This is a genomic window from Nocardioides sp. NPDC054178, from assembly GCF_055585005.1.
Genome location: NZ_JBVJKY010000002.1, coordinates 1,083,512 through 1,139,265, shown reverse-complemented (window position 1 = coordinate 1,139,265; position 55,754 = coordinate 1,083,512). Strand labels below are relative to the sequence as shown.

Annotated in this window: 53 protein-coding genes and 1 tRNA gene (1 of these 54 cut by a window edge); 28 read left to right on the top strand and 26 right to left on the bottom strand. The window is 70.6% G+C overall.

Going from position 1 to position 55,754, the window contains the following annotated elements:
- Positions 1–712, bottom strand: the 5' portion of a protein-coding gene (gene bla / locus ACZ6WN_RS12135) for a class A beta-lactamase (protein WP_465864886.1). It extends 176 nt beyond the left edge of the window; the window shows 712 of its 888 coding nt (coding positions 1–712); its start codon is at positions 710–712; the stop codon falls past the left edge of the window.
- Positions 713–819: 107 nt separating this feature from the next.
- On the opposite strand from bla, the gene ACZ6WN_RS12130 reads away from it, so the two are divergent.
- The 3 genes from ACZ6WN_RS12130 to ACZ6WN_RS12120 all read left to right on the top strand — a co-directional run bounded on the left by ACZ6WN_RS12130 (position 820) and on the right by ACZ6WN_RS12120 (position 4,058).
- Positions 820–1,683: a LysR family transcriptional regulator gene (locus ACZ6WN_RS12130; protein ID WP_465864885.1), complete on the top strand. Its 864-nt coding sequence runs from the start codon at positions 820–822 to the stop codon at positions 1,681–1,683.
- A complete protein-coding gene (locus ACZ6WN_RS12125; protein ID WP_465864884.1) occupies positions 1,680–2,603 on the top strand; it encodes a serine hydrolase in 924 nt (307 codons plus the stop codon). Before ACZ6WN_RS12130 ends, ACZ6WN_RS12125 begins: the two co-directional genes overlap by 4 nt.
- A gap of 159 nt (positions 2,604–2,762) precedes the next feature.
- Positions 2,763–4,058, top strand: a complete 1,296-nt coding sequence (locus ACZ6WN_RS12120; RefSeq protein WP_465864883.1) for an MFS transporter — start codon at positions 2,763–2,765, stop codon at positions 4,056–4,058.
- Here ACZ6WN_RS12120 and ACZ6WN_RS12115 read toward each other — a convergent pair.
- Both ACZ6WN_RS12115 and ACZ6WN_RS12110 read right to left on the bottom strand, forming a co-directional pair.
- Entirely contained in the window at positions 4,055–6,100 is a 2,046-nt protein-coding gene (locus ACZ6WN_RS12115; RefSeq protein WP_465864882.1) for an acyltransferase family protein, read from the bottom strand. The two genes, ACZ6WN_RS12120 and ACZ6WN_RS12115, sit on opposite strands and share 4 nt — an antisense overlap.
- A 271-nt stretch (positions 6,101–6,371) precedes the next feature.
- Positions 6,372–7,679: a D-arabinono-1,4-lactone oxidase gene (locus tag ACZ6WN_RS12110; protein WP_465864881.1), complete on the bottom strand. Its 1,308-nt coding sequence runs from the start codon at positions 7,677–7,679 to the stop codon at positions 6,372–6,374.
- Positions 7,680–7,822: 143 nt separating this feature from the next.
- Here ACZ6WN_RS12110 and ACZ6WN_RS12105 point away from each other — a divergent pair, with 143 nt between their 5' ends.
- Positions 7,823–9,031: an amino acid deaminase/aldolase gene (locus ACZ6WN_RS12105; protein WP_465864880.1), complete on the top strand. Its 1,209-nt coding sequence runs from the start codon at positions 7,823–7,825 to the stop codon at positions 9,029–9,031.
- Positions 9,032–9,044: 13 nt separating this feature from the next.
- Here the strand turns inward: ACZ6WN_RS12105 and ACZ6WN_RS12100 are convergent, their stop codons facing one another.
- A complete protein-coding gene (locus tag ACZ6WN_RS12100; protein WP_465864879.1) occupies positions 9,045–9,650 on the bottom strand; it encodes a TetR/AcrR family transcriptional regulator in 606 nt (201 codons plus the stop codon).
- 97 nt (positions 9,651–9,747) lie between these two features.
- Between ACZ6WN_RS12100 and ACZ6WN_RS12095 the strand changes: the two genes are divergently transcribed.
- Positions 9,748–10,971 (top strand): alanine racemase, encoded by a 1,224-nt coding sequence (locus ACZ6WN_RS12095; protein WP_465864878.1) that lies wholly within the window; start codon positions 9,748–9,750, stop codon positions 10,969–10,971.
- A 4-nt stretch (positions 10,972–10,975) separates the two neighbouring features.
- On the opposite strand, the gene ACZ6WN_RS12090 is transcribed toward ACZ6WN_RS12095, so the two are convergent.
- The 4 genes from ACZ6WN_RS12090 to ACZ6WN_RS12075 all read right to left on the bottom strand — a co-directional run bounded on the left by ACZ6WN_RS12090 (position 10,976) and on the right by ACZ6WN_RS12075 (position 14,428).
- Positions 10,976–11,878 (bottom strand): endonuclease/exonuclease/phosphatase family protein, encoded by a 903-nt coding sequence (locus ACZ6WN_RS12090; protein WP_465864877.1) that lies wholly within the window; start codon positions 11,876–11,878, stop codon positions 10,976–10,978.
- An 84-nt stretch (positions 11,879–11,962) separates the two neighbouring features.
- Positions 11,963–13,015 (bottom strand): serine hydrolase domain-containing protein, encoded by a 1,053-nt coding sequence (locus ACZ6WN_RS12085; RefSeq protein ID WP_465864876.1) that lies wholly within the window; start codon positions 13,013–13,015, stop codon positions 11,963–11,965.
- Between the two features lie 16 nt (positions 13,016–13,031).
- On the bottom strand, positions 13,032–13,799 hold the full coding sequence (locus ACZ6WN_RS12080; protein WP_465864875.1) for a hypothetical protein: 768 nt from the start codon (positions 13,797–13,799) through the stop codon (positions 13,032–13,034).
- A gap of 176 nt (positions 13,800–13,975) precedes the next feature.
- Positions 13,976–14,428: a carboxymuconolactone decarboxylase family protein gene (locus ACZ6WN_RS12075; RefSeq protein WP_465864874.1), complete on the bottom strand. Its 453-nt coding sequence runs from the start codon at positions 14,426–14,428 to the stop codon at positions 13,976–13,978.
- Between the two features lie 139 nt (positions 14,429–14,567).
- Between ACZ6WN_RS12075 and sigJ the strand changes: the two genes are divergently transcribed.
- Positions 14,568–15,449, top strand: coding sequence for an RNA polymerase sigma factor SigJ (gene sigJ / locus ACZ6WN_RS12070; RefSeq protein WP_465864873.1), 882 nt, complete (start codon positions 14,568–14,570; stop codon positions 15,447–15,449).
- Positions 15,450–15,461: 12 nt separating this feature from the next.
- Here the strand turns inward: sigJ and ACZ6WN_RS12065 are convergent, their stop codons facing one another.
- Genes ACZ6WN_RS12065 through ACZ6WN_RS12050 form a run of 4 tightly spaced genes read right to left on the bottom strand, consistent with a single transcriptional unit; the run spans position 15,462 to position 19,355 of the window.
- Complete coding sequence (locus ACZ6WN_RS12065; protein WP_465864872.1) at positions 15,462–16,721, bottom strand: FAD-dependent oxidoreductase; 1,260 nt, start codon at positions 16,719–16,721, stop codon at positions 15,462–15,464.
- Positions 16,712–17,371, bottom strand: a complete 660-nt coding sequence (locus ACZ6WN_RS12060; protein ID WP_465864871.1) for a maleylpyruvate isomerase family mycothiol-dependent enzyme — start codon at positions 17,369–17,371, stop codon at positions 16,712–16,714. Before ACZ6WN_RS12060 ends, ACZ6WN_RS12065 begins: the two co-directional genes overlap by 10 nt.
- A gap of 5 nt (positions 17,372–17,376) precedes the next feature.
- Positions 17,377–18,201 (bottom strand): fumarylacetoacetate hydrolase family protein, encoded by an 825-nt coding sequence (locus ACZ6WN_RS12055; protein WP_465864870.1) that lies wholly within the window; start codon positions 18,199–18,201, stop codon positions 17,377–17,379.
- Positions 18,201–19,355 carry a cupin domain-containing protein gene (locus ACZ6WN_RS12050; RefSeq protein WP_465864869.1) on the bottom strand — a complete coding sequence of 385 codons (1,155 nt, stop codon included), beginning with the start codon at positions 19,353–19,355 and terminating at the stop codon, positions 18,201–18,203. The genes ACZ6WN_RS12055 and ACZ6WN_RS12050 overlap by 1 nt, the downstream gene beginning before the upstream one ends.
- Positions 19,356–19,482: 127 nt before the next feature.
- On the opposite strand from ACZ6WN_RS12050, the gene ACZ6WN_RS12045 reads away from it, so the two are divergent.
- Positions 19,483–20,256 (top strand): IclR family transcriptional regulator, encoded by a 774-nt coding sequence (locus tag ACZ6WN_RS12045; protein ID WP_465864868.1) that lies wholly within the window; start codon positions 19,483–19,485, stop codon positions 20,254–20,256.
- A gap of 52 nt (positions 20,257–20,308) precedes the next feature.
- On the top strand, positions 20,309–21,127 hold the full coding sequence (locus tag ACZ6WN_RS12040) for a hypothetical protein (protein WP_465864867.1): 819 nt from the start codon (positions 20,309–20,311) through the stop codon (positions 21,125–21,127).
- 7 nt (positions 21,128–21,134) lie between these two features.
- On the opposite strand, the gene ACZ6WN_RS12035 is transcribed toward ACZ6WN_RS12040, so the two are convergent.
- Positions 21,135–22,037, bottom strand: coding sequence for a hypothetical protein (locus ACZ6WN_RS12035; protein ID WP_465864866.1), 903 nt, complete (start codon positions 22,035–22,037; stop codon positions 21,135–21,137).
- A 384-nt stretch (positions 22,038–22,421) separates the two neighbouring features.
- On the opposite strand from ACZ6WN_RS12035, the gene ACZ6WN_RS12030 reads away from it, so the two are divergent.
- The 3 genes from ACZ6WN_RS12030 to ACZ6WN_RS12020 all read left to right on the top strand — a co-directional run bounded on the left by ACZ6WN_RS12030 (position 22,422) and on the right by ACZ6WN_RS12020 (position 25,400).
- Positions 22,422–23,294, top strand: a complete 873-nt coding sequence (locus ACZ6WN_RS12030) for a S1 family peptidase (RefSeq protein ID WP_465864865.1) — start codon at positions 22,422–22,424, stop codon at positions 23,292–23,294.
- A gap of 194 nt (positions 23,295–23,488) precedes the next feature.
- The gene (locus ACZ6WN_RS12025) at positions 23,489–24,364 is read left to right on the top strand and encodes a S1 family peptidase (protein ID WP_465864864.1); all 876 of its coding nucleotides are present in this window, start codon (positions 23,489–23,491) and stop codon (positions 24,362–24,364) included.
- 181 nt (positions 24,365–24,545) lie between these two features.
- Complete coding sequence (locus ACZ6WN_RS12020) at positions 24,546–25,400, top strand: S1 family peptidase (protein ID WP_465864863.1); 855 nt, start codon at positions 24,546–24,548, stop codon at positions 25,398–25,400.
- A gap of 50 nt (positions 25,401–25,450) precedes the next feature.
- On the opposite strand, the gene ACZ6WN_RS12015 is transcribed toward ACZ6WN_RS12020, so the two are convergent.
- Positions 25,451–26,650 carry a glycosyltransferase gene (locus ACZ6WN_RS12015; RefSeq protein WP_465864862.1) on the bottom strand — a complete coding sequence of 400 codons (1,200 nt, stop codon included), beginning with the start codon at positions 26,648–26,650 and terminating at the stop codon, positions 25,451–25,453.
- A 350-nt stretch (positions 26,651–27,000) separates the two neighbouring features.
- Here ACZ6WN_RS12015 and ACZ6WN_RS12010 point away from each other — a divergent pair, with 350 nt between their 5' ends.
- A complete protein-coding gene (locus ACZ6WN_RS12010) occupies positions 27,001–27,843 on the top strand; it encodes a hypothetical protein (RefSeq protein ID WP_465864861.1) in 843 nt (280 codons plus the stop codon).
- On the opposite strand, the gene ACZ6WN_RS12005 is transcribed toward ACZ6WN_RS12010, so the two are convergent.
- Entirely contained in the window at positions 27,827–28,720 is an 894-nt protein-coding gene (locus tag ACZ6WN_RS12005; RefSeq protein ID WP_465864860.1) for a class I SAM-dependent methyltransferase, read from the bottom strand. The genes ACZ6WN_RS12010 and ACZ6WN_RS12005 overlap by 17 nt on opposite strands.
- A 35-nt stretch (positions 28,721–28,755) precedes the next feature.
- Between ACZ6WN_RS12005 and ACZ6WN_RS12000 the strand changes: the two genes are divergently transcribed.
- Complete coding sequence (locus ACZ6WN_RS12000) at positions 28,756–29,487, top strand: oxidoreductase (protein WP_465864859.1); 732 nt, start codon at positions 28,756–28,758, stop codon at positions 29,485–29,487.
- Positions 29,488–29,771: 284 nt separating this feature from the next.
- Here ACZ6WN_RS12000 and ACZ6WN_RS11995 read toward each other — a convergent pair whose 3' ends face one another.
- Positions 29,772–30,566 (bottom strand): HAD family hydrolase, encoded by a 795-nt coding sequence (locus tag ACZ6WN_RS11995; RefSeq protein ID WP_465864858.1) that lies wholly within the window; start codon positions 30,564–30,566, stop codon positions 29,772–29,774.
- A 124-nt stretch (positions 30,567–30,690) separates the two neighbouring features.
- Between ACZ6WN_RS11995 and ssd the strand changes: the two genes are divergently transcribed.
- The 7 genes from ssd to ACZ6WN_RS11960 all read left to right on the top strand — a co-directional run bounded on the left by ssd (position 30,691) and on the right by ACZ6WN_RS11960 (position 35,830).
- A complete protein-coding gene (gene ssd / locus ACZ6WN_RS11990) occupies positions 30,691–31,746 on the top strand; it encodes a septum site-determining protein Ssd (protein WP_465864857.1) in 1,056 nt (351 codons plus the stop codon).
- A complete protein-coding gene (locus ACZ6WN_RS11985) occupies positions 31,743–32,909 on the top strand; it encodes a TadA family conjugal transfer-associated ATPase (protein WP_465864856.1) in 1,167 nt (388 codons plus the stop codon). Before ssd ends, ACZ6WN_RS11985 begins: the two co-directional genes overlap by 4 nt.
- Positions 32,906–33,679 carry a type II secretion system F family protein gene (locus tag ACZ6WN_RS11980; protein WP_465864855.1) on the top strand — a complete coding sequence of 258 codons (774 nt, stop codon included), beginning with the start codon at positions 32,906–32,908 and terminating at the stop codon, positions 33,677–33,679. The genes ACZ6WN_RS11985 and ACZ6WN_RS11980 overlap by 4 nt, the downstream gene beginning before the upstream one ends.
- Positions 33,676–34,392 carry a type II secretion system F family protein gene (locus ACZ6WN_RS11975; protein WP_465864854.1) on the top strand — a complete coding sequence of 239 codons (717 nt, stop codon included), beginning with the start codon at positions 33,676–33,678 and terminating at the stop codon, positions 34,390–34,392. The genes ACZ6WN_RS11980 and ACZ6WN_RS11975 overlap by 4 nt, the downstream gene beginning before the upstream one ends.
- A gap of 506 nt (positions 34,393–34,898) precedes the next feature.
- Positions 34,899–35,075 carry a DUF4244 domain-containing protein gene (locus tag ACZ6WN_RS11970; RefSeq protein ID WP_465864853.1) on the top strand — a complete coding sequence of 59 codons (177 nt, stop codon included), beginning with the start codon at positions 34,899–34,901 and terminating at the stop codon, positions 35,073–35,075.
- 3 nt (positions 35,076–35,078) lie between these two features.
- A complete protein-coding gene (locus ACZ6WN_RS11965; RefSeq protein WP_465864852.1) occupies positions 35,079–35,462 on the top strand; it encodes a TadE family type IV pilus minor pilin in 384 nt (127 codons plus the stop codon).
- Positions 35,459–35,830, top strand: a complete 372-nt coding sequence (locus ACZ6WN_RS11960) for an Rv3654c family TadE-like protein (RefSeq protein ID WP_465864851.1) — start codon at positions 35,459–35,461, stop codon at positions 35,828–35,830. The genes ACZ6WN_RS11965 and ACZ6WN_RS11960 overlap by 4 nt, the downstream gene beginning before the upstream one ends.
- Here the strand turns inward: ACZ6WN_RS11960 and ACZ6WN_RS11955 are convergent.
- Together ACZ6WN_RS11955 and ACZ6WN_RS11950 are read right to left on the bottom strand one after the other, a co-directional pair.
- Complete coding sequence (locus tag ACZ6WN_RS11955) at positions 35,827–36,168, bottom strand: hypothetical protein (protein ID WP_465864850.1); 342 nt, start codon at positions 36,166–36,168, stop codon at positions 35,827–35,829. The genes ACZ6WN_RS11960 and ACZ6WN_RS11955 overlap by 4 nt on opposite strands.
- Positions 36,169–36,183: 15 nt before the next feature.
- A complete protein-coding gene (locus ACZ6WN_RS11950; RefSeq protein WP_465864849.1) occupies positions 36,184–38,514 on the bottom strand; it encodes a DEAD/DEAH box helicase in 2,331 nt (776 codons plus the stop codon).
- A 186-nt stretch (positions 38,515–38,700) separates the two neighbouring features.
- On the opposite strand from ACZ6WN_RS11950, the gene ACZ6WN_RS11945 reads away from it, so the two are divergent.
- Entirely contained in the window at positions 38,701–39,036 is a 336-nt protein-coding gene (locus ACZ6WN_RS11945; protein ID WP_091044749.1) for an anti-sigma factor antagonist, read from the top strand.
- A gap of 25 nt (positions 39,037–39,061) precedes the next feature.
- Positions 39,062–40,546 (top strand): DUF7059 domain-containing protein, encoded by a 1,485-nt coding sequence (locus ACZ6WN_RS11940; RefSeq protein ID WP_465864848.1) that lies wholly within the window; start codon positions 39,062–39,064, stop codon positions 40,544–40,546.
- Here ACZ6WN_RS11940 and ACZ6WN_RS11935 read toward each other — a convergent pair.
- The gene (locus tag ACZ6WN_RS11935; RefSeq protein WP_465864847.1) at positions 40,494–41,249 is read right to left on the bottom strand and encodes a hypothetical protein; all 756 of its coding nucleotides are present in this window, start codon (positions 41,247–41,249) and stop codon (positions 40,494–40,496) included. The two genes, ACZ6WN_RS11940 and ACZ6WN_RS11935, sit on opposite strands and share 53 nt — an antisense overlap.
- Before the next feature lie 293 nt (positions 41,250–41,542).
- On the opposite strand from ACZ6WN_RS11935, the gene topA reads away from it, so the two are divergent.
- On the top strand, positions 41,543–44,236 hold the full coding sequence (topA, locus tag ACZ6WN_RS11930; RefSeq protein WP_465864846.1) for a type I DNA topoisomerase: 2,694 nt from the start codon (positions 41,543–41,545) through the stop codon (positions 44,234–44,236).
- 67 nt (positions 44,237–44,303) lie between these two features.
- Here the strand turns inward: topA and ACZ6WN_RS11925 are convergent, their stop codons facing one another.
- The 6 genes from ACZ6WN_RS11925 to ACZ6WN_RS11900 are packed head-to-tail and all read right to left on the bottom strand — an operon-like array spanning position 44,304 to position 48,967.
- Complete coding sequence (locus ACZ6WN_RS11925) at positions 44,304–45,329, bottom strand: ion channel (protein ID WP_465864845.1); 1,026 nt, start codon at positions 45,327–45,329, stop codon at positions 44,304–44,306.
- Entirely contained in the window at positions 45,329–46,879 is a 1,551-nt protein-coding gene (locus ACZ6WN_RS11920; protein ID WP_465864844.1) for a polyamine aminopropyltransferase, read from the bottom strand. The genes ACZ6WN_RS11925 and ACZ6WN_RS11920 overlap by 1 nt, the downstream gene beginning before the upstream one ends.
- A 17-nt stretch (positions 46,880–46,896) precedes the next feature.
- Positions 46,897–47,319, bottom strand: coding sequence for a DUF350 domain-containing protein (locus tag ACZ6WN_RS11915; RefSeq protein ID WP_357336095.1), 423 nt, complete (start codon positions 47,317–47,319; stop codon positions 46,897–46,899).
- Between the two features lie 25 nt (positions 47,320–47,344).
- Positions 47,345–47,836 carry a DUF4247 domain-containing protein gene (locus ACZ6WN_RS11910; RefSeq protein ID WP_465864843.1) on the bottom strand — a complete coding sequence of 164 codons (492 nt, stop codon included), beginning with the start codon at positions 47,834–47,836 and terminating at the stop codon, positions 47,345–47,347.
- Complete coding sequence (locus tag ACZ6WN_RS11905) at positions 47,829–48,353, bottom strand: DUF2617 family protein (protein ID WP_465864842.1); 525 nt, start codon at positions 48,351–48,353, stop codon at positions 47,829–47,831. The genes ACZ6WN_RS11910 and ACZ6WN_RS11905 overlap by 8 nt, the downstream gene beginning before the upstream one ends.
- Entirely contained in the window at positions 48,350–48,967 is a 618-nt protein-coding gene (locus ACZ6WN_RS11900) for a DUF4178 domain-containing protein (protein ID WP_465864841.1), read from the bottom strand. Before ACZ6WN_RS11900 ends, ACZ6WN_RS11905 begins: the two co-directional genes overlap by 4 nt.
- A 131-nt stretch (positions 48,968–49,098) precedes the next feature.
- Between ACZ6WN_RS11900 and tmk the strand changes: the two genes are divergently transcribed.
- From tmk to ACZ6WN_RS11880, 4 genes are all read left to right on the top strand, one after another.
- Complete coding sequence (tmk, locus tag ACZ6WN_RS11895) at positions 49,099–49,749, top strand: dTMP kinase (RefSeq protein WP_465864840.1); 651 nt, start codon at positions 49,099–49,101, stop codon at positions 49,747–49,749.
- Positions 49,746–50,906 (top strand): DNA polymerase III subunit delta', encoded by a 1,161-nt coding sequence (locus tag ACZ6WN_RS11890; protein ID WP_465864839.1) that lies wholly within the window; start codon positions 49,746–49,748, stop codon positions 50,904–50,906. Before tmk ends, ACZ6WN_RS11890 begins: the two co-directional genes overlap by 4 nt.
- A complete protein-coding gene (locus ACZ6WN_RS11885) occupies positions 50,903–52,423 on the top strand; it encodes an alpha/beta hydrolase (RefSeq protein WP_465864838.1) in 1,521 nt (506 codons plus the stop codon). The genes ACZ6WN_RS11890 and ACZ6WN_RS11885 overlap by 4 nt, the downstream gene beginning before the upstream one ends.
- A gap of 344 nt (positions 52,424–52,767) precedes the next feature.
- Entirely contained in the window at positions 52,768–53,805 is a 1,038-nt protein-coding gene (locus ACZ6WN_RS11880) for an excalibur calcium-binding domain-containing protein (protein ID WP_465864837.1), read from the top strand.
- A 123-nt stretch (positions 53,806–53,928) separates the two neighbouring features.
- Here the strand turns inward: ACZ6WN_RS11880 and ACZ6WN_RS11875 are convergent, their stop codons facing one another.
- Positions 53,929–54,855 carry a LysR family transcriptional regulator gene (locus tag ACZ6WN_RS11875; RefSeq protein WP_465864836.1) on the bottom strand — a complete coding sequence of 309 codons (927 nt, stop codon included), beginning with the start codon at positions 54,853–54,855 and terminating at the stop codon, positions 53,929–53,931.
- 301 nt (positions 54,856–55,156) lie between these two features.
- On the opposite strand from ACZ6WN_RS11875, the gene ACZ6WN_RS11870 reads away from it, so the two are divergent.
- Positions 55,157–55,229: transfer RNA gene (locus ACZ6WN_RS11870), tRNA-Thr, on the top strand.
- Positions 55,230–55,754 lie beyond the last annotated feature (525 nt).

Here is a 55,754-nt window from a genome sequence, read left to right as displayed (position 1 = left end):
CGAGCCGCCAGCCCGCCGGAACTCCGGCGCCGAAGCGGGTGACGGTCGACTGGTTGGCGAGCATCCAGGTGAGCAGCTGGTCCCGGTCCGCACCGCCGAGCGCGTCGCCGAGCACCAGCTTCGTGTAGGTCTGCGCGATGGCACGCGGCGAGGTGGTGTCGCGCGGGTCGCCCGGGATCGCGCTGTTGAGGTCGGGCTCCCAGCGGTCGAGCCGGCTCACGGTGTCGCCGAGCGAGCGGGCGAAACGAGTGATGCCGGCGGGGCCGCCGATGAGGTGGAGCAGCTCGTTGGCGGCGGTGTTGTCGGACCGCGTCATCGTCGCCTCGGCGAGCTGGGCGACGGTCAGGCCGTTGCGCGTCGTGAGCGAGGTGACCGGCGAGTTGACGACGACGTCGGCCGGCTCCCAGGTCAGCCGCTGCTGGAGCGTACGCGCCGGGTGATCGCGCAGGATCGCGGCCGTGAGCAGGGTCTTGAAGGTCGACAGCATCGGGAAGCGCTCGTCGGCACGGTGCGCGATGACGCGGCCGGTCCGCACGTTCTTCGCCCAGACGCCGAGGTGGCGCTGGTGCTTCTGCTCGAGGGCGGCGATCGAGGGGTTACCGGCGGCGTACGCCACGGAGCTGCCGGCTCCGGTCGCGGCGATGGCGGCGGCGGTGGCGGCGGTGGCGGCCCCGCCCAGCAGGGTGCGGCGGCTGAGGATCGGGTGGGTCATGCAGGCATCGTGACCTCGCCGCAGCGATGGCGTCCAAGGACGATCCGGCATGTATGTATGCATCGCCGACATGGGACGAGGTGGGGGCGATCAGCCATTCTGTACGCGTGGACCTACTGCTTCACCTGCGCGGCTTCACCGCGGTCGCGGACGAGATGAGCGTCTCCGAGGCGGCCCTGGAGCTGGGTGTGGACCAGCCGCTCCTGAGTCGTCGGTTGCGTGCTCTCGAGCGGGAGCTCGGGGTGGAGCTGCTCGACCGCAGCCGTCGCCAGATCGCGCTCACGCCCGCCGGCCACGCGCTCCTGCCGCGAGCGAGGCACCTCGTCGATCAGGCCGACCATCTGCTGCGCAGCATCCGCCGCCACGACCGGGAGAGGTTCGTGGTCGCGGTGCCGTCCGGCTGTGACCCGGCCCCGCTCGCGCGGCTGGTCGCGCTGCTGGAGACGGAAGGCGTCGACGTACGCCTCGCGAGCGACAGCGACGAGCCGCCGGCGTCGGCCGCCTGGTCGGTCGAGGCGTGCGACCCGGACGCGGCCACGTGGCTCACCCCGCTGGGCGCCGCCACCGCTCCCGGGCCCACCCGGGGGCCGGTGTCGCTGAGCGCGCTGCGGCCACGCCGCGGCGGGGGACGTGCGCAGGTGCTGGCCCTCCCGCGAGACCTGGACGACCCCGCCGGCCGGCTGCGACAGCACGCGGACCGCGCCGGTATCGGACCGGCCACCCTGCGCCGCGCGCCGCACCAGCTCGCGGTGGCCGAGACGATGGCGGGGCGCGCCAGCCTGATCTGCGCGAGGCACGAGGCGGTGACGTACGGCCTGAGCTGGTCGGCCCTCCTCGACCCGGTGGCGCGCGGCCACCGTCTGGTCGAGCAGCCACCACCGCCCGGACCGCTGACGGCCGGCCCCGTGCGGGAGCAGGCGCTCGCCCTGCTCGGCGCGTGCGTCGGCGCAGCCGAGGAGCGGCGCGGATGAGTCCGCTCGTCGGCAGCGACCGGGGTCTGATCGACCTCGCCGAAGCCATCGCCGAACGCTTCCGGGAGCTCCGGGTCAGGATCGCGTTCCTCGCCCGCGACGTCGACGGCGGCCACGAGGTCGGCGTCGGCGTCGACCGGCCGATGCCGCTGGCGTCGGTGGCGAAGGTGCCGCTGGCCCTGGTCGTGGCGGATCGGATCGCCCGCGGCGAGATCGACGGGGGCGCGATGGTGACGCTGGCGGCGGCGGAGCGGAGCTATGGGCCGTACGGCATCTCGGCCTTCACCCACGACGCGACCTGCTCCGTCGCCGACCTGATGCTGATGATGCTCGGCCTCAGCGACAACGCCGCCGCGGACGCGCTCTTCGACCTGGTCCCACCGCGGGAGGTCGACGAGCAGCTCGCCGAGTGGGGCGTGGAAGGGTTGCGGGTGCGGCACCGGATGCAGCCGATGTACGACTACGCCACCCGCGTCGCCGGCCCCGACTTCGCCCTCGCCACCCAGCTCGCGGTCGAGGGCCGGCGGCCCGGCGGCCGGCACGTCATCGACTCGCTCGACGTCGAGCGCGCCACCACCGGCTCGCCGCGTGCCTGCGTCGACCTGCTCGAGCGCGTCTGGCGCGACGAGATCGCCAAGCCCGAGGCGACCGAGCTGCTGCGACGACTCATGGGCAAGCAGGTCTTCACCCACCGGATCGCCGCCGACCTGCTCGCCGACGACATCCAGCTCGCCGGCAAGACCGGCGGCTTCCTCACCCTGCGCCACGAGATCGCCGTCGTCACCCACCCGGGCGGCCGGGTCGCCATCGCCGTACTCACCGACTCCGACCGCACCGCCCGGATCCAGAACGACGTCGACCTCGCCATCGCCGCCACCGCCCGCGACGCCGTCGACGCTTTCGCCTCCCGCCGAACCTGAGCCGAGGCGTCAGGTAGGTCGGCCGAGGCGTCACGTACGTCGGCCGACCCGTCACCCCGATGCCACCTCGGCCGACGCGCCCGACGCCTCGGCCGACCGGGCTGACGCCTCGGCAAAAACCAGTCGGCAACCACCCCGTTGCGGTGGTGCAATTGGCCGGTGCCCGCCCTGCCCGGATTCATCAACAACCTCATCCCGCCGACGCCGTTGTCGAAGCGTCTGGCGACGCAGTCGCTGCTCTTCGCAGCCGGGGACGGGACGTTCAACACCGCGGCCGCGTTCTACCTGGTCGCCTTCGTCGGCCTGAGCCCCGCGCAGATCGGTGTGGGGTTGACGGTCGCCGGGATCGCGAGCTTCCTCACGGCCTACCCGATGGGCCGGCTGGCCGACTTCATCGGACCGAAGCGGATCTGGGCGATCAGTGCCCTGATCAGTGCGCTGATGTTCGCGACGATGCCGTTCATCCACGGCTTCTGGGCCTACCTGGCGGTCATCGTCGTCTTCGAGGTGGTCAACAACGCGGGCGGCGCCGGCAGAAATGCGTACGTCCTGGATGTGCTGCCCGACAAGGAGCGGGTCGCGACCCAGGCGTTCATGTACTCCAGCCTCAACCTCGGCTTCACGATCGGCGCCCTGATCGCCGGCATCGCGCTGGCGCTGGACACCGACACGGTCCTCAAGTGGGGCGTTCCGTTCTTCGCGCTGGCCATCGGGATCGCCAACTCCGTCTGGATCAGCCGGCTGCCGAGGGCGCCCCACGACGAGCGCCGCGCGGCTGGCGAGATCACCGAGAAGCTGCCCGGCCCCGGCGCGCTGCGCAACGTCGGCTGGCTCCTGGTGACCACCTTCACCGGCACGCTGTGGAGCAACCAGGTGCTGCTGCACACCGTGATCCCGCTGTGGCTGGTCGAATACACCGACTCCCCGCGCTGGCTGCTGGCCTGGCTCTTCGCGACCAACACGGTGCTCTGCATCATCCTCCCGGCCTACACGTCCAAGGGGGTCCACGACGTCCGCGACGCCTTGCGTCGGGTGTGGTGGAGCAGCGGCTTCTTCGTCGCCGCCTGCGCGATCACGCTGGTCACCCACGACACCCGCGGGTTCCTCACCATCTTCCTGGTCTGGCTCGGCCACGTCGCGGTGACCGGTGCCGAGCTCGCCATCGGCTCCGCCTCGTGGGCCTTCCAGGCCGAGCTCATGGACCCGGACCGGCGGGGCGAGTACGAAGGCGTCGCCGGCATCGGCCGCCAGCTCGGCGGCGCCTGGGCCCCGGCCCTGTTCACCTTCCTCGCCATGGGCTGGCACCCCGACTTCTACAGCGGCGCCGGCTGGATCGTCATCGGCGTGATCGTCGTCGTCGCTGCCGCCGCCATGGGGCCTTCGACCCGGATGGCCGTACGTTTCAAGCAGACCCACTTCCCGCGCGAGGACCAGCCCGAACCGGCCGTCGCCTAGCGCAGGATCGTCGCGATCCGGTCGCCGAGATACGGGGCCAGGGTGGCGGCGTAGAGCGGTGAGATGTGGAAGCCGTCCTGGTAGACCTGCAGGTTGCCGACGACGGGGGAACAGGTCTCGGGCTCGCAGAAGTAGTCGGTGAGGTCGATGCGATGGGCGTTCGGGGTCAGCCGGGTGGCGCCGGCGCTGCCGTCGTCGCGTACGACCCGGTCCCGGTCGCGAGCGCAGCTCGACCCCGCCGCGAGGCCGGCGTCGTCGATGCACGGCTGGACCACGCGCGCGAACCGGTTGGTGCTGCCCTCGAAGATCGGGCTGTCCCGGATGGCGATGACCGGCACGGCCGGGTCCGGCCGGGTCGCCCACGCCTCCGCGAGACCATGGCTGAGCGCCTCGCCGGGCGTCTCCTCACCGACGGTCTCGACCGAGACCTGGCTGGAGTGGATGACGACGTACGCGTCGATCCCCCGCTCCGCGGAGAGGTAGGTCGCGAGCTGCGACTTCCACTGCCGGCACAGCTCGACGGACGCGCGGGGAGTGCCGACCCGGTCGCGCGCGTTCCAGTGGCAGCCGGCACGGCTGGCGACGTCGATGCGCCAGCCGCGCCGCTCCGCGATCTCGCGGTAGGCCGGGACGAGCTGGTGGTTGTGCGAGTCGCCGATCGCCAGGAGCCGGCGCGAATAGCCCCGCGTGGGCCCGAGCGTGCAGACCCTGAACCGCACCGGCCGCTCCTCGTTGGACCAGCAGCCCGAGCCGTCGGGCGCCTGGTAGCCGAGACGGGCGTCGAGCAGCCGGTCCGGGCCCTGACAGCCGGCCGTCTCGGGATCCATGGCGGCGGCGCCGATGCAGCCGGCGTACTTCTTCGCAGCGGCGACGGCCGCCGCCGTGGCCGCGGCATCGCGGCGCTCGACCTCGGCGGCTCCGGCGAGCGTGCCCACGGCGACGAGCGTGAGCACGACCGGGACGGCCACGAGTCTTGGGAGGCCCTCGAAGCTCGGCCCGACGCGGGTGACCGGCACCTCGACGAACCGGTGGGTGAGCCAGGCCAGGACCACCGAGGCCGAGAGCACGACTGCCGCGGCGGGGAGCGTGGTCCGGGTGGCGTACGTCCAGCTCAGCCACGCCACCAGCAGCGGCCAGTGCCACAGATAGAGGGGGAAGGAGATGTCAGCGACGAACCGCAGCGGCCGGAGCGAGAGGAGCCGCTGCGGCCCCCAGACGGTCGAGGACCCGGAGCCGAGAACGACCAGCAGTGCCCCGCCGACCGGCCACAGCGCCCATGGCCCGGGGAAGAGCGCCGCGCCGTCGAGCACGAACCCCGAGCTGGCGACGAGCAGCAGCCCGACCCAGGCGAGCACCGGCCGCACGACCGCCGGTGGCCGCAGACGGTCGAGCCCGAGCGCGAGCAGCGCCCCGGCGCCGAGCTCCCAGAAGCGTGCCCCGGTGTGGAAGTACGCCACCTGCTGGTCGGCCATCCCCAGCCGCCACGCGAAGACGAACGCGGCGGCCGTCGCCACCGCCACGACGAGCGCCAGCACGAGCCGGAGCCGCGCCCGCGCGATCCACCAGACCACCAGCACCACCACCGGCCAGACCAGCAGGAACTGTCCCTGCACCGCCAGTGACCAGAAGTGCTGCAGCGGGCTCGCGCTCGGCCCGGCCGCACCGTAGGCGAGCTGGGTCCGGATCATCTCCCAGTTCAGGACGTACGCCGCCGACGCAGCGATCTCCCGCAACGTCGAGCCCCACATCGACCGCGGCATGACCGCCACCATCAGCACCGCCGTCCCGGCGAGCACAACCAGCGTGGGAGCCGAGAGCCGCAGGAACGTACGACCGTAGTGATCGGCCAGGTGCAGCTCGGCGGCTGCGACCCGGCGGACGAGTGAGCGGGTCACCAGGAACCCGGTCAGCGCCAGGAAGACGTCGACGCCGCCGGAGACCCGGCCCTCGCCGAAGAGGTGGAAGACCACCACGAGCGCCAGCGCGAGCCCCCGCAGCCCGTGGATCTCGGCGATCCGCTGAGACGAGGACGGCTGCGGCATCGGCACAGGGTAGGCACGGCCGGTGACCTATGGGAGACGCCCAAGTGACGAGGAGTAGCCGACTCGGCGCGTCTGTCCCGCGGAGTCATGCCGACTCGGCGCCAATGTCCCGCGGAATCAGGCCGACTCGGCGCGAACGTCCCGCGTACGAAGGCCGAGTCGGCGCAATTGTCCCGACGGCTTGGGACATCAGCGCCGACTCGGCGCTGCCTTGCGGGACATCAGCGCCGACTCGGCGCTGCCTTGCGGGACAGTTGCGCCGACTCGGCGGTCAGGAGCCGAGGATCTGCTTCAGGTGGGGGTTGCCGAAGGTGCGGGAGGGGTCGAGCTTGTCGCGGAGCGCGACGAAGTCGGCGAAGCGTGGGTAGCGATCCGCGAGCTCTGCATCGGTGAGCGTGTGCATCTTCCCCCAGTGCGGGCGGCCGCCGGCCTCGCCGGCGATCCGCTCGAAGGCCGCGAAGTAGTCCTCGCGCCACGGCGACGAGGGTGCGGTGTGGATGGCGATGTAGACGTTCTCGCGCTCGAATCCCGTCGACAGCGGGATGTCGTCAGCGCCTGCGACCCGGACCTCGACCGGGAAGGAGATGTTCCACGACGACGCCTCGACCGCACGCTGCAGCGAGGCGAGGACCTCCATGCCGGCGGCACGCGGCACGGCGTACTCGCTCTCCACGAACCGCACCTTCCGCTGCGAGGTGAAGACGCGGTAGGAGATGTCGGTGAACTCCCGCGGTGAGAGGGCGGAGGCGGCGAAGCGGGCCAGCGGCTTCACCAGCCCGGGCGCGCGCAGCCCGAGCGCGACGGTCGCGCCGAAGGCCTGGTTGGAGAGGAGCTCGTCGTCGAACCAGCCCCGGACCCGGCCCACCGGCGCCAGCGGGGTCTCCGGCAGCGGCAGCCGGGTGTTGTGCTTGGTCAGCACCCGGGTCGTGTGCGGGAACCAGTAGAACTCGAAGTGGTCGGTGCCGGACGCGTGCTCGTCGAACGAGGCCATCACCTCGGCGAGCTCTCCGTTGCCCTCGCGCGCGTTGAGCGCGAAGAGCGGCTCTGTCTGGAGGGTGACCTCGACGATGATCCCGAGCGCGCCGAGCCCCACGCGGGCGAGGTCGAAGACCTCCGGGTTCTCGTCGGCCGAGCAGGTGATCACGGAGCCGTCGGCGAGGAGCAGCCGCAGGCCGCGTACCTGGGTCGCCAGGCCACCGAAGCGCGCCCCGGTGCCGTGGGTGCCGGTCGAGATCGCACCTGAGATCGACTGCTCCTCGATGTCGCCGAGGTTGGTCATCGAGAGCCCGAGCGCCTCCAGCGCGCGGTTGAGGACCTTCAGGCGGGTGCCGCCACGCACCGTCACCAGGCCGGTCGTCGAGTCGGCCCGGACGATCCCGGAGAGGCGGTCCAGGCTCACCTGGACGTCGACGGGTGACCCGATCGGGGTGAAGGAGTGCCCCGCACCGATCGGCCTGACCTTGCGCCCGGCCTCGGTCGCGGCCACGACGACCGCCGAGAGCTCCGCCTCGTCACGAGGCGCCACGACCTCGATCGCGCCCGCGTGCTGGTTGCCCGCCCAGTTCTGCCACTCACTCACGCCACCACCGCTCACGCCGCACAGGGTGTCGCGTCGGGGGCGTTCGGTCAACGCCTTCGCCCCGATCGGTTTGGGCCGCGCGGTGGCACAGTTGGTTACCTGCCGTTGACGCGAGTGCCGCGCGGGGCATAAACACTTGGGTCGTGGTCACGACTTCCCACCATCTCTCCGGCCAGCAGCACGAACGGCTCGACCGAGCGACCGCCTGTCTCGACGGACCCGTCGGGGCGGTGGACCTCGCGGCGTTCGACGCCAACGCCGACGACCTCGTGCGCCGTGCCGCGGGCACCCCGATCCGGGTGGCCAGCAAGTCCGTACGCTGCCGGGCGCTGATCGACCGGGTGCTCGCCCGCGAGGGGTATGAGGGGATCCTGGCCTTCACGCTGTTCGAGGCGCTGTGGCTGGCCGAGACGCACTACGACGTCGTGGTCGGCTACCCGACCGTCGACCGAGCCGCGCTCGCCACTCTCGCGAAGGACGAGGAGAAGCTCGCCCGGGTCACCCTGATGGTCGACAGCGCCGAGGGGTTGTCGCTGGTCAAGTCTGCGATCGGCACCCCGGCCGCCCCCGTACGCGTGGCCATCGACCTCGACGCCGCGCTGGTCATCGCGCGCCGCATCTGGCTCGGCGCCCGCCGCTCCCCGGTCCGCACCCCCGAGGACGCCGTCGCCCTCGCCCGGATCATCGTCGACGACCCGGACTTCCAGCTGGTCGGGCTGATGGCCTACGAGGGCCAGGTCGCCGGCACCGTCGACCGTCCGCTCAGCGGCAACCCGCCGGCCGCTGTCATCAGGAGGATGAAGAAGGCCTCCATCGCCGAGATCACCGAGCGCCGCGGGAAGATCGTCGCCGCCGTACGCTCCCTGACCGAGCTCGAGTTCGTCAACGGCGGCGGTACGGGCTCGATCGAGTCCACCCACGCCGACCCCTCGGTGACCGAGATCGCGGCTGGGTCCGGGCTCTACGGTCCGACCCTCTTCGACCGCTACGACGGCTTCACGCCCCACCCGGCGGCCTACTTCGGCCTCTCCGTCGTCCGCCGCCCGGCCCCGGGCATCGTCACCGTGGCCGGTGGTGGCTGGATCGCCTCGGGCCCGCCCGGGCTCGACCGGGTGCCGAGCCCGACCTACCCCTTCGGCCTGGAGTACGTCGCCACCGAAGGCGCCGGGGAGGTCCAGACGCCGCTGCGCGGCCATGCCGCCGACGAGCTCGCGATCGGCGACAAGGTCTGGTTCCGGCACGCGAAGGCGGGCGAGGTCTGCGAACGGCTCGACACGCTCCAGCTGATCGAGGGCGACGCGATCATCACCGTCGCGCCGACCTACCGGGGCGAGGGCCAGACCTTCCTGTGACCTGCCTGCCGGGTCACTCGCCCAGCAGCTGGAACCAGCTCTCGGTGAGCAGCTCGCACATGCGGTCGTGGTCGACGCCCCAGGCCCCGTCGGCCCAGTGCTGGGACACGTAGTCGAACTGTCCCATCGCCAACGCGCCGCGGAACTGCCGGCTGTCGGCCTCGAACCGGTCGGCCTTGGCCAGCCCGGCGCCGATGTCGGCGATCGCATCCTCGATCCAGGCGTCGACGCCGGCGCCCAGGTCGGGGTCGATCGCGTGGGCGGCGCGGCAGATCCTGATGATCGGCAGCACCGTGGGCCAGTGCGCCGCGATCTCCCGGAGCCAGGCGCCGAGCTGCTCGCGTGTCCCGGCCGCCACCGCGTCGATGAGCGCCGGGCCCGTGGTGCACCCTTCGGAGGCCAGCGAGAGCTCCGGGTCCAGGCGCTCGATGATCAGCGCCTTGACGATCTCCGACTTCGAGGCGAAGTAGGCGTAGAAGGTCACCCGCGTGGTCCCCGCCGCGGTGGCGATCTCGTCGATCGTGGTGGCTGCGTAGCCGCTGGAGACGAACCGATCCATCGCCGCGTCCAGGAGGAGGCGGCGGGTCGTCTCCCTCCGCGCTGCTCGGGGGTTGTCCATGGCGTCACGATAGGCGACCTGGAGACCCCCCAGGAGATTTCCAAGTTTTCTCGAAACCCGGTGTCCGGCGGACAGGCCGTCGGTAGGTTCGGTCCCGATGGACGATCATGTGACCTGGGCGGACAAGGGCTTCTGGGAGCCGGGAGAAGCCGTCGATCTCACCACGTACGCAGCCTCCGGCCGCAACCTCTTCGACGGCTCGTTCACCTGGCCGGCGATGGTGCTCAAGAAGAGCGCGCTGGAGCACAACATCGCGACCCTCGCGGGCTTCGCGGAGGAGCACGGCCTGCTGCTCGCGCCGCACGGCAAGACCACGATGGCGCCCTCGCTCTACCAGCGGCAGCTGGACGCCGGCGCGTGGGCGATCACGGTCGCCTCACCCAGCCAGGCGCTGGTCGCCCGTCATGCCGGCGTACGCCGGGTCCTGGTCGCCAACGAGATCCTCGACCACAGCGCGCTGAGCTGGGTGGCCTCCGAGCGGGCGGCCGACCCGGAGTTCCTCCACCTGCACTGGGTCGACTCGGCCGAGGGCGTCGAGGCGGCGGCGGAGGCCTCGGCCCTGGTCGGCGTCGAGGACCGGCCGCTGGCCGTGCTGATCGACCTCGGCTTCCCGGGCGGGCGCACGGGCTGCCGCTCCGTCGAGGAGGCCGTCGGACTCGCGCGGCTGGTCGACTCCACGCCGGGCGTACTCCTGGCGGGGGTGGCCGGCTACGAGGGCGGGCTGGAGACGGCGGACGCGGTCGGTGACTACTTCGACCGCCTCAAGGAGCTCGCCTCGACACTGTTCATCAAAGGCCTCGTCGGTGCCGACGCGATCGTCTCCGCAGGTGGCAGCGCCTTCTTCGACGTGCTCGCCGATCGCTGGGCCTCCGGGTGGCCGGACGGCATGACGCCGCGCAAGGTGCTGCGCAGCGGGACCTACGTCACCCACGACCACGGTCTCTACGCCGGCACCACGCCCTACCACCGCATCCCGGGCGCCCTGGACCCGGCCATCGAGGTGTGGGCCCAGGTGGTCTCGGCCCCCGAGGAGGGGCTGGTCATCGTCGGCATGGGCAGGCGGGACGCGCCCTATGACAACGGTCTGCCGGTCCCGCTCGCGGTGCGGCGCAACGGCTTCGGCGGTGCCGAGGCGCTCGCAGGCACCGTCGAGAAGCTGGCCGACCAGCACGCCTTCCTCCGCACCGACGCCCGACTTCGGCCGGGCGACCTGGTCAGCTTCGGGATCTCGCACCCGTGCACGGCGTTCGACAAGTGGCGGCTGATCCCGGTCGTCGACCTCGACTACACCGTCACCGAGCTGGTCCGGACGTACTTCTGAGGGCTCAGGCGATGTCGGAGAGCCGCACTCTGACCTGGTAGAACGCGCCGTGGTCGGTGGCGCGACGGGCCGACGGCCCGGAGTAGACCTTGTAGCGGTCGGGCTGCAGCGACGGGCTGAGGAAGGCCTGGTCGATCGGCGCCCGGCCGGCGGTGGCGCACTGCTCGTGCGTCGCGAGCGGGCTCATCAGACCGGTCCCAGGCGAGGTCAGGTCGCACAGGATGTCGTTGCGCTGGTTGAAGTCGCCGGCCACGACCATCGGCACCTCGGCGCGCGCGACCACGTCCTTGACGATCCGGGCGTTCAGGTCGCGCCACTTCTTCTGCCGGGGAGCGGACTCGATGCTCGCCGGGAAGTGGACGGGCAGGACCCCGACGCGCAGTCCCGAGGAACGCTCCTCCAGCACGACCACCGGCGCGCTGACGCGGGCGCCGTGGCGGTAGTAGAGGGTGACCGTGTCCTTGCTGACCAGTCGGAAGACCGAGCGGCGGAAGAAGACCGCGTCGTCGGTGGCGTCGGGCGTGGAGACCAGTGCGTACTCCCGCCCGAAGGACTCGAAGGCCTCCCGCTGCGGCGCCTCCACCTCGGCGAGGACGCCGAAGTCGATGACCGTACGCCGCAGGTGACCCACCACGATCCGCATCCGTGGCACGCCGTCGAGCCGTCCGGCAGCAACGCCGCCGGGCGCGGTGTGGTGGTCGGCCCAGGCGTTGAGCCAGGCGAAGCGCTGGAACCCGGGTTGCACCGGCGCCGCCTGGGCGACCTTGACGGTCGGGCCGGCCGAGGCGGTTGTCGGGACCAGGAAGCTGATGGCGGCGGCGATCACGCCGCACAGCGCGACCGCGGGCACGACGGCCCGCCATCGGTGGTCGAGCTTGGCGAGACCGTCCGAGGCAGTGGGGGACACGCCTACCGACGGTATGAGTCCGCCGTGTGCGCTGGACCAAACGCGTTCGAATACTCAGAAACCTCGGGTGAACTCCGGCGACGGTCAGGCCGGCGGCCCGATCTCGGCGGTCACCAGGTCGGCGAGGCGCTGCGCGGTGCCGAAGTCGGGGGCGAGGCGGTTCTTGGTGATCGCGAACGAGATCCCGGTGGCGGGTTCCGCATAGGCATGGCTGCCTCCTCCACCGGGCCAGCCGAGGCGTCCCAGCGGATAGCCGAGCGCCAGCCGGGCGGGGTTGCCGAAGACCTGGTCGGTCCCCTCGAAGGCGACCGCCGACAGCTCCTCGAGCTGCTCCCGGGCGATCAGCCGGCCGTCCAGCATCGCGGCGTACGCGGTCGTGATCCCTCGTGCCGTGAAGGTGCCCACCGACGGGACATCGGCGCCGACGAACCGCGGGTCGTTGCCCATCGACGCCCGGGGCTGCCGCTCCCAGGGAGCCAGGATCCCGTCCGGATCCGAGGCCTCGGCCGGCGCCGGCGCAGCGTCCTCGAGCCGCGCGAGCCGGGTGAGGTCGCTCGGCGGGACGCCGAAGTGCACCTCGCCGGTGATCCCCAGAGGAGCGGCGACCCAGTCCTCCAGCAGCCGGCCCATCGGCATCCCGGTGACCCGGCGGGCGACCTCGCCGATCAGGAAGCCGAAGGTGAACGAGTGGTAGCCCGTCCGCGTGCCCGGGGGCCACAGCGGAGCCGCTTCGGCGAGCGCCGTGCAGACCCGGTTCCAGTCGGCGAGGTCACCGGGTCCGAGCCCGCCGGGCATCGCGGGCACGCCGACGGTGTGGGTCAGCACGTGGCGCAGCGTCGCGGACTCCTTCCCGCGCGCGCCGAACTCCGGCCACACCTCCGCGACCCGCGTCTCATAGCCGATCAGGCCCTTGCCGACGAGGAGATGGGCGATCAGTGCGGCCATCCCCTTGCCGGTCGAGAAGCTGAAGAACAGCGTCTCCGGGGTCACCGGCCGTCCGGTCCCGCTGTCGGCGACGCCGGCGACCGCGTCCACGACCCGGCGCCCCCGATGCTCGACGGCGACCTGCAGCCCGGTCTCGGCACCGCCGTCGACAAGCTCGTCCAGGACGTACTGGACTCGGTGCTGGAGGGTCATCGCCGCCTCGCCCGGCCTACAGGTCCATGAAGATCAGGGCACCTGCGATGTCGGCGGTGCCGTAGTGGAGGTAGTCGTCGACGGTCGTCTCGGGGACGCCCTTCTGCGCGGTCACGAAGCCGACGACGACCGCCTTGGAGGAGTCCTTGGCGACCCACTTGCCGATCACGTCGTCCGCGATGAGGCTGCCGGTGGGCAGGTCGAAGTCGGTCTCCTTCACGGACTCCGCGGCCGCCGTCGCCTCCTCCTCGGTGTCGAAGACGTAGATGACCCGGAGCATCCGCAGCTTGCCGCCCTCGGCGTCGTGGATCCCCATCGCGGCGTACTCGCAGCCCTTCCTCTCCAGGGCCGCCGACGCGATCGGGCCGCAGTCCGGATAGTCCTGCGAGGCCACGTACGTCGCGTTCATGCTCACGTCGCCGAGCTTGAACCTCCAGTCGCCCTCGAACAGGTCCGCGGCCAGCCCGCCGGGGGCAGGAGCGGTCGCCGACGTGCTCGGCGTGGCCGTCACCGTCAGCGGCCCCGGCTTGGCCGTCGGGTCCTCCGCGCCGCTGAGAAGGACGATCGCGGCCGTGATGATCACGCCGATCACCAGCACCACGGCGATCGCACCGAGACCGATGACGATGGGCCAGGGGTTGTGCGGCCTCTCCGGCGGCGGTCCTCCCGGGGCGACCGGGTCCTCGTTCGCCGGCCGCCCGGGCTGGGCCCCGAGGTTCGGCGCCGGAGGCATCGCGCCGTACCCGTCCGGCTGCGACGGTGGCGGTGGTGTCGGTGTCGTCATGGGTCCCCTGCCCGCATAAAGAATCCCGTGGGAGAAGCGTTTCCCCGCGGTTCCGCAATTCTCTCGTACGCCCCCGCCGCGATCGGTAGCAGCCGAAAATTAGTCCGGGACGTTCCCGCCCATCTACCCGCCGGTAACGGGCAGAAATGTCCCGGACTACCTCGTCCCGCCGTCGATCAGGGGGCGACGGGGTAGTGGCTGGAGATGGCGATGCGGTTCCAGGTGTTGATGGCGATCGCGACCCAGGTGAGGGCGGCGATCTGCTTGGCGTCGAGGATGCTCTCGACGTCGACCCGGGGAGCGGCGGCGGTGTGCAGGTCGCCGATGCGGGTGATCTGCTCGGCGATGGTGAGCGCGCCCTGCTCCTCGGGGGTGAAGTGCTGCGACTCCCACCAGGCGGCGACGAGGGCGAGACGGTCGGTGGTCTCGCCGTTCTTGAGGGCGTCCTGGGTGTGCATCCGCAGGCAGAAGGCGCAGCCGTTGATCTGCGAGGCGCGGAGCTTGACGAGGTCGACGGTGAGCCGGTCGACGCCGGCGACGGTGATGGCCTCCTCGACCGCCTCCTCGACGGCCATCTGGGCCTTGTACGCAGCGGGGAACAGCTTGGTCACGTTGACGTTGGCGAGCATCGGGGTCCTTCGGGTCGGCCCGCCACAGCGCGGGCATTCACACTGCTTGACGAGACGTCCGAGACGAATGTGAGGTCGCCACCTCACATTCGCGCTGTCCGGCTCGTCACATCTGGTGGACCCCGGAGGAGATGCCACGATGCCTGACATGGACGACCTGGGCGAGGTGATGATCGAGCGCCGTCGCCTGATCGCGCTCGCCTACCGGCTGCTCGGCACGCTCGAGGAGGCCGAGGACGCGGTCCAGGAGACCTACCTGCGGTGGTATCGCCTCTCCGACGACGAGCGGGCGGCGATCGACAACCCGGCCGGCTGGCTGAGCCGCGTGACCAGCCGGGTCTGCCTCGATGTGCTCAAGTCGGCGCGCTCGCGCCGGGAGAGGTACGTCGGGCCCTGGCTGCCCGAGCCGGTCCGGCCGGGCTTCCTCGCTGCCCCCGAGGACCCGGCCGACCGGGCGACCCTGGACGACACGGTGAGCACCGCGCTGCTCGTCGTGCTCGACGCGATGACCCCGGCCGAGCGGGTCGCGTTCGTGCTCCATGACATCTTCGCCGTCCCGTTCGGCGACATCGCCGGGGTGGTCGGCCGCTCCCCGGCAGCGGTGCGGCAGCTCGCCACCTCGGCACGACGCCGGGTCGCCGAGCAGCGCGTCGACGTCGCCCCGCTGCCGGAGCACGACGACGTCGTCCGCGCCTTCGTCTCGGCCACCGCCGGCGGCGACCTCGGTCGCCTGGTGACCCTGCTGGACCCCTCGGTGACGCTCCGCTCCGACGGTGGCGGTCGGGTCAGCGCGGCCCGCAACCCGATCGAGGGTCCGGAGAAGGTCGCGCGGTTCCTGCTGGGCGTGCTCACCAAGCGGCCGACCTGGACGATCCGCACCGAGGCCACCGCCGACGGCCTCGGGTTCACGCTCGTCGAGGACGGCGCCCACCGCGGAGTCGCCAACCTGCGCGTCGCCGGCGGCCGGGTCACCGACGTCTGGATCGTCCTCAACCCCGACAAGCTCGCGCGCTGGAGCTGACCCCGGCCAGGCTCAGACCAGCGACGCGTCCGCGGTCTCGAGCGGGATCGGCCGGAACATCTCCGGCTCGTCCCCGGGCGTGAGCGCCGTGGTCGAGTAGAGCCAGTCGATCATCGTGTAGTCCCCGGTCTCCCGCGCCAGGAGCAGCGCATTGCGCTGCTCGCGGGCCCGCCCGTGGAGGTGCCAGAGGACACCCCACCTGCGGGAGGTCTCCACGACGCGGCGGCAGTGCTGGGGGCGTACGGCCTGGTAGGCGGCGAGGGCGGCGTCCCAGTCGACCGAGCCGTCCTCGGTGCGGAGCCGGCGGACGTGCTCGCCGAGCACCCAGCCGTCCTCGATGGCCATGATCGCGCCCTGGGCGATGTACTGCAGCGGCGGGTGCGCGGAGTCTCCCAGCAGCGCGACCCGGTCGTAGACCCACCGGTCGATCGGGTCGCGGTCGTACATCCGCCACCACTTGTCGCGCCACATGTGCGCCAGGCCGTCCTGGATGAACGGGGTGGTCGCGGCGAAGGCGGCGTCGAGCTCGTCCGGCGTGCCCCAGTCCTCCTCGCCCGCGAGCGCCTTGGGCGACTCGAAGACGGCGACCTGGTTGAGCAGCTCGCCGCCGCGCAGGCCGTAGTGGACGAAGTGGCAGTCCGGGCCGACATGCACGACGACCTCGGAGAGGTCGACCTCGGCCCCGCGCCCGGAGCCGGTGGGCATGGTGCCGCGGTAGGCGACGTACGCCGAGGAGACCGGCTGGTCGCCCACGAACTTGGAGCGTGCGGGGGAGTGCAGACCCTCGGCGGCGATCACGATCGGCGCGGTCTGGGTCGAGCCGTCCGCGAGCTGGACGGTCGCCTCGTCCGGGCCGGCCGTGTAGTCGACGACCTTGGCGTCCGTCACCAGCTCCACGCCCGAGCGCTCGGCCGCCCGCAGGAACATCGCGTGCAGGTCGGAGCGGTGGATCACCAGGTAGGGGTAGCCGTAGCGCCGCTCCATGTCGCGCAGGTCGAGCCGGGTCAGCTCCTCGCCGGAGACGGCGTCCCGCATCACCATCGCGTCGGGCACGACACCGAGCGACCGGGCCTCCGCCAGGAGGCCGTAGTCGTCGAGGATGCGGGTGCAGTTGGGCGCGAGCTGGATGCCGGCCCCCACCTCGCCGAAGGCGGAGGCCTGCTCCAGGACCCGGACCCGTACACCCCGACGGGCCAGGGCGTACGCCGCGGAGAGCCCGCCGATGCCGCCCCCGACCACGATCACGTCGGTCCCTGAGCGCGTCACAGCCATGGTCCCAGCTCCGGTGCCTCGGCGAGGGCGTGCGGCCGCCCGGCGAGCCAGGCGGCGACGTCGGGCAGCGAGCCCTCGACGCCGCGCAGGTCGTCGTCGGAGAGCCCCCGCTTCGTGCGGATCTCGTCGGCGAGGGCGAGCAGGAAGTCGTCGGGCAGGTCGGCGAAGGTGATCCCGACGCCGAGGTCGACGGCATGGACGAAGACCTCGCGGGCGCGCATCCAGGGGACGTCGCTCGCCCGGCGGGTGACCAGCTGGGCGGTGATCACCTCGTGGTCCCACTGCTCGGGCGTGAGCCGGTCCATGGTCGCCTCGAGCTCGCCGACGCCACGGAGATACCAGGCGCGAAGCTCCTCGGCCGGCCGCGTCGCGGCCGCCTCGATGTCGGCGTTGCGCTGCTCGGTGGAGGCGTACATCCGCTTCTCCACGCCCGTCTCGGCCCAGGAGAGCAGGTTGCCGAGGGCGTCGGCGTTGGCGGCGACGTGGCCGACCAGGTGCTTGCGGGTCCAGCCCGGCAGCTGCGAGTCGGCGTCGTAGTCGGCCGGGGCGAGGCCGTCGATCGCGCCGGTCAGCAGGGCCGTGCCCTCCGTGACCCAGCGGCGGGCGTCGCCGAACGTACGTATCGGGGTGGCGTCGATCAGGACGGACATCGCGATCAGCCCTTCACGATCGTGTTGGTGAGGGTGCCGATGCCCTCGATGGTGATCTCGACCGTCTCGCCGCCCCACAGGAACTCCTGCGGAGCCCGGGCGTGCCCGACCCCGCCGTTGGTGCCGGTGAGGATCAGGTCGCCGGGGCGCAGCGTGGTGATGGTGGAGATGTAGCGCACCAGGTCGACCGGGTCGAAGACCAGGTCGGAGGTGTTCGCGCTCTGCTTCTCGACCCCGTCGACGGTCAGCAGCGTGGCCAGCTCCGGACGTACGCCGCCGGGCAGCTCGTCAGGGGTGACGACGTAGGGGCCGACCGGTGTGGTGGCCTCCCACATCTTGCCCTGCAGCCACTCGCGGGTGCGGAACTGCCAGTCGCGGACCGAGTAGTCGTTGGCGGCGGTGAAGCCGGCGATCGCGGCGGCGGCCTGCTCCTCGTCGGCGTGCCGCACCGTCGTGCCGATCACGATGGTCAGCTCGCACTCCCAGTCGAGCTGCTCGGTCTCGGCGGGCTTGGTCACCGGGTCGTTCGCGCCGGTCAGGGTGTCGGCGAACTTCGCGAACAGCACCGGGTACTCGGGCAGGTCACGGCCCATCTCCTCGATGTGGCTGCGGTAGTTGAGCCCGACGCAGACGACCTTGCTGGGCTGCGGCACGACCGGCGCGAAGCTCGCGGCCTCGACCGGGTACGTCACCGGGTCTCGAGGCAGGTCGGGCGAACCGGCGGCGAGGTACGCGCCCACGTCGGGGTAGCCGAGGTCCACGAGCTGATCACCGTCGAGCCGGACCCCGCGGGTGCCGTCGGCGGTGCGGATGGTGGCGAGCTTGGGCATCAGGAGTCCTTCTGGGTGCGGTGGAGGTGGAGCGCCTCGAAGACGGGCGCGTCGGAGAAGCGGAAGAGGTCCAGAGACCCGGAGTCCGAGTCTGTCGTGCCCGCCTCGGACCTGGCCGAGAACGGTTCCCACGAGGGAACCACGAACAGGTCACCGCGCGACACGGTCCAGGACTTCGTACCCACCGTGACGACGCCGGAACCGTCGAAGACCTGGTAGACGCTCGACCCGGTCTCGCGCACGGGCGCGGTCTCGGACCCGGTGGTGAGGCGGTGGAGCTCGGCGCGCATCGTCGGCAGCACGTCCCCGCCGGTGGCCGGGTTCGTGTAGCGGACCGCCGCGTGGCCGGGCTCGACGGTGCCGCCGTAGCCCTCCTTCTCGAGCGCGAGCTGGTCGGCCAGGGCCCGGTCGGTGAACTCCCACTTGTAGGAGAGCAGCGGGCTGCCGGGAGCGGTGTGCGTGAGCGCGACCGGCGAGAGGCCGGGGTGGCCCCACAGCCGCTCGGAGCGGGAGCGGTCGGGCGTGACCCGCTCCGCCGAGGAGATCTCGTCACGGCCGAGCTCGAAGAACTGGGACTCGGTGGCGTACTGGAACGGGATGTCGAGCCCGTCGATCCAGGCCATCGGCTTGTCGGTGGCGTTGTGGTGGGCGTGCATGTTCCAGCCGGCCTGCGGCAGGAAGTCGCCGCGGTTCATCGGCACCGCGTCGCCGCCGACGACCGTCCAGACACCCGAGCCCTCGACGACGAAGCGGAAGGCGTGCTGGGTGTGGCGGTGCTCGGGAGCGTCCTCGCCGGGCATGAGGTACTGGATCGCGGCCCACAGCGTCGGCGTCGCGAACGGGCGCCCGCCGAGGGACGGGTTGGCCAGCGCGATCGCGCGGCGCTCACCGCCCCGGCCGACGGGGACGATCTCGCCGGCGCGGCCGGCCAGCTCGACCAGGTTGTCCCACTTCCACAGGTGCGGGACGGCGCGGCTGTGCGGGTGGGTCGGCATCAGGTCGCCGATCTCGGTCCACAGGGGGACCAGGAGCTCCTGCTCGAAGCCGCGGTAGAGCGCTTCGAGCTCGGGAGTGACGGTGGGCTGGTTCTCGGCCTCGACGGCCGTCAGCCTCACCGGCGAGGCGGATGTGGAGGGCACGGACGTGGTGGTCATGGTCACAGCGTGCTGGTTCCAGGCGTGACAGAACCAATAATTCTGTTATACAGAACACTCGGCTCGGTGAATCTCCTGCGAAGCCAGGCGATAGGTGCCAGGTTTGATGTGATCAGGAAGAGGTGGGATGGACAAGCCGCTGAAGACACGGCCCCCGTATGCGATCACCAGCGTCGACCACGCGCTCAAGCTGGCGGCGATCCTTCAGCTCGAAGGCCGCTTGACCGTCTCGGAGGCAGCGGCCCGGCTCGACGTTGCCCGCTCCACCGCCCACCGGCTGCTCGCGATGCTGGTCTACCGCGACTTCGCGGTCCAGGACGAGGACAAGGTCTACCGGGCCGGGCCGGTGCTCGAGCTGGCCGCCCACTCGCGCTCGACCGCATCCCGGCTGCGCCAGGTCGCGATGCCCCATCTGCAGCGCCTGGTCGACCTGCTCGGCGAGTCCGCCAACGTCGCCGTGCGTGCCGGGGACACCTGCCGGTTCATCGCCTCGGTCGAGTCGCCCCAGTCGCTCAAGGTCGGCTCCCGCGAGGGCATGGTCTTCCCCGCCCACCGCACCACCGCCGGCCTCCTGCTCCTGGCCCAGATCTCTGACGACGAGATCGCCTCGATCTACTCCCGGGAGAGGTACGCCGGCCATCTGGCCGATCGCCCGGACATCGACGCGCTGCGCACCGAGCTCGAGCGCGTACGCCGCAACGGCTTCGCCTTCAACGACGGCCGCTCCGAGCGTGGCGTGGTCGCCGTCGGCGTCCCTGTCCGTGGCGCCGGAGGAGACGTCGTGGCGGGGATGTCGATCTCCATGCCCAGCGTCCGCTACGACAAGGAATCCCTGCCGAGCGTCGTCGCCACCCTGATGTCCGGTGCGGGCGCTCTGGAGCGTGACCTGGCTCAAGGGTGATCTGCGTCAAGTTGCCCCCGGTAGCGTCGGGTCGCGAGTTAATCTGGGCCCAATGAGCAGCACCCCGCCCTCCAGTGATACCCGAGCAACGAAACCATCCCGCATCGACTGGATCGCGACCACCGCAGGCGCCCTTGCCGCCGTCACCTCCGCCCTGCTCCTCTCCACCCTCGGTGCGGTCGGCACCCTCGTCGGGGCGGCGATGGGCAGCGTCGCGGCCACGATCGGCACCAACCTCTACTCGCAGTGGCTCGCGAAGAGCCACCAGAAGGTGACCAGCGCCCAGGTCCTGGCCCGGTGGCGGGCGGCCGGTCTCGCCGGCGTACGCACCGGTTCGGAGCCCGCGACCGAGCCGGCTTCGGACTCCGTGGCCGAGGCGGCGGAGATGGCCGAGGGGGACGGCGACGCCGAGCCGATGCCGTCGTGGCGGGAGCGCCTCAAGACGCTGCCCTGGAAGCGGATCGCGCTGCTCTCGCTGGCGATGTTCCTGGTCGTGATCGCCGTGATCACCGTCTTCGAGCTGCTGGCCGGGCGCAGCGTCAGCTCGATCACGCGAGGAGGGGACGGCGGCACGACGATCTCCCGGGTGACCGGGGGTGGCTCGGACCAGGGCGACGGCGAGCAGCGCGAGAATCCGTCGCCGGGCGCCACCGTGACCCCCTCGGAGTCCGCGAGCACGAGCACCGAGCCCTCGGAGTCGGCCGAGCCGTCCGAACCGGCCACGACGGAGGAGCCGAGCGCCGAGCCGTCGACCTCGACCGGACCGAGCTCCTCGCCCTCGGCGCAGCCGAGCGAGAGCGGCAGCGCCTCGACCGAGCCGTCGCCCACGGTCGGAGCCTCACCCGGATCAGCGGACCAGGTGACACCCTGAGCCGGGCTCACATCCGGAAGAGGATCTCCGCGCCGAGATCGGTGTTGCCGTAGGAGGTGTACTCCTTGCCCTGGTCCACGGTGATGCCGTCGCTGGCCGTGACCATGGTGTAGACGACGTACTTGCCGTAGTCCTTCACCTTGAACCAGCCCTGGGTGTAGTCGGGCAGGGAGGCTTCGGCGGGCGGGATCACGTGCCGTGGCTCGATCTTCGCGGCGGCCTTCCCGGCGGCCTCGACGGTGCTGAAGTCGTAGATGAAGTGGGTCATCCGCAGGTTGCCCCGCTGGGCCTTGTAGGAGACCCGCACCGCGTAGTCGCAGCCGAGGCTGCGGATCGCGGGCTTGAGCGTCGCCTTGCAGCCGGAGTAGTCCTTGCCGCTCAGGTAGCGGGCCTTGAGCGTGACGTCGCCGTAGGTGAACTTCCACGGACGCGGGACGTCGGCCTTGGACAGGTGTTCGGGGCCGATGGTCGAACGCGAGGTGGCGCCGTCGCTGGGGTCGGCCGGTGAGCTGGTGCCGGGCCACCCGGGTCGGCCGCTGGCCTCGCCGCTGACGTCGGAGCTCCCGCCGCCCTGGCTCGGGGACCCGCTCGGTGTCCTGCCGGCCGAGGACGTGCCGCTCGCCGATGGCACTCCGGCGGTCGTGGCGGCGTCGTCCCCGCGGGTGAAGAGGGCGTAGACGACCACCCCGCACACGACCACGAGCCCGAGGGAGACGGCGATGGTCAGGACCTGGCGCAGCGGGCCGCCCCGGCCGGCGCGCTCCTTGCGGGCATTGAACGCCGGCCGGTCGCCTCCCGTCTCCTCGGAGAGCCCGATCAGGCGCTCGTTGTAGTCGAAAGGGGCAGGCTGCTTCTGCGGCTCGTCAGGCGCGCCCGAACCGGGGGAGCCTGGGGGCGGCGGATACGGCATGGGGTTTGTCTACCATCTATCAACGGTCGCCACGCCGAAGGTGTGGAAGACGGGCGAAATCCCGCCCGAATTCCCGCTCGCGCAGCGAGATGAACACGGATACCCACCGTACGCGGCTCCGGACCCGGGCACCTACAACTTGGCAATGCTTACCCCATCCTCTTCTGTGGGCGGCCCGCCGAAAACCCTGCGGAATCGCGTGTTGCTGCATTGCAGGAATTCGAAGAACGAGTCTTTGCAATGCAGATTCTTGGGGAATCGAATGTGGTGCGGGGCAAGGGAAAGAACACGAAACTCAGTTACCCGCCCCCGGTAAACCGCGAAACCCGTGGTTTCGGGTGCGGAAGCCCGCAACACGCGGGCCTTTCCCCCAGGAGGAGACGTATGAGGTTCCAACGCACCAACTTCCGTCCCCGCACGTTCGCCGCGCTCGCCGCGGGTGTGGGTCTCGCGGCCTCCGCCGCCGTCGCCGTCCCGGCAGCCGCCGCGGACGCCGAGTTCAGCAAGGCCGAGGTCGCATCGGTCAAGTCGGCTGTCGCCGAGTCCGCTCCGGTCGGTTCGTCGTGGTACACCGACCCGGCCACCAACAAGGTCGTCGTCACGGTCGACGAGACCGTCTCCGCGGCCGAGATCGCCGAGGTGAAGGAGGCGGCCGCCGAGAAGACGAGCCAGGGCGACGAGGCCGTGACCGTCAAGCACACCAAGGGGGAGTTCACCCCGCTCATCGGCGCGGGTGACGCCATCTACGGGGGCGGCTACCGCTGCTCCCTCGGCTTCAACGTCAAGGTCGGCGGCGCCGACTACTTCCTGACCGCGGGCCACTGCACCAACGACGTCTCGACCTGGTACGCCAACTCCTCGCAGAGCACGCTGCTCGGCTCGACCGCGGGCTCGAGCTTCCCGGGCAACGACTACGGCATCGTCCGCTACAACTCGTCCATCTCGAAGACCGGCGGCTTCACCGCGGGCACTGCGCGGGTCGGCCAGAGCGTCACCCGTGACGGCTCGACCACGGGTGTCCACACCGGCACCGTGACCGCGGTCAACGCCAGCGTCCGTTACGCCGAGGGCACCGTCAGCGGCCTGATCCAGACCAACGTGTGTGCCGAGCCCGGTGACTCCGGCGGCGCGCTCTACTCCGGTTCGACCGCCCTGGGTCTGACCTCCGGTGGCTCGGGCAACTGCAGCAGCGGCGGGACGACCTTCTTCCAGCCGGTGACGGAGGCGCTCAGCGTGTACGGCGCCACCATCTACTGATCGAGCACCCTTGACGGAGTGTCACTGATCACGCACGAGTAAGCCGCGGGGTGACGTGGTTTGAGCCACGTTGCCCCGCGGCGTACGAAATTTCGTCGAACTACGAAAGTTTTTTGCCAACGACTGGCCGATGAGGCATCTAGAACGACATACTCACTGTGGTCGTGTTCGGGCACATCGCGGTGGAGGAACGTATGAGGTTCACCAGGTCACGTAACCGTCTGCTCGCTGCAGCGGTCGGTCTAGGTCTGGCGGCTACCGCCGCGGCCGCTCCGGCGGTCGCCGCGCCCCCGGGGGAGAAGCGCAGCGCCAGGGCGCTCGCGGCCGCCTACTCCGCCGTCGACTCCGCGGTCAACAGGTCCGCGCTGTCCGGCATCGCGTGGTACACCGACGAGGCCACCGGCACGGTGGTCGTGACCGCCGACTCCACCGTCCCCCGGGGCGCCCTGCGCCGGCTGACCGAGGCCGCCGGCGTCGATGCCGACGCGGTCACGCTCAAGCGCGCCGAGGGCGAGTTCAAGCCGTTCCTCGGTCCGGGTGACGCCATCCACGGAGGCGGCTACCGCTGCTCGCTCGGCTTCAACGTACGCAGCGGCGGCACCCACTACTTCCTCACCGCCGGCCACTGCGCCGAGGAGGTCGGGACGTGGTACACCAACTCCTCTGAGACGACCCGGATCGGACCGACCGTCAAGTCGAGCTACCCGGGCAACGACTACGCCCTGGTGCGCTACGGCAACACCTCGCTGAGCCACCCGGGCGGCGGCTACACCGCCGGTGACGCGCGCGTCGGCCAGCGGGTCACCCGCGACGGCTCGTCGACCGGCGTGCACTCCGGCCGGGTCGAGGCGCTCGACGTCTCGGTCCGCTACCGCGGGTCCGGCACGGTCCGCGGCATGATCCAGACCGACATCTGCGCCGAGTCGGGCGACTCCGGTGGCCCGCTCTACGCCGGCTCGACCGCCCTCGGGATCACCTCGGGCGGCTCGGGCGACTGCTCCTCGGGCGGCACCACCTTCTACCAGCCCGTCCGCGAGGCTCTCCGCGCCTACGACGTGAACCTCTACTGACAGGCCTATGCCCCGTTTGGTAATGATTTCGCCCTGACGGTGAAATTTTCTTCCTCCGCATGGTCGACCGGCTGACCCGCCGACATACTCCCGAGAAGGTCGTGCTCGGGCACATCGCGGTGGTCGGGCACTCCTGGCGCCCGCAACCACGCGGGTTCCTGGTCGTTCGTAGGAGGAACACATGAGGTTCACCACGTCCCGCACCCGTCTGGCCGCAGCCCTCGCCGGTCTCGGTCTGGCAGCCACCGCTGCCACCACGCCGGCGCTCGCTGCACCGGACCACAAGGAGTTCAGTCCGAAGGCCCTCGCCGCGGCCAGCTCCGCCGTCGACAAGTCAGCTGTGTCCGGCATCGCCTGGTACACCGACGCAGCCACCGGCAAGGTGGTCGTCACCGCCGACTCCACCGTCTCGAAGGGGGAGCTGGCCAAGATCACGAAGGCCGCCGGCGCAGACGCGCTCACGATCAAGCGCACCACCGGTACGTTCACCACGCTGCTCGGCGCCGGCGACGCCATCTACGGCTCCGGCTACCGCTGCTCGTTGGGCTTCAACGTGCAGAGCGGCAGCAGCTACTACTTCATCACCGCCGGGCACTGCGGTGACGAGGTTCCGACCTGGTACGCCAACTCGTCCCAGTCCACCCTGATCGGCCCGACGGTCTCCTCGAGCTTCCCGGGCAACGACTACGCCCTGGTCCGCTACGACAACGCCTCGCTCTCGCACCCCGGCGGCTTCTCGGTCGCCGATGCGTATGTCGGGGAGAAGGTCACCCGTGACGGCTCCACCACCGGCGTCCACACCGGCACCGTCCAAGCGCTCAACGTGACCGTCCGCTACCAGGGCGCCGGCCGGGTCAGCGGTCTGATCCAGACCAACGTGTGCGCCGAGCCGGGTGACTCCGGCGGTGCGCTCTACGACGGCACGAAGGCCCTCGGTATCACCTCGGGCGGGTCCGGCAACTGCAGCAGCGGCGGCACGACCTTCTTCCAGCCCGTTCGTGAAGCCGTCAACGCCTACGGCGTGACCATCTACTGATCCGCCTCCGCTGGTCGAGCCCCGCTCACGGGGCTCGACCAGCGCTCGTCTCAGACCGCGACCGGGATCAGTGCCGTGTCGGCGGATTCCTTGATGAGCCGGGCGTACGCGTCGAAGAGCCGCTGCTCGGAGAGACGCTGCCGGTTGCGGAAGATGCGCTCGAAGTGCTCCTCGCGCTGGGCGAAGGCGGCCTTCCAGGACTCGGCCATCTCGGCCGGGTCGAAGGACGCCACCAGGCGGGGGTCGCCGACCATGGCCGGAGCGTCGCCGACCGGCGTGGTCACCGGGACCGCGCCGCAGGCCATCCCCTCGAGCAGGCACAGCGGGGCGGCCTCGCCGAACGCCGAGGTCAGCGTGATCAGGTCGGCGGCGTTGTAGAGCGGCGCCATCTGGCTCTGGATCCCGAGGGCGTGCAGGTTGGTCTCCAGCGCCGGCCAGGCGCCGAGCTCCTCGCTGACGAGCGCCGCGAAGGCCGGGTTTTCCGCGGTCATCCCGGCGCCGCACATGACGAGGTGGGCGTCGGGGTGCTCCTGGACGAACCGGCGCGCGGCGCGGACGAAGAGCGGGATGTTCTTCATCTCGTCGAAGCGCGCCGCGATCATCACCACGGGTGCGTCGCCGTCCACGCCGAGCTCGGCCCGCTTGCCGGCGCGCAGCTCGGCGTCGGTGCGGAACTTGTAGAGATCGACCCCGTTGGGCAGCACCGGCAGCCGCTCCAGCGGGATCCCGGTCGCCTCGTGGTAGGCCCGCTGCGTCGACTCCGCACAGCACACCGCCGCGGTCAGCAGCCCGGCCCGGTCGAGGTCGATGAGCTCCTGTACGCCCGCCCCCTGGTGCTCCGGGTCGGATCGGTGCAGACACGTGATCAGCGGCGTCCCGGACGTGCCGACCCTGCCCAGCACCGTGAGCGGCTGCTCCTTGAGGGAGAGCACCACGTCGGCCTTCGCCACCGACTGCGCCACGCGCTTGAGCTGGCTGGTGGTGATGGGGCCCGTCGGCGTACGTCTCAAGGCCCGCACCGGCACGCCGGCCGAGGTGAGGCGGCGGTAGGAGTTGTCGGAGGAGATCCGCTGGGCGGTGAACTCCCGCTGCACGCGGTCGCTGAGGCTCAGCACGCTGTGTCGCTGAGGCGTGGTGGCGTCGAGCGCGCGGACGACTGCGGTGTGCAGGATCCGGGCGCCACCGGCGAAGAAACCTTCGTACAGGGAGAGGACGGAAGGGCCGTCCTCGAGGTATGTCACGGTGGACATGTCGACCTCACTTTTTCCGCAGGAGGCATCGCCCGAGCGGTGATGGTGGTGGGGCTACGGCAGAGATATGCGGCTTCGCTGGGACGCTAACGCGTCCGTGGGCGCATCCCAAGACATCGTCGGCTCGGGGCGAAGGATTTCACTTGATCGTCATCTTCACGCGCGCATCGTAGGGAGCGACGGAGGATTTATCGAAACCGGCGGGGATCCGGATTCGATTTACGTTATCCGATGTGGCGTACGTCACGCTATGCGTTCCTCGAGATTGCTCGGTGAACGATTGGAGCGGGTCTCGGACGCGCTGCTGAATAGGGCCGCGAGGGCGGCCGGATCCCGCTACGTTCGGGCGTATGACGACCGAGGTCACGACGTACCGCTATGTCCGTTTCGCTCTGTGCTGTCTGCTCGCGGGGCTCGCGATCTCGGTGGGCGCCCAGACGATCACGAGCGGGGAGTGGGAGACCTCGATCTCGTCCTACTACTACACCCCGGCAGGCCCGGTCTTCACCGCGGTGCTGTGTGCGCTGGGCGTGTGTCTGGTGGTGCTGCGGGGCTATACCGACGCCGAGGACACCGCGCTCAACCTCGCCGGGCTCTCGGCGCCGATGGTCGGCTTCGTGCCGACCCCGGAGATCGGGGAGCAGATCGACAAGGCGGCGATCGTCAACAACGCCTGGAGCTACCTGGCGGTGATGGCGATCGGCTGGGTGGTCGTGCTGATCTTCGGGCTCCGCAAGCGTGCCGCCGCCGGCGCCTGGCCGTCGCGCTGGGGTGCCATCGGCCTGGTCTCGGTCGCGGCGGCGTGGCTTGTCGGGGTGGGCTGGCTGCTGATCGACCAGGAGAGCTTCGCGACGAAGGCGCACGGGCTCGCGGCCGTGTTCACCTTCACGCCGTTCGCGCTGGCGGTCGTGCTCAACACCGACTGGGGCGTGCGGAAGATCGCGCGCGAGGCCGACAAGGCGCGTACGCGGCTCGACAAGACCTACTGGGCGCTGGTCGTGGCGATGGTGGTGCTGCTGGCGGCCGGCATCGTGCTGGGCCTGACCGGCTGGACCTACTGGCTGCTGGCGACCGAGATCTCGCTGCTGGCCTGCTTCACGATCTTCTGGGTCATCCAGAGCTTCGATCTGATCGACCCGAGGCGCGACGCCGCCACCACGCGCCCGCGGGACCCGCTCACCGGAAGTCGATGAGCAGGTCGTCGTCGCCGTTCTCGGGATCGGTGATGACGCGGGGGAGGCGTACGGCGGTGTCGGTCCGCTTGGCCAGCGGCACCTGCGGCTCCGGGTCCTCGTCGGTCTCGACGGTCTCGACGGTCTGCTTGACCTGCGCCTGCGGGAGCACCTGCGTACGCCAGGCGCGGCAGTTGTAGGGCAGCTGCATGCCGTCCATGCCACGGCCGTAGCCGTCGTAGAACGCGAGTACCTCGCTCCGCTTCTGCTCCTGGGCCTCCGGCCGGAGGGTGGCGATGTTGGAGCGCGACCGGGCCAGGTCCTGGATCGAGTGACGGTCGACGATCTGCCAGTGCCGGAACGTCTGCGCCTCCACGGCGGAGAAGAGTGCGGAGTCGTCGAGGATCGGGGTCGGGTCGAAGCCACCGTCGTGCTTGCCGATCAGCCTGCCGAGCTTGCGCACCCAGGGGATCCGCTCGTCACGCTCGTTCTGGACCACGGCGAGCCGTCCGCCCGTACGCAGCACCCGGCCGATCTCCGCCAGCGCCTTGGCGTGGTCGAACCAGTGGAACGCCTGACCGACGACGACCACGTCGTAGAGGCTGTCGCCGGTCGGGATCTGCTCGGCGGTGCCGCTGGTGGCGCGTACGTCGGGGAGCTTCTCGGAGAGGATGTCGAGCATCGCGTCGTCCGGGTCGGTCGCGAAGACGTCGTGGCCCAGGCCGACGAGCACCTCGGTGAGCTTGCCGGTGCCTGCGCCCAGCTCGAGGACCGAGCACGGCTCCTCGCCGACCAGCCACTTCACCGCGTCCACCGGGTAGGACGGGCGCCCGCGGTCATAGCTGTCCGCCACGCTTCCGAAGGAGCGTGCCGGATCGGGGTTGGCTGGGTCCGTCATCGTGGCCAGGGTAACCCCCGCTTAGGCTTCATCGTGTGAAGGATGATCCGCTGGCCCGGTTGGTGTCGCTCGAAGGTGTGGCCTCGGGGTTCGCCGCAGCTCGTGACGGTATCGACGTGATGCTGCGTGACCGGGGACTGCGGCGTACGTCCCCGGAGACCACCGCCGAGTCGCTGCTGCGCGGTGCGCACGCCTCGGCCGTGCTGGAAGGGTCCTCGTCGTCCTTGGGTGAGGTCCGCGCCTCCGGCGGGGACGCGATCGCAAAGGACGCGGTGCGGCTCTCGACCGAGCTGCTCTCGCTGGTGCCGGTGGTGAAGCAGGCGCCCCTGCAGGCGTTCGCACGGCTGCACGCGCTGGCCGCCGCGGCCTCGCTGGAGGCAGAGGAGCTGGGGCGGCCACGCTCCTCGGCCGCCGCTGAGCGGTTGCGGCATCTCTCCGACCTGCTGCTCGCGCCGACGTCGGCGCCGGCGTTGGTCGTGGCCGCGTTCGCGCACGCCGATCTGGCGACCGCTGCTCCGTTCGCGTCCCACAACGGACTGGTCGCGCGTGCCGCAGAGCGGCTCGTCCTGGTCGCGCGCGGCGTGGACGAGAAGTCGCTGGTCGTGCCCGAGGCCGGCCATCTGGCGCTGCGGGCCGCCTACGAGTCGAACCTGCGCGGCTTCCGTGAGGGTGGCCAGGCCGGGGCGCACTCGTGGCTGCTCTACGCGGCCGAGGCGTACGCCGCCGGGGCCGAGGCCTCGCCGCTGCGCCTGGACGCGGCCGAGTAGTCCGGCAAAAGCAGGTGGCACCCGGTGGGTTGTGAGCACCGGGTGCCACCGCTGACACGAGCGTTTCTGGTTACCAAGCGTGCAAGGTCTGGTCACTGCGCCGGGATTTCTCCCCGGCTACAGCACCCCATCAGATGGGTGGATCGCCGCGTGGGTGCCTGTCACTCGTGTACGTCTTGTTACGTCTCTGTTTCTACGCTGATCGGCGGCCAGATTCAACCCTGGAAATTCTGCGGGATGAGGAGGATGATGCGGCTTCTGCTCGGCTCAGGATCCGAGGCGCGTCAGGCGCCGAGGCGGCGGCGCTTCGCGCCCGCCCAGATGACCCCGCCGGCGATCGCGACGGCGCCGCCGACGGCCAGCGCGGCCAGGGTCGGCGTGGACGGGGTGAGCACGCGGCTGCGCAGCGCGACCGGCTTGTTGAACACCAGGATGTCCCAGCCGCGCTCCTTGGCGGCCCTGCGGAGGTCCTTGTCGGGATTGACCGCGAACGCGTGACCGACCTCCTCCAGCATGGGGAGGTCGGTGACTGAGTCGGAGTAGGCGTACGACTGCTCGAGGTCGTAGCCGAAGCGCTCGGCCAGCTGCTGGACCGCGCGGGCCTTCTCCTCGCGGTAGGCGTAGAGCGCGATCTCGCCGGTGTAGCGGCCGTCCTCGATCTCCATCTGGGTGGCCACGACGTGGTCGGCGCCGAGCATCGCGCCGATCGGCTCGACCAGCTCGGTGCCGGAGGCGGAGACGATGATGACGTCGTGCCCCTGGGCGTGGTGCTGCTCGATGAGCTGCACGGCCTCCTCGTAGACGAGCGGGTCGACAACGTTGTGGAGGGTGTCGGCGACGATCTCCTTGACGGTCGCCACGTCCCATCCGGTGACCATCTCGGAGAGCGCCTTGCGCATCTTCTCCATCTGGTCGTGGTCGGCACCGCCGACGACGTAGACGAACTGCGTGTAGGCCGAGCGGATCATGGCCGCGCGGGTGATCAGGCCGCCGGCCTGGAAGTGCTTGGAGAACGCAAGCGTGCTCGACCTCGCGATGATCGTCTTGTCGAGATCGAAGAACGCAGCGATGCGTGTCATGGGCACATCGTAGACGGCCCTTGGGTGGGCCGATCACTCTCCACAGGGCGGGTTCGGGACCGGGTTATCCACAGGTGCCGGATTTGCGGGTGGAATTGTCCGTGCCTCGGCGGATCCTGCTGCCATGACCTCGGAACCTCTTGTCATCACCTCGGACTCGCTGCTGGCCGCCGAGACGGCCCGTCTGGCCGCGGCCTCGGGCGTCACCGTCGAGGAGTGCACCGACGCCGTCGGCGCCTTGCGCCGATGGCAGAGACCACCCCTGATCCTCGTCGGCGCCGATCTCCTCACGGAGGTGGCGTCGTTGCGCCCGCCTCGTCGGGACGGGGTCTATGTCGTGGGGTGGGGATCGACCGGCGAGCCGCTGCTGCGGGCCGCGCTGGAGATCGGCGCGGAGACGTTGCTGGAGCTGCCCTCGGCCGAGGCCGCCGTCGCCGGGCTGCTCGCCGACATCGGTGACGGTGAAGGCGGTTTAGGTCTGGTCGTGGGCGTGGTGGCTGGGTCAGGTGGTGCGGGCGCGACGACGTACGCCGCGGCCCTGGCCAGCCTGGGCGCCGATCGCGGAACGACGCTGCTGATCGATGCCGACCGGCTCGGCCCCGGAGTCGGGCGGGTGCTCGGGCTCGAGGAGGTGCCCGGGGTGACCTGGGGCGACCTCGGGCAGACCGCCGGGCGACTGGGTGCGCGAGCGTTGCGTGAGGCGGTGCCACACGTCGGGTCGCTCGGCCTGCTGGGTTGGCCGGGTGGCGACGCGGTCCCGCCGACGCCGGAGGTCGTGCGCGAGGTGCTCGCTGCCGCCCGTCGTGGTCACGACCTGGTCGTGGTCGACCTGCCCCGCGAGCCGGACGCCGGGGCGGAGGCGCTGCTGACCGGATGCGACATCGTCCTCGTCGTGGTGCGGGCGAACGTCACCGGCACGGCCTCCGCCGCCCGGCTGGTCTCGCGGCTTCCCGAGCGGGATCGGGTGCGGGTCGTCGTCCGCGGTCGCGCCGTCGAGCCGGAGGCCGTCGGGCGGGCGCTCGGGCTCCCGGTGATCGCGTCGATGTCCGACCAGCGTGGGCTCCCGGAGGCCATCGACCTGGGCCTGGGGCCGATCCGCTCGAAGCGGGCGCCGCTGGCCCGTGCCGCGGCCGAGGTGCTGACGCGCTGCCGGCTCCGGGCGGGGGTGGCGGCGGCATGATCGGCGCCGTCGACATCGCGCCCCAGGTCGTCGACCTCGTCCGCGACCACCTGGCGCGTACGCCGGGAGAGCTCACCCCGCACCGGGTTCAGGAGGCGCTCCGCGCGGAGGGGCGGATCGTCGGTGACGCGACCGTGCTGGCGGTCTTCGAGATGCTGCGCCGCGACGTGGTCGGCGCGGGGCCGCTGGAGCCGCTGCTGCGGTTGCCGGGAGTGACCGACGTCCTCGTCAACGGGCCCGATCAGGTCTTCATCGACCGCGGATCCGGCCTGGAGCCCGCTCCGGTCGCGTTCCCTGACGACGATGCGGTGCGGCGGCTGGCGCAGCGGCTGGCGGCCGGTGCGGGCCGCCGCCTGGACGATGCCTCGCCCTATGTCGATCTGAGGCTGGGCGACGGCAGCCGGTTCCATGCGGTGCTCGCGCCGCTGGCGCGACCCGGCACGGTGATCTCGCTGCGGGTGCCTTCGGCACGGGCGTTCACGCTCTCCGAGCTGGAGGCCTCGGGCATGGTCGTTCCCCGTGTGGCCGAGCTGTTGCGCCGGCTCGTGCTGGCGCGGTCGGCGTTCCTCGTCTCCGGAGGCACCGGCACCGGGAAGACGACGCTGCTGGCGTCGCTGCTGTCCTTGGTGCCGCCGCATGAGCGGCTGGTGCTGGTGGAGGACGCCTCCGAGCTGCGCCCGGACCATCCGCACGTGGTCGGCCTCGAGGCGCGCCCGGCCAACATCGAGGCCGCCGGTGCCGTCGAGCTCCACACGCTGGTCCGCCAGGCCCTCAGGATGCGCCCGGACCGACTGGTCGTGGGGGAGGTGCGTGGCGCCGAGGTCGTCGACCTCCTCGCCGCGTTGAACACCGGCCACGAGGGCGGTTGCGGCACGCTGCACGCCAACTCCGCCGCCGATGTCCCGGCGCGGGTCGAGGCGCTGGCGCTCGCCGCCGGACTCGGCAGGGAGGCGGCGCACAGCCAGTTCGCCTCCGGTGTCGACGTGGTCGTGCACCTGCGGCGACGTGACGGCCGTCGGGTGCTGACCGAGATCGCCGTCCCGGTCCGCGCGGCCGACGGGCTGGTCCGGATGGAGACCGCCTTCTCGGTGGCTGCCGATGGCGACGTGATCCCCGGACCGGCCTCGGATCGGCTCGAAGCGCTGCTGGGAGCCGACCGGTGAGCGGGCTGAGCCTCGGGCTGGTCGCCTGCCTGGCAGGTGGTGCCGCCGCTCTGACGCTCCGCCCCCGAGCCGCGGTCGGATCGCGGTCGCGGGCGTGGCGGGTGCCGCGGTGGACGTTCCTCCTGGTCGCCCTGATCCCCATCGTCTTCCCGGGCAAGGCGGTCGTCGCGGCTGTCTTGCTCGGGATCGCCACCTTCGGTGGCGTCGCCCTGTGGCGGCGGCGCTGCGAGCGGATCGCGGCGGGGCGTACGGCCGAGCGCGTCGTCGAGGCCTGCGAGCAGATGGCCGCCGAGCTCGCGGCCGGTCACCCGCCCGGTCCCGCGCTGACGCAGCTCGCCGTGGAATGGCCGGTGATCGAGCCGGTCGCGGAGGCGCAGCGGATGGGCTCCGACGTCCCCGCCGCGTGGCGGCAGGTCGCCGAGGTTCCCGGGGCGGCATCGCTCCGCGTGGTCGCCGCCGCCTGGCAGATCGCCCACCAGACGGGCAGCGGTCTCGCGGACGCGCTCGACCGGGTGGCGCTCGACCTGCGGGCGGCCGCCGCCACCCAGCGGGTCGTCGACGGCGAGCTCGGCTCGGCCCGCTCGACCGCCCGCCTGATCGCGGGCCTGCCGGTGGCTGCCCTGGCGATGGGCAGCGGCGTCGGCGGCGACCCGCTGGAGTTCCTCTTCGGTTCGCCGGTCGGCTTGGCCTGCCTCGGTCTCGGACTGCTGCTCGGCTGGTCGGGGCTGTGGTGGATCGAGGGCATCGCGCGCGGGGTCGAGGCGAGATGAGCATCTGGGTCGCTGCCGTAGCGCTCGGGCTGGCGGCGGCGCTGCTGCCTGCGCCTGCCTCAGCCTTTCCCGACCGGGTCGCGGCCGTTGCGGAGCGGGGTGATCCTGACGGCTGGATGATGCGCTGGCGGCCGTTGCTGGCGCTGCTCGCCGCCGGTGCCGTCTACTCCTTCGTCGGAGGCACCGCGGGTGCCGTACTCGCCGCTCCGGCGGGTGTCGTCTGCTGGCTGGTCATCGGCCGGGTCGAGCCCGCCGAGATCCGGCGCGAGCGGGAAGCGGCCAAGGCCGAGCTGCCTGCGCTGGTTCGTCTGCTCTCCGCTGCGCTCGCCTCCGGCGCGGCGCCGGCCGAGGCGCTGGTGGCGGTGGCGGCAGCGCTGCCCGGTCCAGCCGCGGCCCGACTCCTGCCGGCGGCTTCTCGACTTCGTCTGGGAGCCGATCCGGAGAAGACGTGGCGCACGCTGGTGGACGACCCTGCGCTGGCGCCGTTGGGCCGTGCCCTGGCCCGGGCTCAGGCGACCGGCGCCCCGGTCGCCGTCACGGTCGAGCGCCTCGCCGACGACCTGACCAGAAACGCCCACGCCGAGGTCGAGGATCGCGCCCGCGCCGTCGGCGTCAAGGCCGCCGTCCCGCTCGGCATCTGCCTCCTCCCCGCCTTCCTGCTGCTGGGCGTCGTCCCCGTAGTCGGCGGCCTCCTCTCCAACCTCGGCATCTGACCCGCTGCTGAGCCCGTCCGTCGAGGCGTCGGTCCGGTTGGGCGAGGCGTCGGTCCGGTTGGGCGAGGCGTCAGCCCGGTCGGGCGAGAGGTCAGCCCGGTCGGGCGAGAGGTCAGCCCCGTCGGGCGAGGCGTCAGTCCCGTCGCCGGGGCGCCAGCCGAGACGTCACTCCGGTCGGTCGAGACGTCAGCCCGTCGGCCGAGGCGTCAGCCGACACGTCACTCCGGTCGGCCGAGACGTCACTCCGGTCGGTCGAGACGTCAGTCCGGTTGGTCGAGGCGTCAGTCCGGTCGGTCGAGGTGGCAGATCGGTGCCCACTCGGCCGACGTACGCGACGCCTCGGCGGGGATGTTTGACCTGATCAACGGACCGTTTGCCATCCACAGGGTGGGTTCGGGACGGGGTTTTCCACAGCCGGTGACATGGCGGTCGCGAATGTCGGTGGAGCGGGTCATTGTCGTCCTCGAACGGCCGTACCGACGGCCATCGACCGGAAGGAAACAACCATGGCCAAGGCACAGCTTCGGAAGAACGAGAAGGGGATCACGACGGCCGAGTACGCCGTCGGCACGGCAGCCGGGGCGGGGCTCGCCGGCCTGCTCTACAAGCTGCTCACCGGTGGGTTCGGCAACGACCTGCTCAACAGGTTGTTCCAGCACGTGCTCGGCCTCCTGGGGATCTGAACCGTGCTCTGCGGGCAGCGGAAGGAGCGAGACGAGCGGGGCGCTGCCACCGCCGAGCTGGTGATGGTGATCCCGCTTCTGGTGGCCGTGACCATCGGCCTGGTGTGGTTGCTGTCGGTGGGAGCAGCGCAGATCCAGGTGGTCGACGCGGCCCGAGAGACCGCCCGGGCTGTCGCCCGAGGGGACGACAGCGGCTCAGCCGCCGCCCGTGGGCGTCGGGTGGGGCCCGCGGGCACGCAGGTGAGCGTCAGCGCCGGCGCCGAGGAGGTGGTCGCCTCGGCTCGCGCCCGAGTGACCGGGCCCGGTGGGATCTTCAGCTGGATGCCGGGCGTGACCGTGCGCGGGGAGGCGGTCGCTGCGACCGAGTCGACCCAGGGGGAGCCGTGAGCACGGTCCGAGCGGGCAAGGACGAGCGTGGGTCGGCAGCCCCGTTCGCGGTCGGCGCGATCGGTCTGCTGCTCCTCCTCGGCGCGGCGCTGGGTGTGGTGGGCGCGGTCTTCGTCGCCCACCGCACCGCCCAGTCCGCAGCGGATCTGGCGGCGTTGGCGGGAGCCGACGCGCTCCAGGTCTCCGAGGATGCCTGTGCGGCAGCGACGACGATCACCGACCGCAACGGCGCCACGTTGGAGTCGTGCCAGATCGCGGGCGAAGACGTCACCGTCACCGTGCGGGTCGAGGGTCCGCGCTGGCTCGGTCAGCCGGGGGATCCGGTCGCCAGGGCAAGGGCCGGTCCCACGGGGCCACGGTCGGACTAGGCGTCCTCGGACTTGGGCTCGGACTTGGACTTGGGCTCGGGCTCAGGGGTGGGCTCGGGCTTCGCCTCGGCATCCTGCAGCGTCTTGGTCAGGGTCCGCAGCTGGCGCTTGTCCTTCATGTACTTCATCTGGTGCTTGCCGCCCCACTTGGTGAGCGAGAGGCCGAAGAGGAGAAGGACGCCAGCGACGAGTCCGATCACGAAGATCGTGGTCGAGCCGACGGGGAGACCGAGCAGGGTCGCGGTCGGGTCGTCGAGATCACCGTTACCGGTGGTGAAGAGACCCAGAACGATGAGGACTGCGGCTACGACGATCAGCACAAGGCCCAAGATCAGCATTCACCCAGGGTAGGCCTATTCGTGCAGCAGCAGCCGCAACAACACGATCGCGCCTTGCTTGTCGAGAGGGTTGTTCTGGTTGCCGCACTTGGGCGACTGCACGCAGGACGGGCAGCCGTCGTCGCACTCGCACGCCTCGATGGTCTCCAGGGTGGCGCCGAGCCACTCCCGGGCGGCACGGAACCCTCGTTCGGAGAACCCGGCGCCGCCGGGATGTCCGTCGTAGACGAAGACGGTGAGCATGCCCGTGTCCGGGTGGGACGCGGTGCTCACACCACCGATGTCCCAGCGGTCACAGGTGGCGATCAGCGGGAGCAGGCCGATCGAGCAGTGCTCGGCGGCGTGGGCGGCACCCGGGATGTCCGCCTTCTCCAGGCCGGCCGCCTCGAGGGCCGAGGCCGGAACGGTCCACCAGACGGCGGAGGTGCGCAGCGTACGTTCGGGGAGGTCGAGGAGCTCCTCGCCCAGAACCTCGCCGCTCGGCTGTCGCCGACGCAGGAAGGAGACGACCTGGTGGGTGACGTCGACGTCGCCGTACGCCAGGCGGCACTCTCCCCAGGAGACCTGCTCCCGCTCGGCGACGATCGAGATCTCGGTGATCTCCCGGGCGGAGGTGGAGTAGCCGGGGTCGTCGCGGGAGATGACCGCGACGTTCTCGTCCAGGTCGAGCTCGTGCACGAGATAGGTCTCGCCACGGTGTACGTAGACGGCGCCGGCGTGCGCGCTCGCGTGTGAGCTCGCCGCGTCGACGGTGCCGACGACCCGGCCGGTCTCGGCCTCGATCAGCTGCACCTGGGACCCACCCGAGGAGCGGATGTCGGCGAGGTCGGCCGCGCGCCGGCGGTCGGTCCAGTACCAGCCACGGGGCCGTTTGCGCAGCAGCCCCGAGGCGACCAGGTTGTCCAGGATCTCCCGGGAACCCGGTCCGAAGAGCGGCAGGTCCACTTCGGTCAGCGGCAGCTCCTGGGCCGCCGCGCACAGGTGGGGGCCGACGACGTACGGGTTCGCGGGGTCGAAGACGGTGGCCTCGACCGGCTGACCGAGAAGCGCGTCCGGATGGGTGACGAGATAGGTGTCCAGCGGGTCGTCGCGGGCGACCAGGATGCCGAGCGCGTCGCCCGCGCCCCGTCCGGCCCGGCCGATCTGCTGCCAGAAGGCGGAGCGCCTGCCCGGGTAGCCGGCCAGCACGACCGCGTCCAGACCGCTGATGTCGATGCCGAGCTCGAGGGCATTCGTCGCCGCCAGCCCCAACAGCTCGCCGGAGCGGAGCGACGCCTCGATCGACCGGCGCTCCTCGGGCAGGTAGCCACCGCGGTAGGACGCCACCCGCCCGGGCAGCGAGGGGTCGACCTCGGCCAGCTCGGCGGCCGCGGTCAGCGCGACCTGCTCGGCACCGACCCGGGAGCGTACGAAAGCCAGGGTGCGGACGTCCGAGGAGACCAGGTCGGCCAGGAGGTCGGCGGTCTCGGCAGAGGCCGCGCGGCGTACGGGGGCGCCGTTCTCGCCGGCGTGCGACGTCAGCGGCGGCTGCCACAGGGCGATCGAGAGCTCCCCGCGTGGTGACGCGTCGGCGGTCACCGGGAGCACCGGAAGGCCGGTGAGCCGCTCGCCAGCGATCGACGGCTCGGCGACGGTGGCCGAGGCGAGGATGAACGTCGGCGACGAGCCGTAGAGCGCACAGATGCGCCGCAGCCGCCGCAGCACGTGCGAGACATGCGCCCCGAAGACGCCGCGGTAGTGATGGCACTCGTCGATGACGACGTAGCGCAGCGAACGGAAGTACGCCGCCCACCGCTGATGACCCGGGAGCAGCGATCGGTGCAACATGTCGGGGTTGGTCAGGATGTACTCGCCGTGGTCGCGGGCCCAGTCCCGCTGCTCCCGGGTGCTGTCACCGTCGTGGGTCACCGCGCGTACGTCGACGCCCAGCTCGCGCAGTCCGGTCAGCTGGTCCTGGGCGAGCGCCTTGGTGGGTGCGAGATAGAGGACGCCGGCACCGCGTTCACCACGTGGACCACGTCCGTCTCGGATCGCGGTCAGCGCGGGCAGCTGATAGGCCAGCGACTTCCCGGAGGCGGTGCCGGTCGAGACGATCACGTGGCTGCCCTCGTGAGCGGCCTCGGCGGCCACCGCCTGATGCTGCCACGGACGCTCGATCCCGCGAGCGGCGAAGGCGGCGACCACATCGGCCGAAGCCCACGTCGGCCAGTCGGCGAAGACGGCCTCTCGTGGCGGAACCTGCTCGAGATGAGCGAGTCGGTCCTCGCGGCCCGGGACGGCAGCGAGGCGGCGTACGAGACGCTGTCCTGAACCTGTCGAAGGCCCACCGGTCGCTGTCGTCAACACCTGAACATTCTCCCAGAATCCTGGTGGCGGCCACGCTCGCGGTCCCGCATCGTAGCCATGACGTTGCGAGTTTCTTACGCGCATCCTGGTGAGCCGTGGTTACATTACGATCGACTCCGGCTATCGGACACCAGGCAGGCCGACCGGAGCTGGTTGTCTCACGTTCCTTGGCAGGAGAACTTCGAAGTGGATCTGACGCTTGCGACTCGCGAGCTCGACTCGGCCACCATCGTGGCCGTGGGCGGCGAGATCGACGTCTATACCGCGCCGAAGCTGAGGGACAAGATCACCGAGCTCGTCGCCCGGGGCCACTACGACATCGTGGTCGACCTCGAAGCTGTGGAGTTCCTCGACTCGACCGGCCTCGGCGTCCTGGTCGGTGGCCTGAAGAAGGTGCGCCAGCACAACGGCATGCTCCGCCTGGTCTGCACCCAGGAGCGGCTGCTCAAGATCTTCCGGATCACCGGTCTCGCCAAGGTCTTCGACATCCACGCCAGCGCCGAGGGCGCAGCAGCGGGCTGACCCGAGCCCACATTAGGCTCCAGGTGTGAGTGACCTCCCGCACCGGCTCCGTGACGCCCTCCAGCAGGCCGACTTCTCCTACGACTCCGTCGCCGAGCTGCTCGGCCCGACCGCGCACAGCGCGCTGAGCCGCAACGAGACGCTCCCGGGCCGGCGGCGCACGCACGGAGGATCGCCGCTGGAGACGCTCATCCGGCTCTTCCTGCTGCAGACGACCGTGCCCCTGGACCACGCCGAGGCAGCTCTGCCCGGGCTCGTCGACCGGCTCGCGGTCGAGGGGATCCTGGAGCAGTCGGTCGGCGAGGTGGCGGCCCGCCTCGACGTACGTCCGTACGCCACCGATGACACCGCCCTCTGGGTCGTCTCCGACCTCACGCCGGGGCTCGACGGCGGCCCGCAACGCGTCGGCCCCGAGCACGTGCTCGGGATCAGCCCTGCCTCCACCTCCCTGGCGCAGCTGACCATCCGCGACCAGGTCGGCACCGCTCTCGACCTCGGCACCGGCTGCGGCGTCCAGGCCCTCCACCTCGCGACCCACAGCGACCGGGTGGTCGCGACCGACGTCAACCAGCGAGCCCTGTGGATCACCACGTTCAACGCCGCCCTCAACGACGTCGCGGACCGGATCGACGTACGCAACGGGTCGTTCTTCGAGCCCGTCGCCGATGAGCGCTTCGACCTGATCGCCACCAACCCGCCGTTCGTGATCAGCCCGGCAACCGGTGAGCGCCTCGTCTACCGTGACTCCGGGCTCCCCGGCGACCGGGTGGTCGAGGACATCGTCAAGGCGGCTCCCGGCATGCTCACCGAGGGCGGCTGGTGTCAGATCCTGGGCAACTGGATCATCTCCGAGGACCAGCCCTGGGACGACCGCCTCGAGGGCTGGCTCGGGGACGACGTCGACGCGTTCGTGGTCCAGCGTGAGGTCCTCGACCCCGCCGCGTACGTCGAGCTGTGGCTCAAGGACTCCGGTCACCACGGCGCGCAGGACTACCTGACCCGCTACGACACCTGGCTGTCCTGGTTCGAGGAGCAGAAGATCGAGGGCGTCGGGTTCGGCTGGATCAACCTGCACCGCCGAGGCGGCGCCCCTGGCAGCCCGAAGCGCGAGCTCCTCGAGTGGCCCTACGACGTCGAGCAGCCGATCGCCCCGGCGCTCAGAGCGTGGGGGGAGGCAGCCCGCGTCGAGGTCACCGAGGACTCCACGCTGGTGCTCGTCGAGGACATCCAGCAGGAGACCCTCGGCCAGCCCGGCGCCGAGGACCCCAGCACCGTCATCCTGCGCCAGCAGCGGGGCCTGCGTCGCGCGCGCCAGGCGGACACCATCGAGGCGGCCTTCGCGGGCGCCTGCGACGGTGACCTGACCGTCGGCCAGATCCTCGACGCGCTCGCGCAGATCCTCGACCGCGACCCCGCGGTCGTGCGCAGCAGCTATCTGCCGATCGCCCAGGAGCTGGTCAGCGAGGGATTCCTCCGTCCCGCGCCAGGCACGCCTGGTCCCGCAGCCTGATCAGGCGGCGGCGCACGCTCGAGACCAGCAGGTCGGGGTAGCCCAGCGGCTCGAGATCGGGAAGGTCGCGCATGCCCCACGGGCGCTGCGTCTGCCACGGCCAGAAGCCACGGAGCGCGGCCGCCAGCTGCTTGCCGTGCGCCGAGGGCATCTTCGTCACGCCCAGCCGCTCCCTGAGCTCGGTCGCGGTCACCAGACCACCCGGTCCGGCGAGCCCGTTGGCACCGAGGACCGTCCACACGATCCCGCCCGCCACCTCGGCAGGCTGCCTGGGCCGGTCGACGACCAGCGGGTCGATCTCCCACAACCGCAGCAGCGCCCGCCGCAACGCGAAGCCGACCTCCTCGACCGGGAAGTCGGCCGCGACCTCGTCGAGCAGCGCGGCCACCGCCTCCAGCTGCGTACGTCCCGCCGCATCCTCCACGACCGGCAGGTCCAGGCCGTCCTCCACCAGCGGCGCGGCCTCCAGCGCGGTGACCGCCTCGTGGCCGCCGCACAGCGCGGCCAGCCAGTCCAGCGCCACCTCGTGGTCGGGTCGTGACGGTGTGTCCGGCTCCGGCCACCGGGGCCGGGTCAGCTCGGCCTCCAGGCGCTCCAGGATCACGTTGGTCCGGGTGAGCAGCTGGGCGCACTCGGAGCAGACCAGATGCTCCGGGGGCGTGGTCAGACCTTCCGTGTAGTCGATGTATTCGGCGTCGATCATCAGCAGAGACCTCTCGATTCGGGATGGGTCTCGCCGTCCTCGAGAGCCACCTTAGGGACGAGCACCGACAGTTTTCGGACAGGACCGGATGAGACACCGATTTCGCGCTCTCGCTCCCGAGCGTGCTAGGTATTGTCATCGCGGCGCCCAAGGCAACACGCCATGTTGTCCGAGAGCTCAGTGCCGCATGAACCGCGGTGACTGGACCCATGCCGGCTGGAGACACGCGCTAACGTGTCTCGCCAGAGCTTGTCAGTGGTGCCAGGCTCTGCTGCAGTGAGATAAGGACGTCAGTGGCACACAAGTTGGTGATCGTCGAGTCCCCGGCGAAGGCTCAGAAGATCGGCGGATACCTCGGACAGGGGTATGTCGTCGAGGCATCCGTCGGGCACATCCGCGACCTTCCGCAGAGCGCGGCAGACACCCCCGCCAAGATCAAGGACAAGCCGTGGGGGCGCTTCGGCGTCGACGTCGACAACGGCTTCACCCCTTACTACGTCGTGCCCAGCGACAAGAAGAAGCAGATCGCCAAGCTCAAGTCGCTCCTCAAGGACGCCGACGAGCTCTACCTCGCCACCGATGAGGACCGCGAGGGTGAGGCGATCGCCTGGCACCTTCTCGACGAGCTGAAGCCGAAGAAGGGCATCCCGGTCAAGCGGATGGTCTTCCACGAGATCACCAAGGCCGCGATCCTGGCCGCCGCCGACAACCCGCGCGAGCTCGACATGGACCTCGTCGAGGCCCAGGAGAGCCGCCGGATCCTCGACCGACTCTACGGCTACGAGATCTCCCCGGTGCTGTGGAAGAAGGTCATGCCCCGCCTGAGCGCCGGGCGTGTCCAGTCGGTCGCCACCAGGCTCGTCGTCGACCGCGAGCGCGAGCGGATCGCCTTCCGCACCGCCTCCTACTGGGACCTCGCCGGCACCTTCGACGCCGGCTCCGACCACGACCCGCGGATGTTCCCGGCCAAGATCACCTCGATCGACGGCAACCGCGTCGCGCGTGGCACCGACTTCGGCCCCGACGGCCTGCTGAAGAGCGACAAGGTCGTCCACCTCGACCGCAACCGCGCCGAGTCCCTCGTGGCAGCCCTCGACAACAAGACCTACGAGGTCCGCAGCGTCGAGTCCAAGCCCTACAAGCGCAGCCCGTACGCCCCCTTCCGCACCACCACGATGCAGCAGGAGGCCAGCCGCAAGCTCGGGATGAGCGCGTCGACCACGATGTCGGTCGCCCAGCGCCTCTACGAGAACGGCTTCATCACCTACATGCGTACCGACTCCACGACCCTGAGCGGAGACGCCGTCAGCGCGGCCCGCGCTCAGGTCAGGGAGCTCTACGGCGCCGAATACCTGCCCGATGCTCCCCGGACGTACGCCTCCAAGGTCAAGAACGCCCAGGAGGCCCACGAGGCGATCCGCCCCGCGGGTGACTCGTTCCGCACCCCGGCGCAGACCGGTCTGACCGGCGACCAGTTCCGCCTCTACGAGCTCATCTGGATGCGCACCGTCGCCTCCCAGATGAAGGACGCGGTCGGCAACTCGGTCGCGATCCGCCTCGGCGCCACGGCGGCCACGGGCGAGGACGTGGTCTTCTCCGCGACCGGCCGCGTGATCACCTTCCACGGCTTCCTGAAGGCGTACGTCGAGGGCACCGACTCCGCCGACCAGACCTCCGACGACCAGCAAACGAGGCTGCCGAACCTCGCCGAGGGCGACCAGGTCAACGCCGCGAGCCTCACCGCGGACGGCCACGAGACCAAGCCGCCTGCGCGTTACACCGAGGCGACCCTGGTCCGTGAGCTCGAGGAGCGCGAGATCGGTCGCCCGTCGACCTACGCGAGCATCATCCAGACCATCATCAACCGCGGCTACGTCTTCAAGAAGGGCACCGCGCTGGTTCCCGCCTGGGTCGCGTTCTCGGTGGTCAGGCTGCTGGAGGAGCACTTCCCGCGCCAGATCGACTACCGGTTCACGGCGAGCATGGAGGAGATCCTCGACGAGATCGCCAAGGGCGACAAGGACATGACCACCGAGCTCGGCGAGTTCTACTTCGGCTCCGAGCGGGTCAAGGGCCTCAAGCCGCTGGTCGACGGTCTCGGCGACATCGACGCCCGCGAGCTCGCGACGTTCCCGGTCGGCGGCCCCGAGTCCGGGGTCAACCTCCGGGTCGGCCGCTACGGTCCCTACATCGAGGGTCCGGGTGACGACGGCACCCCGTTCGCGGTGCGCGCCAACGTCCCCGACGACCTGCCGCCCGACGAGCTCACCCTGGAGAAGGCCAAGGAGCTCTTCGCCAACCCGGCCGGCGAGGAGCTCAACCTCGGCGTCCACCCCGACACCGGGCTCACCGTCGTCGCCAAGAGCGGCCGGTTCGGTCCCTACGTCACCGAGCAGCTCCCCGAAGACGCGAAGAAGAGCGCCAAGCCCCGCACCGCCAGCCTCTTCAAGAGCATGAACCTCCAGACCATCACCCTCGAGGACGCGGTCAAGCTGCTGACCCTTCCCCGGGTCGTCGGCACCGCCGCCGACGGCGAGGAGATCACCGCCCAGAACGGCCGCTACGGGCCCTACCTGAAGAAGGGCACCGACTCCCGCACGCTGAGCTCGGAGGACCAGCTCCTCACGATCACCCTCGAAGAGGCCGAGCAGATCTACGCCCAGCCGAAGCAGCGTGGCCGGGCCGCCGCCAAGCCGCCGCTCAAGGAGCTCGGCCCCGACCCGGTCTCCGGGCAGCCGATGGTCGTCAAGGACGGTCGCTTCGGCCCCTACGTCACCGACGGTGAATACAACGCCACCCTCCGGGCCGCCGACGACCTGGAGACCCTGACCGCCGAGCGAGCCGCCGAGCTGCTCGCCGAGAAGCGCGCCAAGGGCCCGGCGAAGAAGACCACCAAGCGGACGACGAAGAAGACCGCGAAGAAGTCCACGGCGAAGAAGTCGACCGCCAAGAAGACGACCAAGAAGGCCGCGACGAAGAAGTCCTGACCGGGTTGTGAAGCTGAGCGTGGCCTAGAGGTCACTCTCAGCTTCACAACTGGTGGCGTAGGGCCAGTCAGCCGAGCGACCCGACGACCTCGTCGTAGTCCAGCCGGTCGGCCGCGATGTAGAACAGCCGCGCGCCGGGTGCGACGGGCAGGTCCCACGACGGGCTGACCTGGATGCCGTCGTCGGCACGGACGGCGAGCAGAGTGGCACCGTGGGATCGGCCGAGCGCCCCCTGCCAGTCGCCGACGCTCACCGTCGCGGCCGACGGAGGCACGGTGAGCGAGTAGGTGCCCTTGCCACCGGCGGTGGCGAGCTCCTGGTAGACCTCGGCGATCCCGGGGTCGCTGAGCTCTTCGGCGATCAGCTGGGTGTTGTGCCACTGGACACAGTGGACGGTGGTGTCGACGCGGAAGATGGTGCGCTGCACCCGCAGGTCCCGCAGCGCCACGATGGTGTGCACGGACGGAGCGGCGGTGTTGGCCGCGACGGTGAGCGTGACCGCCTCGTTGTCGTCGCGCGCGTCGATCAGCACGCTGTGCGCGCCGGACAGCCCGGTCCGAGCGAGCACGGAGAGGTCGGTGATGTCGCCGCGTACGAAATGCAGGCGGTCCTCCCCGGGTGAGGGGTGCTCGGAGAGCTGGTCCTCACCGGTCGCGAGCACGACCTCGCGGTCGGGCTCGGCGAGCAGCTCTTCCAGGATCCGCTCGGTGCGCCCGGCGGTGTAGCCGAGCAGCACGATGTGGTTGCGTCCGCTGAAGCTGATCTCTCCACGCATGCGGCGTCCTTTGGCGTTCTCGATGATTGCCGAGATCCGGCTGAACAAGATGGCGAGGGTGGTGATGGAGCCGAAGACGACGTACGCCCCGACGAACCGGCCACCGGTGGTCTCCGGGAAGAGGTCGCCGTAGCCGACCGTGGTCGCGGTGACCAGGAACCACCACCAGTAGTTGGTGGGGTGCACGATGTCGCTGCCCGGCTGGGCCAGCGCCATCGCGATCCAGCCGGTGACGAAGACGAAGCCGATGATCGCGAGGGGGAGCACCCAGGCGTAGTGCCGCGAGGTGCGCCGGACCAGGCGGAGCAGGAAGAACATCAGTAGCCCACCCAGCCCTTGCGAGCGTAGTCCAGGATCGCCGGGTCCAGCAGCGTGGTGACCGAGGTCGGCCGCTCGGCACGGTCCGGTGGGAACGACGCGGCCGCCGCGAGCACGGCGTCGCTGGCGTAGCGCAGCCCGCCCGGCACCTCGTCGTCGAGACCGAGCTCGGGGGCGGAGCCCTCGCGGGAGGCGAGGACGTAGCCCCAGTTCCCGAAGGAGGGCACGTCCGCCTGGTAGGGAGTGGTCCGGTAGCCGGCCTCGGTGAGGGTGTGCCGCACCGACCAGAACGCGTCCGGCGCGAAGAACGGGCTGCCCGACTGCACGACCATCCGTCCGGACGGGGCGAGCAGCCGCGCGATCATGCTGTAGTTCTCGACGGAGTAGAGCTTGGCCAGCGCGGTCGAGTCGGGGTCGGGGAAGTCGGCGATGACCACGTCGAACGGCGCTCCTGAGTAGTCGCGCACCCAGGAGAAGGCGTCGTCGGCGACGTACGTCAGGCGGGGGTCCTCCAAGGACCCGGCCGTCAGCGACGAGACCGGCTCGAAGGAGCGCGCCAGCGACACCACCGCCGGGTCGAGATCGACCAGCGTCACCGACGAGACCGACCGATAGCGCAGCACCTCCCGCGCCGCGAGCCCGTCGCCACCACCCAGGATCAGCACCCGCGCGTGCGGTCCGTTCATCGCCGGGTGGACGAGCATCTCGTGGTACCGATACTCGTCCAAGGACGAGAACTGCAGGTCACCGTCGAGGAACAGCCGTACGTCGTCGAACTCCGGTCCCACCGGAGCGCCCCGGGTCACCACGATCTCCTGATAGGGCGAGCGCTCGGAGTGGATGATCGGGTCTCGGTAGAGCGCCTGCCGGGCGTTGAGCTCGAAGGAGTCGGCGGTCACCGCGGTCAGGCCGAGGGCGACCGCGAGCGCGCCACAGATCGCCGTGACCGTCCCGCGCTGACGGCGCGAGCCGGCCAGGGCGACACCGACCGTCCAGGCGGCGAGGACGTTCAGGGCAGCGGTCGCCACCGTCCCCACCAGCAGCCCCAGGGTCGGCAGCAGCACGAACGGGAACGCCAGCCCGCCGATGAGCGCCCCGACGTAGTCGACCGCGTTGATGTCGGCGACCGCGAGCGAGGCCTGCTGGCGCCGCAGCCGCTGCAGCAGCTCCATCAGCAGCGGGATCTCGGCGCCCACCAGGGCGCCGATGAGGAACGTCACCAGCAGCATCATCGGGGTGTAGAGATGCAGCCACGCGAACGCCGCGTAGAGCGCCGGCACCGAGGCACCGCCGACCGCGGCGAGCGCGATCTCCACGCCCACGAACGAGCGCAGCGGCCGCGTGGTGAGCGGCTTGGCGAGCACGGCGCCGATGCCCATCGCGAACATCGACACCGCGATCACCAGCGAGGTCTGCGCGATCGAGTTGCCGAGCAGATAGCTCCCCAGCGTCACCAGCGCGAGCTCGTAGACGAGCCCGCACGCCGCGCAGACGAACACCGCCGCCAGGACGAGCAGCCGGGCCGCTCGTCCCTCCGGCAGCGCGGACAACGAAGGGAGGGTCAGGCTCACGTGATCGAGGCCGCGACGATCACGCCGACGGCCAGCTGCACCGCGACGGTGACCCAGATCGCCGGGTCGTCCTTGTCGTCGGTCATCAGCTCACCGAGCCGGCCCGGGGTGAGCAGGTCGAGGATCACGAACGCGAAGGCGAGCAGGGCGATCCCGATGAGACCGTACGCCGCGGTCTCGGCGAGCCCCTGGAGCGTGTCCTCCTCCGCGGTGTAGATCGAGGTGGCCACGATCGTCGCGATCGCGACGACCGAGGAGCCGAGCAGCAGCGCCGGGTCGCGGCGGTGCTCCACGAAGATCAGCTGCCCCAGCTTCCCGGGCGTGAGCAGGTCGATCACGTAGAAGCCGATCACCAGCAGGACCAGCCCGAGGGCGGCGAAGGCGACGGTGGACAGCAGTCCGCTCACAAGGTCAGTCATCGGTTCATCTCCAGTCTGAGGGTGGTCACTTGCCGAATCCGCTGCCGCCGCCGCGGAAGGAGTCGCCGCTGCTGCCGCCACCGCTGTTGCGGCCGTAGAAGCTGTTCCAGCCCCACAGTCCGATCACCGTGGCGTGGTGGCGGTAGCCACGGTCGTACTCGTAGAGCGTGATCGTCGAGCCCGAGGGCGTACGCGGCTCCACGACGACCAGCCAGTCGTCGTCGTAGCGCAGGTAGTGGCTGGATCCCTCGGCGCGGTTCTCGTCGGCGTCGGTGTCGCGCGCGATCTTGTCGGCGACCGAGCTCACCGTGCCGTCGTCCTCGAAGACGATCCCGGCATCGCTGTCGGGATCGGAGCCGCTGACGTGGTCGAAGTTCTTGCGCAGGTACTTCTCGGGGCTGTTCCCGTCACCCGACACGGCGATGACGATGATGACGACGAGCGCGACGCACGCCGCGACGATCGCCCAGCCGATCAGCTTGCGGTTCGAGCCCCCGGAGCCGGTGGGTTCAGACACGTGTGACCTCCTCGGGCCGGTAGCTGGTGGTGGTGGCGACGATCTCGCCGGTCTGTGGGTAGGTGTGCCAGGTGTGCCAGGTGAGCTGACGGACGCCGGCCCCCTCGCCGGCGCGGTCCAGGGCCAGGGCGGTCACCGCGTGCGGGTCGCCCGGGAAGTGGGCGACGACGGCGTCCGTACGTCCGCGCAGCCGCTCCACGAGCCGCGACGCCTGTGTGGCGAGCTCCTCGGGGCCCACCTCCTCCACCTGCGAGGCGAGGCGGTAGCCGCCCGCCGCATGCGTCTCCGGAAGCGGCTCGGCCTCGGCGATCCCGCACGCGACCGTCTCGTGCAGGAGCGGGAGGTCGTGGCGGCGTACGACGACCTGGTGGCTGGCGCCCAGGACGCTCAGCGTGACCGTGAGGCCGCTGCCGAGGTCGACCGTCCGAGAGGCCAGCGGGGTGCAGGGGATCGGTGCGAGGGTCCAGCGAAGGGTGTCGCCGCGTACGTCCGCGAACGGGACGTCGAGAAGCGTCACGCGTCGTCCAGCGTCGCGGGCCGGTCCGTGGAGGGGTAGACGGTCAGCTCGAACGGCTGCAGCACCTCGCCGAGGGAGGGCTCCCAGTTGCTGCCCCACTTCTCGAAGCCGAGCAGCTTGCCGTCGACCGCCTTGTAGTCGGCGTACTTGGCCGTGCCCGAAGGCGCGGTGCCGGTCGCGCCGGTGGCGGTGAAGGCGGCGGAGCCCTTCTCCTGGAGGCGGTAGGCGACGCCCCCGACGATGATGTCGCGGTCACCGACGGTGCCCTGCTCGATGTCGCCGAGCGGGATCGCGTGCCACAGCGAGACCTCGAAGCTCTCGTCGTCCTCGATCGAGAGCCACTTCTTGCCCTCGGCGTCGTCGAGCATGTGCTCGGTCCAGCGGTAGCCGTGCTCGTCGAAGTCGATCCGCCCGCGGACGAACCAGTTGTGGCCGAGGTATTCGACGACGTCGCCGTTGCGAATCTGGCGCAGCTGGTCGGAGGCGTGCTTGTGCTGGTCGCCGATGAAGTCGTCGGGTTCCCGCTGCGCCGTCGGCTGCTGCCGGCTCTTCCAGAGCAGGTAGCCCGCGACCGCGAGGGCGGCCAGCAGCAGGACGATCAGGACGTAGATCACCGGGGAACTCCTTGGGTCAGCGTGAGGTCGAGCCGAACCTTAACCTGTGGGGTGTCGTTCGGCAGCCGCAATCACCACTGCTGCGGGCGGCGTACTCAAAGGTTGTCGGTCCTACCCCGTAGGTTTGCCTCGTGAGGTTTCCGGGTGTCTATGCAGAGCGCGGGGTCTTCGTCTGTTTCGAGGGCGGCGAGGGGTCGGGCAAGTCGACCCAGTCGCGGCTGCTCCACGAGGCCCTGACCGCCCGCGGCCACCGGGTCCTGCTGACCTTCGAGCCGGGCGACACGGCCGTGGGCAAGGACGTACGCCGCATCGTGCTGTCCCCGGAGACCGGCGACCTCGACGACCGGACCGAGGCGCTCCTGTTCGCCGCCGACAAGGCCGAGCACATCGAGTCGATGGTCCGCCCGGCGCTGGCGCGGGGCGAGGTGGTCGTCACCGACCGGTACGTCGACTCGATGCTGGCCTACCAGGGCGCCGGCCGGGTGCTGGACGCCGCGCAGCTCGAGGAGGTGGCGCGGTGGGCGACCGCCGACCTGCGGCCCCACCTGACCGTCCTGCTCGACCTGGATCCGACGGCCGGGTTCACCCGGTTCGAGGAGCGCGACCGGATGGAGCAGGAGTCGGTCGAGTTCCACCAGCGGGTGCGCTCCGCGTTCGTCGCGCTCGCCGAGCGCAACCCCGACCACTACCTGGTCCTCGACGCCCGCGCCCCGGTCGAGGAGATCCACGCCGCGGTGCTGGCGCGGCTCGAGCCCCTTCTCGCCCAGGCGGTGACGGCATGAACGTCGCGACCACCTCGGTCTGGGACAACCTCGTCGGCCAGCGCCACCTCATCCCCACGCTCCGGACCGCCGCCGGCGGCCACGGCATGACCCAGTCGTGGCTCTTCACCGGCCCGCCGGGCTCGGGCCGCTCCAACGCCGCGATCGCCTTCGCCGCCGCGCTCCAGTGCCCCGACGGCGGCTGCGGTCGGTGCCACGCGTGCCACACCGTGCTCGCCGGCAGCCACGCCGACGTCAACCTGGTGCGCACCGAGAAGCTGACCCTCGGGGTCGACGAGATCCGCGACCTCGTCCGTCAGTCCGCGCTCTCCCCGGCCGGGAGCCGCTGGCAGATCCTGATCATCGAGGATGCCGACCGGCTCACCGAGCAGGCCAACAACGCGCTGCTCAAGGCGGTCGAGGAGCCCGGCGCCCGCACGGTCTGGATGCTCTGCGCGCCGACGGTCGAGGACGTCCTCCCGACCATCCGGTCCCGGTGCCGGCTGGTCACCCTGACCACCCCGACGGCTCCCGACGTGACCGCCTTCCTCCAGCGCACGCTCGGTGTCGACGAAGCGCGCGCGGCCTACGCCGCACGCGCGAGTCAGGGCCACATCGGCCGGGCCAAGGCGCTGGCCCGTGACGACGACACCCGCCGCCGGCGCGAGCAGGTGGTGGCCTATCCGACCCGGTTGAGCACCCTCGCCGACGCGCTCAGGGCCGCCGGTGAGCTCGCTGCGGTCTCCAAGGAGGAGGCCGACGCGGTCACCGCCGACCTCGACGCCCGGGAGAAGGCCGACCTCGACGCGGGCTACGGCGTGGTCGAGCGAGGCCGCCGGCCGCGTGAGTACGGTCCGGCGCTGTCCGCGCTCGAGAAGGACCAGAAGCGCCGGGCCACCCGCCGTCACCGTGACGTGATCGACCGTGGGCTGATGGACCTGGTCTCGGTCTACCGCGACGCGATCACGATGGCCGCGGGCGCTCCGGTGACCCTGGTCAACGAGGAGCACCGTCGCGAGATCGAGCAGCTCGTCGCCGCCTCGACCCCCGAGCTCAACCTGCAGCGGATCGCGGCGGTCTTCGAGGCCCGCGAGCAGCTGCTGGAGTTCAACGTGCAGCCCCAGTTGGTGCTGGAAGCGATGATGGTGGCGCTGTTGCCGCCCGGAGGAGATCAGTGAAACTCAACGCAGTCACCGGCGCCGTCGCGCTGACCGCTCTGACCGTGATCACCGCAGGCTGTGGTGCCGGCGGCGGCACCCCGGACGCCGACCAGGTGAGTCCGAGCGCCGCGGCGACCGCGGCCCCGGCCGAGGAGCTGCAGAGCTTCTACAGCCAGAAGCTGGACTGGAAGGCGTGCAACGGCGCCTTCGAGTGCGCGACCCTCGAGGTGCCGCTCGACTACTCCGATCCCACCGGCCGCACGATCGAGGTCGCCGTCATCAAGGACCCGGCCAACAAGGAGAAGATCGGGTCGCTGGCGATCAACCCGGGTGGCCCGGGCGGCTCCGGCATCGACTACGCCCTCTACAACAACCAGTCCTTCAGCTCCACCGTCCGCGACTCCTACGACATCGTCGGCTTCGACCCGCGCGGTGTCGGGCAGAGCACCCCGGTCGACTGCCTCGACGACGAGAGCCTGGACGCCTACGTCGCGGTCGACCCCGACCCCGACACCCCCGCCGAGGAGAAGGCGTACGTCGACACCGGCGTCGAGATGGCCAACGGCTGCGCCGCCCAGAAGGACGGCATCTCCGCCCACGTCAGCACCGTCGAGGCGGCGCGGGACATGGACGTACTCCGGGCTGCGCTCGGTGAGGACCAGCTCGACTACTTCGGTGCCTCCTACGGCACCCAGCTCGGCTCGACCTACGCCGAGCTCTACCCCGACCGGGTCGGCCGCTTCGTGCTCGACGGCGCGATCGCCCCTGGGCTGAGCGTCCTCGACGCCAACCTCGCCCAGGCGAAGGGGTTCGAGGTCGCGCTCCGTTCCTACGTCGAGAACTGCGTCGACGAAGGCAGCTGCTTCCTCGGTGACTCCGTCGACGCCGGCGTCGAGCGCGTCCAGAAGCTGATGGCCGACATCGACGCCGAGCCGCTGCCGGCCGGCGACCGCGAGCTGACCGCCGGCAACGCCCTCTACGGCCTGATCACCCCGCTCTACGTCGAGTCCTACTGGCCCTACCTCACCGACGCCCTCCAGGCGGCGCTGAAGGGTGACGGGTCCCAGCTGATGAACCTGTCGGACCAGTACGCCGGCCGTGACCCCGACGGCGGCTACATCAACAACACGATGGAAGCCAACTGGGCGATCAACTGCCTCGACGACTCCTCGGGCCTCAGCCCGGAGGAGGTGCGCAAGCAGGTGCCCGCCTTCGAGGAGGCCGCTCCCACCTTCGGTGCCGCCCTGGCCTGGATGCTCAACGGCTGCGCCGCGGAGAAGTTCAAGGCCACCGAGCCCGAGCCCGAGATCGACGCCGAGGGCTCCAACCCGATCGTCGTCATCGGCACCACCCGCGACCCGGCCACCCCCTACGAGTGGGCCGAAGCCCTCGCCAAGGCTCTCGACAACGGCGTACTCGTCTCCCGTGACGGCGACGGCCACACCGGCTACATGCAGGGCAACGGCTGCGTGGACGACGCCATCGACGACTACCTCGTCGAGGGGAAGGTCCCCGACGACGGCCTGGAGTGCTGAAGCCGAGACGTCACTGACGTCGGCCGAGTGGGCACCTGCACGGACCCTCGGCCGACGTAGTTGAACTCTCACATATACCCGATGTGGGGGAGTTAACCGCGGAGCCCGACCCGTGGATCGCTCCGGCTCAGAGGATCACTTCTCGGAAATTTAACTTCGAGAAGAAGGGTCACGAACACGTGATCATCAGCCAGCGAATCCGTTCAACGACGAGAGCTTTCGCTGCCACTGCGGTCGCCTCCCTGGCCGTCGCGGTAGCGCCTGTGATCGGCAGCCAGCCAGCGCACGCTGACACCGCCCCGCTGTCCTACATCGGTGGCTCCGCCACTCTTACCGTCAACGACGTGACGAAGGCCCAGAACTGTGACCTCTACGGGGTCAAGGGCACGAACATCCCGGTGTCCGTGGACGTCTCGTTCGGCGCGAACTACAGCGACGAGTTCACCAACCCGACCGTGAGCTGGGAGGTCGCCGTCTTCGACTCCGACGGAGACGACGTGACCAACTACATCGAGGGTTTCGACTTCCCCGAGGGATCGGCTGACGGCGACCTCTGCTCCCTGCTTCCGGTCGGGAGCTATCGCGCGGTCGCCTACGTCTTCACCTCGGACGCGGAGGGCACCTGGACCGACTCGGCCGAGGTCACCGATGCGTTCACCATCCGGGCCGCCCACAGCTACACCCTCTCGGCCAGCCGGTCGGGCACGACGATCAAGTCGCAGGTGAAGGACAACGGCAAGCCTGTCGTCGGCAAGTCGGTCGCCATCCAGCGGAAGTCCGGCACCACCTGGAAGACGGTGGCGCACCGCACGACCAGCTCCACCGGCTGGGTCTCCGCGGTCGGCACGCGCGGCGCGACGTACCGGTTCACCTATGGCGGCAAGTACAGCGCTGCCGTGTCTGTCCCGAAGATCGCCACCTCCGTCGTGAAGGTGTCCGTGAGCAAGTACGGATCGAAGTCGTATCGCATCGTCGGCAAGCTGACCGCGGGCGGGAAGGTGCTCAAGGGCAAGCGGATCTACCTGCAGAAGAACAGCGGCGGCTGGGGCAACGTGACGTCCTGCGTGACCAACAAGTACGGGAAGTGCGCGGTGATCACGGCCCCGGCGGCCAGCCGCTACTACCGCTGGAAGTTCCGTGGGGACTCCATCCGGAAGGCCGATGTGTCCGCGTCGTTCTACCTGAAGAAGCGCGGCTCGTCCGGCAGCACCAGCTCGACGCTGGACTACACCTACAAGAACGGCGAGAAGGTCTACAACGCCACCTCGGCCAACGACCGCGACTGCGGTGAGATCCCGGCCTACAAGAAGCCCGTGCGGATCAACAACAGCTCGGACCCGTGGCGCCTCGACCGCGACAACGACGGCTACGGCTGCGAGTGACCTGAGCCTTCATCAAGGTATGTAGGTCAAGGCTCACATCCCCCGCGGAGCTCCGCGCGGGATGTGAGCTTTCGGCTGCATACCCTTCGACAGGTTGAGGGCACCACGACCGAGGAACGCCCGCTACCGCCGGTGGACCGGGTCCGCGATGGCCTGGATCCGCTTGGTGGCCAGCTCGATCATCAGCGTGGCGGCGGGGGAGAGGGTGGCGTCGGTGCGGTGGACGATGGCGAAGGTGTCGTACGTCCGGGGTCGCAGTGACACCCAGCCCGCCTTCGGCGCCAGCCGGGGGAGCAGCTGCTCGGCTGCTCCCTTGGCGAGGACGCTGTCGGCGTACCCCATCCCCACCAGCTCGACGGCCGTCTCGATGTCCTCGACCTCGATCCGGCTGGGTGGGTTGCGACCGGTCTCGTGGAGCAGGTTGCGGATGGTGACCCGCGTCGGGTCCTCGGCGCTCCAGCTCGTGTCGGACATGGCCAGGGTGGCCAGCGAGAGCCGGTGCGGGGTGACCGGCGTGGCCAGGTGGGCCGGGTCGGCCGAGATGTAGACGAGCTCATCGCGAGCCACGGGGGTGACCTTCAGCCCCGGACCGGAGACGCTGCCGACCAGCAGCATCGCCGCTTCGAGCCGTCCACGTCGCAGGTCCTCCTGGACCTCGGCGGAGTTCTGCCCGATCAGCTCGACGCGCACGCCCGGGTATCGGTCGAGCACGTCGGCCACCAGCCCGGCCCCGCCGTAGAGCCGCGCGATCCCGAACATCCCGAACCGGATCGTTCCGGTCTCGAACTGTTTCACCGCCTGCACGGCCTTGCGCGCGTCCTCCGCGGCCGCGACCGTACGCTCCGCGTGCGGTCTCAGCTCGTCGGCGACCCCGGTCGGCACCACCCCACGCCCGACCCGCCGGAACAGCTGGACGCCGAGCGTACGCTCCAGGCTCCTGACCTGCTCCGAGATCGACGGCTGCGCATACCCGAGCTCCTCGGCCGCCGCGGTCAGCGAGCCATGCTCGTAGACCGCGAGGAACACGCGGAGCTGGTGCAGCGACAACATAGAGACATCCTATGACTTTCCAAGGAAAGATCGTCTACCTCTATGAATCGCTGGAGGTCATCATTGACTTACCACCACTGCGTCCGCAGTCGGTGGTTGAGGCATGTTCATAGGGGAGTAGAGCAGTAATGAAGCACGGCGTTCGCCGCCTGGGCCGCCTGATCGGCAAGGGTAAGCCCACCCGCACGACCATCGACGAGCACGTCGAGGCGCACCGTTTTAGTGTCGAGCGCGCAGTCTCGGTACACTCATCCGGTCCGCTCAACCAGACCCGCTTCATGCGGTAACGGATGACGGGTACGCCGCCTTAGCTCAGTCGGTAGAGCGTCTCACTCGTAATGAGAAGGTCGTCGGTTCGATTCCGACAGGCGGCTCTGATAGAAACCCGGTTCTGACCAGCCAGAATATGGCTGCGAGGGCCGGGTTTGTTGTTTGTCATTCGCCTTCACCGGCCGCTCGTGGCCCCCGGTGGCCCCCGGACCCTCCTCAGAGCCCGTTCATGACCCTTCTTACGGCCTTTCTTGGGGCGCGGCTTCCGCTCCTCGTTGAGCCGGTCGAGGCCGTACTCATGGGCACCGTTGCCGACGAAGTGGAGGTAGAGATTCGTGGTCGCGATCGGCTCATGGTCCATCCACGCCTGCACGATCCCGGAGTCGACGCGACGCGACAGCCACAGGCAAGCGGCCGTGTGTGGCGAAGCACGATGTCGGTCCCGGGCGATACCATTTCAAAGGAGGCGTCCACACACGTCGCCTTCGATCAAGGAGAAGCCACGTGACAACTACCAGCGGTCAAGATCACCAGATCCTGTCGGGGGTGAATTCGCTCCTTCCGGGGTTCGACTCGATCGCCGTCAGCAGGCCGCTCCTGGACTCGTTCAAGGGCATCGATGCGCTCGC

Excerpts from the sequence above, each read along its gene's own strand:
- ACZ6WN_RS12125 (WP_465864884.1), top strand. The coding sequence starts at position 1,680 with ATGAGTCCGCTCGTCGGCAGCGACCGGGGTCTGATCGACCTCGCCGAA.
- ACZ6WN_RS12115 (WP_465864882.1), bottom strand. The coding sequence starts at position 6,100 with ATGCCGCAGCCGTCCTCGTCTCAGCGGATCGCCGAGATCCACGGGCTG.
- ACZ6WN_RS12100 (WP_465864879.1), bottom strand. The coding sequence starts at position 9,650 with ATGGACAACCCCCGAGCAGCGCGGAGGGAGACGACCCGCCGCCTCCTC.
- ACZ6WN_RS12095 (WP_465864878.1), top strand. The coding sequence starts at position 9,748 with ATGGACGATCATGTGACCTGGGCGGACAAGGGCTTCTGGGAGCCGGGA.
- ACZ6WN_RS12085 (WP_465864876.1), bottom strand. The coding sequence starts at position 13,015 with ATGACCCTCCAGCACCGAGTCCAGTACGTCCTGGACGAGCTTGTCGAC.
- ACZ6WN_RS12080 (WP_465864875.1), bottom strand. The coding sequence starts at position 13,799 with ATGACGACACCGACACCACCGCCACCGTCGCAGCCGGACGGGTACGGC.
- ACZ6WN_RS12075 (WP_465864874.1), bottom strand. The coding sequence starts at position 14,428 with ATGCTCGCCAACGTCAACGTGACCAAGCTGTTCCCCGCTGCGTACAAG.
- sigJ (WP_465864873.1), top strand. The coding sequence starts at position 14,568 with ATGCCTGACATGGACGACCTGGGCGAGGTGATGATCGAGCGCCGTCGC.
- ACZ6WN_RS12065 (WP_465864872.1), bottom strand. The coding sequence starts at position 16,721 with ATGGCTGTGACGCGCTCAGGGACCGACGTGATCGTGGTCGGGGGCGGC.
- ACZ6WN_RS12060 (WP_465864871.1), bottom strand. The coding sequence starts at position 17,371 with ATGTCCGTCCTGATCGACGCCACCCCGATACGTACGTTCGGCGACGCC.
- ACZ6WN_RS12055 (WP_465864870.1), bottom strand. The coding sequence starts at position 18,201 with ATGCCCAAGCTCGCCACCATCCGCACCGCCGACGGCACCCGCGGGGTC.
- ACZ6WN_RS12050 (WP_465864869.1), bottom strand. The coding sequence starts at position 19,355 with ATGACCACCACGTCCGTGCCCTCCACATCCGCCTCGCCGGTGAGGCTG.
- ACZ6WN_RS12045 (WP_465864868.1), top strand. The coding sequence starts at position 19,483 with ATGGACAAGCCGCTGAAGACACGGCCCCCGTATGCGATCACCAGCGTC.
- ACZ6WN_RS12040 (WP_465864867.1), top strand. The coding sequence starts at position 20,309 with ATGAGCAGCACCCCGCCCTCCAGTGATACCCGAGCAACGAAACCATCC.
- ACZ6WN_RS12035 (WP_465864866.1), bottom strand. The coding sequence starts at position 22,037 with ATGCCGTATCCGCCGCCCCCAGGCTCCCCCGGTTCGGGCGCGCCTGAC.
- ACZ6WN_RS12030 (WP_465864865.1), top strand. The coding sequence starts at position 22,422 with ATGAGGTTCCAACGCACCAACTTCCGTCCCCGCACGTTCGCCGCGCTC.
- ACZ6WN_RS12025 (WP_465864864.1), top strand. The coding sequence starts at position 23,489 with ATGAGGTTCACCAGGTCACGTAACCGTCTGCTCGCTGCAGCGGTCGGT.
- ACZ6WN_RS12020 (WP_465864863.1), top strand. The coding sequence starts at position 24,546 with ATGAGGTTCACCACGTCCCGCACCCGTCTGGCCGCAGCCCTCGCCGGT.
- ACZ6WN_RS12015 (WP_465864862.1), bottom strand. The coding sequence starts at position 26,650 with ATGTCCACCGTGACATACCTCGAGGACGGCCCTTCCGTCCTCTCCCTG.
- ACZ6WN_RS12010 (WP_465864861.1), top strand. The coding sequence starts at position 27,001 with ATGACGACCGAGGTCACGACGTACCGCTATGTCCGTTTCGCTCTGTGC.
- ACZ6WN_RS12005 (WP_465864860.1), bottom strand. The coding sequence starts at position 28,720 with ATGACGGACCCAGCCAACCCCGATCCGGCACGCTCCTTCGGAAGCGTG.
- ACZ6WN_RS11995 (WP_465864858.1), bottom strand. The coding sequence starts at position 30,566 with ATGACACGCATCGCTGCGTTCTTCGATCTCGACAAGACGATCATCGCG.
- ssd (WP_465864857.1), top strand. The coding sequence starts at position 30,691 with ATGACCTCGGAACCTCTTGTCATCACCTCGGACTCGCTGCTGGCCGCC.
- ACZ6WN_RS11985 (WP_465864856.1), top strand. The coding sequence starts at position 31,743 with ATGATCGGCGCCGTCGACATCGCGCCCCAGGTCGTCGACCTCGTCCGC.
- ACZ6WN_RS11975 (WP_465864854.1), top strand. The coding sequence starts at position 33,676 with ATGAGCATCTGGGTCGCTGCCGTAGCGCTCGGGCTGGCGGCGGCGCTG.
- ACZ6WN_RS11970 (WP_465864853.1), top strand. The coding sequence starts at position 34,899 with ATGGCCAAGGCACAGCTTCGGAAGAACGAGAAGGGGATCACGACGGCC.
- ACZ6WN_RS11955 (WP_465864850.1), bottom strand. The coding sequence starts at position 36,168 with ATGCTGATCTTGGGCCTTGTGCTGATCGTCGTAGCCGCAGTCCTCATC.
- ACZ6WN_RS11935 (WP_465864847.1), bottom strand. The coding sequence starts at position 41,249 with ATGATCGACGCCGAATACATCGACTACACGGAAGGTCTGACCACGCCC.
- ACZ6WN_RS11925 (WP_465864845.1), bottom strand. The coding sequence starts at position 45,329 with ATGTTCTTCCTGCTCCGCCTGGTCCGGCGCACCTCGCGGCACTACGCC.
- ACZ6WN_RS11915 (WP_357336095.1), bottom strand. The coding sequence starts at position 47,319 with ATGACTGACCTTGTGAGCGGACTGCTGTCCACCGTCGCCTTCGCCGCC.
- ACZ6WN_RS11890 (WP_465864839.1), top strand. The coding sequence starts at position 49,746 with ATGAACGTCGCGACCACCTCGGTCTGGGACAACCTCGTCGGCCAGCGC.
- ACZ6WN_RS11875 (WP_465864836.1), bottom strand. The coding sequence starts at position 54,855 with ATGTTGTCGCTGCACCAGCTCCGCGTGTTCCTCGCGGTCTACGAGCAT.